This window comes from Serratia sp. ASV30, from assembly GCF_016428815.1.
GTDB lineage: Bacteria > Pseudomonadota > Gammaproteobacteria > Enterobacterales > Enterobacteriaceae > Chania > Chania fonticola_C.
This window is the reverse complement of sequence record NZ_JAELTL010000049.1, coordinates 1-42,602: the sequence shown is the minus strand read 5'-3', so window position 1 is coordinate 42,602 and position 42,602 is coordinate 1. Positions and strand designations below refer to the sequence as shown.

Below are 42,602 nucleotides of genomic sequence, written 5' to 3'. Positions count from 1 at the left end.
GGCAAAAGCCTGGTGATCGCCGAGTTGGCAAAACGCGCCCGTGGCCGGGTGTTAGTGCTAGCCCACGTTAAAGAGCTGGTGGCGCAAAACCATAGCAAATACTGCGCTTACGGCCTGGAGGCCGACATCTTCGCCGCCGGGCTACAGCAAAAAGAGAGCAGCGGTAAGGTGGTGTTTGGCAGCGTGCAATCGGTAGCACGTAATTTGTCGCTGTTCGACGGCGCATTTTCCTTGCTGATCGTCGACGAATGCCACCGCATCAGCGACGATGACGACAGCCAATACCAACAGATTATTCAACACCTGCAAAAAACCAACCCGCAGCTGCGCCTGCTTGGCCTGACGGCCACCCCTTACCGGCTGGGAAAAGGCTGGATCTATCAATATCACTACCACGGCATCACCCGTGGCGACGGCAACAGCCTGTTTCGCGACTGCATTTATGAACTGCCGTTGCGTTATATGATTAAACACGGCTTTCTGGTGCCGCCAGAACGGCTGGATATGCCGATCGTGCAGTACGATTTCAGCCGCCTGGAGGCCAGAAGCAACGGCCTGTTCAGCGAAGTGGATCTTAACCGCGAGTTGAAACAGCAAAACCGCATCACGCCGCACATCATCAGCCAGATCGTCGAATACGCCGAAACCCGTAAAGGCGTGATGATTTTTGCCTCCACGGTGGAACATGCTCGTGAAGTGCATGGCTTGTTGCCAAGTGGGGAAGCGGCTCTGGTCAGTGCAGAAACGCCGCCAGGCGAGCGTGACGCGCTAATCGAAGCCTTTAAGCAACAGCAGTTGCGCTACCTGGTTAACGTGGCAGTGCTGACCACGGGTTTCGATGCACCGCATGTCGATCTGATCGCTATTTTGCGCCCCACCGAGTCCGTCAGCCTGTATCAGCAGATCGTCGGACGCGGTTTACGGCTGGCCCCAGGCAAGACCGATTGCCTGATCCTGGACTACGCAGGCAATCCCCACGATTTGTTCACGCCGGAAGTCGGCGTCAGCAAACCCCACTCAGACAGCCAACCGGTGCAGGTCTTTTGCCCTGGCTGCGGTTTTGCCAACCTGTTTTGGGGCAAATGCACCGAGAACGGCGACATCATCGAGCACTACGGCCGCCGCTGTCAGGGCTGGCTGGAAGATGATGAGGGGCATCGCGAGCAATGTGACTACCGCTTCCGCTTCAAATGCTGCCCGCACTGCGGAGCAGAGAACGATATTGCGGCACGCCGCTGCCATCAGTGCCAGGAGGTTCTGGTCGATCCGGACGATATGCTGAAAGCCGCGCTGAAACTGAAGGATGCGCTAGTCCTGCGCTGTGGCGGAATGGAACTGCAAAGCGGCAAGGACGACAAAGGGGAATGGCTGAAAGCCACCTATTATGACGAAGATGGCACCAGTACTAGCGAACGGTTCCGCCTGCAAACGCCCGCACAACGCAAAGCCTTCGAGATGCTGTTCCTGCGTCCGCACCAACGGGCACCTGGCGTCCCCTTCGGTTGGCAAAACGCGGCGGACATTCTGGCTCAGCAGGCGCTGCTGCGCCATCCAGACTTCGTCGTCGCGCGCAAACGCGGCCAGTTCTGGCAGATACGTGAAAAAGTTTTTGATTATCAGGGCCGCTTTCGCCGTGCCAATGAGCTGTATTAGCCCCGTGCGGCAGGTTTTCATTGCCCAGCGAGCGGCTTTCCGTTAAAATGCCGCCCGCTTTACCTGGGTTCGCCCAGTGTGAAAGCAGGTTATCGAGCCTGTTACTGGGTCGCCTGTAGCAGGGTAAATTTTCTTTTAAGAGAAAAAACAATGTTCACTATCAACGTACAAGTACGTAAAGACCAGGGTAAGGGTGCGAGCCGCCGCCTGCGTGCAGCAAACAAATTCCCAGCTATCATCTATGGTGGCGAAGAAGCTGCGATTGCTATCGAACTAGACCATGATTCTGTAAAGAACATGGAAGTTAAACCAGAATTCTACAGCGAAGCAGTAGTTTTGGTTGTCGACGGTAAAGAAACCAAAGTTAAGGTTCAGGCTGTACAGCGTCACCCGTTCAAGCCAAAACTGGCTCACATCGACTTCGTTCGCGTTTAATCGCCACGTTATCGATTTTCGGGACGCCGAAGTGAAAAACGCCGCAATTGCGGCGTTTTTTATTGGCGGTCATTCAGCGATGCTTACTTGCCGCCCGTGCGACGTTGTAACTGATCGCGCAGATTCGGTGGCGTACCTCTGATCGTCAGGGTATCGGTGGCCGCATCCCAGAAAATGCGCTCCCCCAGCAGCATCGCATCAAAGTTCAGGCTGATACCGCCGCCGCTGCCGGCAAATTTGGTCAATTGGCGTAACGTGCCGCGATCCGCCGGGAAGCTATCTTCCAGCTCGTAGCCCTGTTCGCTGGAAAACTGCAGGAAATCCTTCTCACCCACCGGGGCTATCTCTTTTGACAGTTCCTGCAGCTCGATCTCTTCACCGGCCTGCAACTGCTCATTACAGTAGCTGTAAACCTGCTGACGTACCGTCTGGCGTTCATGTTTGCCTAGTTGAGCATCGGCACAGTAATCATCCACCGCCTGTAACAAGCCACGGTTTTGCGCTTTGGTATCCAGCCCTTCCGACGCCGCCAGGAAATCCATAAAGAAATCGGAGACCTTGCGCCCTACCCGTCCTTTGAGGAATGTCAGATAGCGCGTCGATTGCGGGTTGGTTTCCCATTCGGTCAGATCGATACGCGCCACAATGTCCGCGTGGTTGATATCCAGATAGTGGGTAGTGCGGATATCCAACTCTTCATTGACACGCGTACTGTTGCAACTGTTCAGCACCGTAATCAACAAGTATTCTACCGCCAGATAGCGGTAATGGGCGAACAGCACCACGCCACCGTCGGCAAACGGATATTTGGCCAATTCGTCGCGCAGACGGCCGGTAGCAGCACGGCTAAATGCGAGGAAATCTTCATCACCCTTACGACAACTGCGCAACGCGTCCGCCAATTCGCTTTGCTCGTTGAACAAGCCGTAAGCCTTACTCTTGGCGCTGTAAACGCGATGCAGCTCTGCCATCATCTCTTCCACCGCCGCATTGGTGGTAAGAAGGGAATCGCGCAACACCACTTCCAGCGTCTGCTCATCGCGTTTTACCAACTGGTGCAGTGCAATCTGCTCGATATCCAGACTCATGATCAATCCTCCTGTTCTTTGAGCGCGTATTCAAGCACTGACGAAGCCGAAAGACAACGGGCATGGCAATACCTTAACGATCTTCACGCTATAAAAGAGCGGAAAATCACGGCTCTATACGGTAAGATATGGGACTTTGTCGAGCTTTGAGCACAATCTTTATGCCACAATCATCTCGTTACAGTGACGAACACGTTGAACAACTGCTCTCTGAGCTGGTCAACGTTCTGGAAAAACACCATACTCCCACCGACCTCTCTTTGATGGTGCTGGGCAACATGGTAACCAATTTGATCAACACCAGTATTGCTCCCGCACAGCGGAAGACACTGGCCAGATCGTTTGCTGAAGCCCTGCAGGCTTCTATCCGTGAAGATAAAGCGCATTAATAATTACTTATGGTGACAAACCGTCAGCGTTATCGTGAAAAAGTCTCCCAGATGATTAGCTGGGGGCACTGGTTCGCCTTATTTAACATTCTGCTCAGTATCGGGTTGGGCAGCCGCTACCTGTTTGTTACCGACTGGCCGTCCTCACTGCTGGGGCGAGTCTATGCGTTGGTCAGCCTGATTGGGCAGTTCAGCTTTATTGTCTTTGCCGCCTACCTGCTGATCATCTTCCCGCTCACCTTTGTGGTGATGTCGCAGCGCCTGCTGCGATTTATTTCCGCGACGTTGGCCACCACTGGGCTGACGTTGCTGCTGGTCGACAGCGAAGTCTTTACCCACTTCCACCTGCACCTTAATCCGGTGGTGTGGGAGTTGGTCATCAACCCGGACCAAAGTGAGCTGGCGCGCGACTGGCAGTTGGTGTTTATCGCCGTACCGGTGATATTCCTGGTCGAAATGTTGTTTGCGACCTGGAGCTGGCAGAAACTGCGCAGCCTGAACCGGCGCAACTTCGGTAAACCGCTGGCGGTGCTGTTCATCTGTTCGTTCTTTGCTTCGCACCTGATTTATATCTGGGCGGATGCCAATTTCTATCGGCCGATCACCATGCAGCGCGCCAACCTGCCACTCTCTTACCCAATGACTGCGCGTAAGTTCCTGGAAAAACACGGCCTGCTCGATCAGCAAGAATATGAGCGCCGCCTGATGCAACAGGGCAATCCAGAAGCGGCGGCCGTTGAATACCCGCTCAATAGCCTGAACTACAGCGATAAAGGCAGCGGCTACAACCTGCTGATGATCGTGGTGAACGGCGTGCGTACCCAGGATTTGGCGCAAGACATGCCGGGCCTAAGCCGCTTTGCCCAGGAAAACATCCGCTTCAGTGACCATTACAGCTCCGGTAACCATGCGGACACCGGCCTGTTTGGCCTGTTCTACGGTATTTCACCTACCTATCTGGATGGCATTCTGGCCGGGCGCAAACCGGCCGCGTTGATTAGCGCACTGAGCGATCAAGGCTATCAGTTCGGCCTGTTCTCTTCAGATGGTTTCAACGCCACGCTTTACCGCCAGGCGCTCTTGACCGATTTCTCGCTCCCGCCGGAACCGTTCGTGCAGAGCGATGCTGCCACCACGCATCAATGGCAGAGCTGGTTAGCCACTCAGAGCGGAAATAGCCCTTGGTTCTCCTATATCAATTTCAGCGGTGCAAAGTTCCCCGAAGGTGACAATAAGCTCTCGCCGGAAGCCTTTACCCAACTCTATCGTACAGGCGCGAAAGACGTCGATGCACAGATTGAGCAGGTGCTGGCAACGCTGAAAGAAAAAGGCCTGCTGGATAAAACCGTGGTGGTGATCACCGCCGAGCACGGTATAGAATTCAACGATACCGGCAAAGGCAACTGGGGAGCGGGCAGCAGCTTTAACCGCAGTCAGTTGCAGGTTCCGTTGGTTATTCACTGGCCCGGCACGCCAGCACAAACCATCAATAAGTTGACCAATCATAACGATGTGATGCGTACGTTGATGCAACGTCTGCTGCATGTGAAAACACCGGCTAACGACTACTCGCAGGGCGAAGACCTGTTTGCCGCACAGCGAAAAAACAATTGGCTCGCCACCGGTGACGGCAGCCAGTTGGTGATCACCACGCCAACACAGACGCTGACATTGGATGGCAATGGCAACTACCGTGCCTACGATCAGGACGATAACGAGATCAAAGACGAGAAACCCCAGCTAGCGCTGCTGTTACAGGTGCTGACCGATGTAAAACGCTTTATCGCCAACTAACTGCTTAAATCTAGAGCAATCGGTGAGGTAGCTGCTTGAATTTACATCTGAAAACGGTAGTATAGGGTTCTGCGTCGGCATGTAGCGCAGCCTGGTAGCGCACCGTCATGGGGTGTCGGGGGTCGGAGGTTCGAATCCTCTCATGCCGACCAACTATTTATAAAAAAACCAACCGCTTAGGGTTGGTTTTTTTATGCCTTGAATTTGGCTATGGTAAAATTGCCAGCGAAATGAGTGATTCAGTTCAATACGTCTATACAGTACTGAGCCTCTTTTACCAAGTCTGCTTATCCTATGTTTTAACTCCATCTTTCCGTTTTAGCCTCATTTATGCCCCATAACAACATAAAGGCGGCTGACACCGACAGATAGAAAAGCGATCGAGGAAATACTGCAGGAAACGTGGGAAAGTGCTGATGACTGATTTCAGACGTGAAAATTGCAAATTCGCGGATAGTGACTATATTTCATAACTTGATGCCACCACGGAAGGATTTTTTCTTGAAGTCAGACATCGACACCGATATTTTAATCACAGTAGTTCTTTTGATATCGGCAGCTGCTTTCAACATAATTACTTGGTGGGTGTGGCATTAATTTTTCTAAATAGGGCCGCACTGAACATGACTGTTAGCTTAACTAACGGGTAACCATCGAGTGCGGAGCGCTACCCCTATATCGGCAATAATATCTCAGCACGCATTACAAAACTGAAATAGGGGCAGCACCATTAAACTTTACTTCTTGGCGCTTTCTGCATCAGCCGCCATGGTTTTTTCATGAGCTGCTTTAGAGCTTTCAGTAGCCATTGCTGACTCTTTCTTAGCCTCTTCGTGTTTTCCTTCTTTATGATGCTTTGCTGCCTTCTTGTGGTGCTTCGCGGCAGTTTCATGCTTAACCGCTGCGTCTTCATGTGCCATAGCTGTAGCATCAGCAGCAACGGAAGCGAAGGAAATCATACCCAGAGCAAAGACAGACATTACTAACGCTTTCTTAATCATAACAATTCCTTTGATTTAAATGATAATTAGACTGCCTTAGTAAACGTAGTCTATTACTCAGAAATTGCAAACCGGGGGCTCTCCCCCCGGTAGGGATGTTGATCGGCTGGCCTTCCTTGGATAGCGGTGCCATTGTGACGGTTCACAAGCACATCAGTAATCAGCGACCACCACAGATTAATAAGCCAACGAATTTCAACTCTGCGGGCAGGCGACCATATAGAGATCGTGGACGGGCATACTCGCATCAAAACCACGCACTCTCTCTGGATCATCAATAGCCGGGTCAGCAAGCTGCTTGGCTACGTCGTCTACACTGACATCTTCAACATAAAAAGTCGCATCAGTCATTTTATTGCAGTTAAAGTAAGTCCCCATTAATACCATTTTCCCAGGGGTCGTATAGCTCTCCTGTTTATTGACCAGTGCAACAACACCATCCGCTCGTTTAGCGACGACAGCATAGCTTTCCTCAGAACGGTCAAAAACATAGGCATCATTTTCTGGATAAGTCGACCATATAGCAGACTTTTCAGCAAACAACTCTGCCAAATTAATCGCTGGCTTTAGTGCCCTTTTGTTCTCAGCATCTTGGGCAACTGCCGAAGTCACCACGCCGATGGTGCCAACCGACAGCATACCTAAAAAGAGTAGCGTTTTTTTCATGGTATTAATTCCGTTTTGAAAAAGTTTTAAATATAACAGCTTAAATAATAACCTTATGACATGTAAAAGAAGTATTGCACAGCCGATCATCTTTGCACTCAATTATGATGAGTGCATTCAAACGGACGCGCAAAGATCAATATGCATGATAAAAACCAACGGTTCATACCTTGACAATTAGTGTGCTATTGCAATAGCAAGTTGCCACAGCCAACTCGGTTGCGCTGACGTACAACGCGCCGTGCCGTGATTGGCACACAAGCAGCTAAAAATCAAACACCTATGCGCTCGATTTTGATGGGCGGTGCACTTCACGCCCCTCTTCGGAGATAACCCACCGTCGCAAACAGGCAAAGCGCATAGCCAAATAGCTCACAGCCCTCTTCCACCATATTCTTCACCACGCGGTTATACCCATCGAGCATTAGCTCATGCCATAGCAGTTGCATACCAAACAGACGTGAAAATACTAATATGCATAACAACCCGGAAAACATCATGCCGTAACTTGGGTGACTGAAGAAATGTGCTAGTCCACGTAGCGTAGCGGGCAGCTCTTTGAGTGCATAAAGCACACAAATCAGCGTTACGGCTAAGGCAAACCACACCCAGGCACCATGCCGCAGCATATCGAACACAAAGTCCATCTCGCGGATCAGCATACATAGGAAGAAGCCACCGATTAATACCCTGGCATACCGATACTCTCCCTGACGATAAGCGGAGATAAAGAAGCTGAGGGCTATCGCCACCAGTATGATCTCTTGGGTTACCTCGGTGAGCGACGTCTCGGAGACAAAGTTATGCAGCCAATGCACGTCAATGAAGATAAGGCCCATCAAGAAGGTCAAGAAGATACCTGAGAGAAAGAGGACACACAACTTTCTAATAATTATGGATAAATTTTGCCGCATATTAAGAATGATTATCAATTTCAAGATGACTCTATACTATTAACCTCAGCCACGGATACCGTGGCAAATAGTGCGTAATAGCTAGATCGGCAGCTTTAGAGCACGCTTCCCTCAACGTTGGCCACGATAAAATTTTCGCCTCCCCCTCTTGCACTCACCCAGTCCCTTCGGTCAAAATAACTGTATACATAAACAGTAACGTTAGGGTTGGGCTATGTTCGTTGAATTGGTGTTTGATAAGCGTAATGTCGCAGGGATCCCCGGTGCCGATGAAATCATCAAGGCTGAGCTGACAAAACGGGTGCATCGTATCTTCCCGGATGCAGAGGTGAAGGTAAAACCCATGCAGGCCAACGGCCTTAACTCGGACGCCAGCAAAAGTGATCGCGAGAAGTTAAACCGTATGCTGGAAGAGATGTTCGAAGAGTCTGACCAATGGCTGGCCACTGATATTTAAAGGCCCCAAGGGCGCGGTCACTGGCTGCGCCGCATCATGGATGCCTAAAGACAAAAAACCCCAGCATTTCTGCTGAGGTCTTTTATATGGTGCCGGCTACCGGAATCGAACTGGTGACCTACTGATTACAAGTCAGTTGCTCTACCTACTGAGCTAAGCCGGCGAAATCTGTCGGAAGGGGTACTGTTTCCGTGGAGCGCAATATAATACAGCCAGACTGGAACAATCAAGCGTAATCAACAGATTATTTATCTTGTCGATTAAAAAACGGCTTATATGCCGAATTTCTCACCAATGGCCCGTTCTTCGCGACTTAGTGTCTGATTAATATAGTCCACAAACAGCTCCAAAGCCGTGCTCCGCTGCCGCCCCAGTGGTAATTGTAGTTGCAAGGTCCGCGGGCTTTGCTGCTCGACTGCAAAAGGTTTCAGGATCAATCCTTGCGGCTGCAACAACGGCATCGCGGTAAACTGGCTACAGATGGTCACCGCCATCGGGGAACCCTGTAAAAAATAGTACAGCGTGGAGAAGTTATCGCAGGTTAGCACTGGTTCAATGAAGGTGCCATTCATCTGACAAGAGATATCAAACAGCTGACGTACCGTGGAGCCTGGCTCTGGCAGACACACCGGATACTGGCAGAGATCCGCCAGAACCACCTGCCTGTCGGCTAATGGATGATCCTTTCTCATCAACAACAAGACCGGGGCAGGCCACGAAGCCGCTACCTCAACGCCCCGCTCTGGGTGCAAACTAAACTGCAGCACCATGTCACTCTCGCCATTGCGTACCAGCCGCGCCAACGTTTTAGTGTCTGCCACCGTCAGCACGAAGCTGACAGCCGGGTATTCTGCACGAAAACGCGCCATCAGTTGTGGCATCAGCATAAAGGCCACTCCATTACTACAGGCCACGCGTAGCGCAGTACGCCGTTCGGCTTTCAACCCTTTGATTTCTGCCACCGCCTGCTCAATATTCAACAGGCTTTTACGAATATGGTTTTCAAAAATCTGCCCGGCCTCGGTCAGCACCATCCCCCGCGCGTGGCGTTCGAACAATGGCGTGCCAACCTGTACCTCCAGGCGCTGGATCTGCCTGCTGATCGCCGATACCGCCACAAACAGCTGTTCACTGGCCGCACTGAGTGAACCACAGTTGGCAACTACCAGAAAAAAGCGAACCTCGCTACTCAACATGCCGTCCCTCTCCATGGTGCAAAGCTTGCCAACGAGCAAACGACCGTTGCCTTTAAAGCAAAGCTAGTTTGTTAAATGGATAATTGTGGCAAACCCCGATTTTAGCTTAGATAACAAACACAACAAGTAAAACAACACAACGCAAACACAACGGGGAAATAATCATGACGGGTGAACAGGCCGTCGCTTTGGCGACAGCGTATTTTGACAGTGGCGAATTCCGCCGCATATTGGCGCGGCGCATCGCGCTGGCCACCGAAAGCCAGCGGCATGACGACGATGCCGGCATTTTGCTCTATCTCGAACAGGAAATCATGCCGCCGTTACGGGCACTGGGTTTTGAGTTGCAACTGTTCGATAACCCGGAAGCGGTCAACCGCCCGTTTCTGATCGCCGTACGCATTGAAGATCCTGCATTACCCACCCTGCTGAGCTATGGCCACGGCGATGTGGTTTTCGGCGACGACGAAAACTGGCGCGCAGGCCTTTCGCCTTGGGAGTTGAGTGAAGAAGGCGACCGTTGGTACGGCCGTGGCAGCGCGGATAACAAAGGGCAGCACAGTATTAACCTGGCGGCGCTGGAGCAGGTTTTCCATGCACGCGGGGGTAAACTAGGGTTCAACTGCAAGCTGATTGTTGAAATGGGCGAAGAGATCAGTTCCCCTGGGCTAGCGGCCATTTGCCAGCAACAACGCGAATTGCTGCAAGCCGATCTGTTTATCGCCTCCGATGGCCCACGGCTGAACGCCACACAGCCCACGTTGTTCCTTGGCTCACGCGGCTGCATCAATTTCCGCCTCAGCATCCACGCCAGGGATAACGCCTATCACTCTGGCAACTGGGGTGGATTACTCAGCAATCCCGGAACACAACTGGCTAATGCCATCGCCTCTCTGGTTAATCAACACGGTCAGTTACAGGTTGCAGCGCTGAAACCCGCCCCTCTGGATGACAACCTACGCGCCATTTTGCGCGATCTCAGCGTTGGCGGCCAAGCTGGCGATCCGGCGATCGATGAAAGCTGGGGTGAAGCTGGCCTAACCCCAAGCGAGCGCCTGTATGGTTGGAACACGCTTGAAGTGCTGGCCTATCAAACGGGCAACCCGGCTCGGCCAATGAACGCCATTCCCGGCAGCGCTACGGCAGTATGCCAACTGCGCTTTGTGGTCGGTACCGACTGGAAAAATCTGGTCAACCATATCCAGCAGCATCTGCAATTACACGGCTTTGGCTATGTGGAGGTGGAATGGCTGCACGGCTCACCGGCCACCAGGCTCAATCCACAAGATCCACTCGTTCCCTGGGCACTTGAGATCCTGCAACAAACCAGCGGCAAAAAACCCGCATTACTCCCCAACCTGGGCGGATCGCTGCCTAATGATGTGTTTGCCGATACGTTGGGATTGCCCACGCTGTGGATCCCCCACTCCTATCCAGCCTGTGGTCAACACGGGGTTAATGAGCATATGTTGAAATCCATCGCTCGTGAAGGATTGCAGATCATGACTCGCCTGTTCTGGGAGTTGGGCGAAAATGGCAGCACGATCCTGGCACAACGCCGGGCAGGAGAGTCCTCATGAGCGCGATAGCCCAACAGGATAGCGTAGCGGCCAAGCCCAATTTGTATAAAACGCTGTTTGCCACCTGCATCGGCAATGCGTTGGAATGGTTCGATATCGCGGTTTATGGCTTTTTCGCCAGCTATATCGCCCACGCCTTTTTCCCTACGGAGGATCCGGCCGTTTCATTGTTGCTGACTTTCGGCAGCTTTGGTGTCTCATTCCTGATCCGCCCACTGGGTGCTGTGGTGCTCGGAGCCTACGCCGATCGGGTTGGCCGCAAGAAGGCACTTTTGATGTCCATCAGCCTGATGTTGCTTGGCGGTGCGATCATCACCTTTATGCCTTCTTATGCCACCATTGGGCTGGCGGCTCCGCTGATGATCCTGATTGCCCGATTGATTCAGGGTTTTTCCGCCGGTGGGGAGTTTGGCAGTTCAACCGCCTTTCTGGTCGAACACTTCCCGGAGCGCAAGGCGTTTATCGCCAGTTGGCAGTTTGCCACGCAAGGCGCCAGCACGCTGATGGCTTCCGCCTTCGGGTTAGGTATGACCCACTGGCTGACAGAAAGCCAAATCCAGGACTGGGGCTGGCGTATTCCCTTTGCTTTTGGGCTGCTGATCGGCCCGGTGGGGCTCTATATCCGCCGCCATGTACATGAGCCAGCCAGTTTCGTACAGCAGCAGAAACCCGAAGCACCGTTAAAGATGCTGGTCGGTAATCAAAAAAATCTGCTGTTGTTGGCCATTGGACTGATGGTGATTTCCACCGCCATCAACTACATGCTGAATTATGTGCCCACCTATGCCACCAAAAACCTGAACCTGTCCGGTTCCGCCGCCTTTAGTGCAACCCTGTTGGCCGGTGTGATTTTAACGGTCGTTACTCCGATAATGGGATTATGGGCGGAAAAAGTCGGCCGCCTGCCGTTAATGTGGGGTTCGCTGATCCTGCTGTTGCTGACTATTTACCCGGCATTCCTGCTGGTGGTGAACCATACTTCGCCAATGATGCTGATGTTGATGGTTGGCTGGCTGGCCTTGCTGAAGTCCATCTACTTCTCGACGGTGCCTTCGGTGATGGCCGATTTGTTCCCGATGGCAACACGGGCCAGCGGTATGGCGATCAGCTACAACGTGGCGGTGACGATATTTGGTGGCTTTGCGCCTCTGATCTGCACCCTGCTGATCACCGCAACCGGGACCAGCCTGGCACCAAGCTATTATCTGATGATGATGGCACTGCTGAGCGGCTGGGCACTGTTAGGTAGCAGAAAGCATTTGCGTTCGGCTCCACTTTAAACTCTCTATGAGGCCATCAAATGATGGCCTCTCATTTAGCGCCAGCAATGAGGGAGTGTTCTGGCCGCCCACCAGCACTGCGGGTGTACCATTATCGGATAAAGGGATGTGCGCCTCAAAAAATAAGCATATTCCTATGGCACCATGGTTTTTTCCTAACAAAAAACACGCTAAACGAACCACTACCTATAGGCATTAATGCTGAAAATTTTGGTTTAATCCTCTAGGAAAACCAGGCTTAAAGTTAGACTTTTCCTAAGTAATTTCCCCCGATCCATCTTGTGCAATTTAATTGATATCAGTATTATGCGTTGATAAATTTCACGGCTAAAAACAGTGGGCGTTAATTAAAAAATTAAACCGCTCAGTTTCCCCGAGGTTGTAACCCGCTAACAAAAGGAAATTGTTTTATGAAAAACATCGTTAAATGGTGTGCTGCTCTTGCCGTCATCGCCACTCTGACCGGTTGTGTGCGTACTGCCCCAATACAACAAATCAACAGCACGGTCAGCACTGGTCATACCGAAGCGCAAGTCAGAACTGCAATCCTGAAAGCAGGTGTACAACGTGAATGGGTTATGACGCAGGCTGGCCCTGGTGTCATTAATGGCCGCCTCCAGGCTCGCGATCATGTTGCTGAAATCCGCATCACCTATTCCGCAACGAATTATTCCATCGACTACGCCAGTAGCCTCAACCTGCTAGCCTCGGGTGGGAAAATTCATAAAAGCTACAACCGCTGGATACACAACCTAGATAAAGATATCCAGTTAAATTTATCGGCCGGTGCCACACTGTAATTTCCAATATTGATTAGATTTGCGCCGGATACAAGCTGGCGTCACTATTTTGTATCCGGTTAAAGAGGCTGTACAACAAATGTATCAACAGGACACTCTCAGTGCACTTGATGCTATCACTGAGGCGCAACGGATTGCCTTTGCTCCAATGCTGTTTCAAACCGCCCTTTGTCTGCGCAATACGGGTGTATTAGCCTATCTGGATGAACAAGGAAAACACGGCGCCCTCCTTGAGGACATCGCTGCCAATAGCAGCGTTAATGAATATGCCGTTAGTGTGCTTTTGGATATGGGGCTAAGTGGCCGTATTGTGACTCATCAAAACGGCTATTACTTCATTGCCAAAGTGGGGCACTTCCTACTCCACGATGCCATGACCCGTGTGAATATGGATTTCACTCAAGATGTTTGTTATCAGGGGCTGTTTTCTTTAGAACATGCGCTTAAGGAAGAGAAACCCGCTGGTTTAAAAGTGTTTGGTGAATGGCCGACCATCTACCCTGCCTTATCGCAATTGCCCAAGGCTGCACGTGAAAGCTGGTTTGCTTTTGATCACTACTATTCAGATGCCGCATTTAATGCCGCACTACCCCATATATTTAACAATAAACCAACAACGCTTTATGATGTGGGCGGCAATACTGGAAAATGGGCGCTACGTTGTTGCCAGTACGATGATAACGTCAGCATCACCTTACTGGATCTGCCGCAGCAAATTAGTCTGGCGCGTGAGAATGTCGAAAAAGCCGGGTTATCTCATCGCATAGATTTCCATGCGGTAGATATGCTAAGTGATGCACCATTACCCAGTGGTGCAGATATCTGGTGGATGAGTCAGTTTCTTGACTGTTTTTCCCCGGAACAAATTATTAGTATTCTGAAAAAAATCAAGCGGGTGATGAAGCCTGACGCTCAGCTATGCATTATGGAGCTGTTCTGGGATGCGCAAAAATTTGAAGCGGCTTCGTTCAGCCTCAACGCCTCCTCACTCTATTTTACCTGCATGGCTAACGGCAACAGTCGCTTTTACAGCGCCGGTAAATTTTACAGTTTCCTCGAAACGGCAGGTTTCCGAGTAGAAAAACGTCTCGATAACCTTGGTATTGGACATACCTTGTTAGTATGCCGAAAGCAATAATGATAGGGCAGCGCTCATGCTACCTTGGAGATGACACAGTCCAAACCGAGTAACCGCGGAAGCACGTTGATGAATTTTGCATTGAACATCGTTGATTGGCAGGCTATGGCCCCCGGACTAAGCGACGCATCGCAGTGGCGTCAATGGTCGCAGGAGCCCTATGGGATCATACCCTCAGCGCCGCAATCGAAGCTGACCGAACTTCCCATGATGACAGCACGCCGCCTGAGTTCAGGCAGCAGGCTGGCCGTGGAATGTGGTTTAGCCATGCTACGTCGTCAACCGGTGGATGCGGTCCTTTATACCAGTCGTCACGGTGAGTTGGAGCGTAATTACCGAATTTTGCAGGCCATAGCCACCCAACAAGCGGTTTCCCCAACTGATTTCACCATGTCGGTACATAACTCAGCCGTGGGTCACTTGACCATCACGGCACAAAATCCTCTGGTATCATCTTCACTTTCTGCTGGCCTAGATACCTTTCAGCAAGCGTTTTGTGAGGTCGTGTGTTTACTCCAAGCGGGTTACCAGAGAGTATTAATGGTCGATTTTGATGGCTTGCTGCCCGAGTTTTACCACACCTACCTGCCAGAGCAGATGCCGACCTGGGCCTATGCGGTGGCGCTGGTGTTTGAACGCGGGAATACGTTACGGTGTGAGAGCAAGCCAGAAGGTACAGGGGAAGAGCCCCTGCTACCGCAAAGTTTACAGTTTTTACAACACTACCTGGCCGAAGAGCCAACGTTCACCATCGCGGGTGAGAGACTGAAGTGGTACTGGAGCCGTACATGAGCGGCCTATTCGCACGTTTAAACTGGGCTTGGCGTCTGATGATGACCGGCTTTTGCTTTGTGCTGTTTGGCGTCGGCGGCCTGCTGCTGTCGCTTGTCTGGTTTAATCTGCTGCTGGTACTCCAGCGCGATATTGCCAAGCGCCGCCGGGTAGCCCGGCGCAGCATTGCCGCCAGTTTCCGGCTGTTCCTATCGATAGCAAAAACGTTGGGTGTGTTGGATTATCGCATCAAGGGGATTGATATATTACGCCAGGAGCGCGGTTGTTTGGTGGTCGCTAACCATCCGACACTGATTGATTACGTGCTTTTGGCATCCGTGATGCCCGAGACAGACTGCCTGGTAAAAAGCGCTCTGCTACATAACCCCTTTGTGAGCGGAGTGATCCGGGCTGCGGATTATCTGGTCAATAGCCAGGCTGACACGCTGCTTCCAGCCTGTCAGCAACGCCTGGCGCAGGGCAACACCATACTTATTTTTCCAGAGGGAACACGCACACGCCCTGGTGAAAATATGACACTGCAGCGCGGTGCCGCCAATATTGCCGTACGATGCCGCCGTGACGTGCGCATAGCAGTGATCCACTGTAGCGAGCATCTGCTTGATAAACAGAGCAGATGGTATGACGTTCCGCCCAGGAAACCCCTGTTCCAGGTAGACGTGCGTGAACGGGTACAGATAGAACATTTTTTTGATGCAGAATCGCAACAGCCAGCATTAGCCGCAAGGCAGCTAAACCGGCATCTTTTGCATCAGTTATCACCAGGCCTTATACCTTTGTCAGGAATTAATGATGCAAGCGCTCCACCTTGAAATTAAAAATCTCATAATAAATACACTGAATTTGGATGAACTGTCTGCGGACGATATCGACACCAATGCGGCGCTGTTTGGTGAAGGACTGGGGCTGGACTCCATCGATGCTTTAGAGTTAGGGCTGATGGTTAAAAACCAGTATGGTGTCGCGCTTTCCGCCGAAAATGAAGAGATGCGTCAACATTTCTATTCAGTGGCAACACTGGCATCCTTTATCCAAGCTCAACGTGCCTGAGAAGAGCCCGCTATGACAGAACAACAAACCATTTATCAGGAAGTGTCCGCGCTGCTGACCAAACTGTTCGATATCGATCCACAGAACATCAAACCTGAGGCCCGCTTGTATGAAGAGCTTGAGTTAGACAGTATCGATGCCGTCGACATGATCGTGCACCTGCAGAAGAAGACCGGGAAGAAAATCAAGCCGGAAACCTTTAAGCAGGTGCGTACCGTGCAAGATGTTGTCGATGCGGTAGAACAGCTATTGCAAGAAGCATAACCGTTTATGCGCGGCGCTCGGTCCCTGAAAGGGATACAACTGGTGGCTCTACTGGCGCTACTGGCTTGGCCATTTCTTGTCTGGTTTGGTCTGACACGCAACAGCCTTCACTGGCTGCTGCCGATCATCGCTTTGTTGCTGGCCTTTCGCCTTTATCAGGTCAAAAGTCAGCGCGGCCCGATGCGCTATGTACTGCAAGCCGTGGCACTCGCGGGTCTCACATTATGCCTAATGAGCTATGTGCTAAAAACGCATCAACTGCTGCTATTTTACCCAGTGGTAGTCAATCTGGTCATGCTCGGCGTATTTGGTAGTTCACTGTGGAGCTCGATGCCAATGGTGGAGCGCCTTGCCCGTTTGCAGGAGCCGGAACTCCCCCCGTCAGGCGTGCGTTATACCCGCAAGGTCACCCAGATATGGTGTGTGTTTTTCATTCTGAACGGCTCAATGGCACTTTTTACCGTTCTGCTAGGTGACATTCGGTTATGGACGCTGTGGAACGGCATGATTGCCTATCTGTTGATGGGGGCGCTGATGGCTGGCGAATGGCTGGTGCGTCGCAGGCGGATATTGCGAGACAAGGCATGAATCAGATACTCCCTATGGCCAAGTGGCTAAGTGCTTCGCGTGCCAATGAAACCCCGATTGCCTGGCTTGATGGACATATCTGGACGCTGGGGCAGTTGCGCCATGACGTAGCGGCACAGGTGAACATCCTGCAACAACATGAGGGCGATCGCTGGGCGCTGTGTTTTGAAAACAGCTATCTGTTTATCGTCGGACTATTGGCAACATTGCATGCGGGCAAAACCCCCGTGGTTCCCGGACATAGTCGTGTTTCGCTGCTGGAAGAACAACGGGCGCTGTTTAACGGCGTACTGACCGACCAGGCACTGACCTGGAGCGGTTCGCTGATCCAGGTCCAATCTGCCTATAAAAGTAGCGAGAACCCGCCGCCGCTAGCCACTCTCGCTCCGGCCAGCCATATCGAATTATTTACCTCCGGCTCGACAGGGCAACCACGCCGTGTAATTAAACCCATTGCCTGCCTCGATCGTGAAGCCTCCTTACTGGCTGAACGTTTTGCCGACAGGCTCACCGGCTGCCATATTGTGGCCTCAGTGCCTCCGTTGCACCTTTACGGCCTCACCTTCCGTATCTTTTTACCCATGGCGCTAGGATTACCGCTGCATGCTGCAATGCTTCATTACACCGAGCAGTTGGCAACTCTGGCTAATCAACACCAATACGCCTTGATCAGCAGCCCGGCTTTTCTAAAACGCCTGGACCACCAGCTCAAGCCACCGCCAGTGAATATGGTCATCTCCGCAGGGGGAGTATTGCCTTGGGAAAGCGTGGCTCAGACCGCCAGTTGGTTAGGAGTCTGGCCGGACGAAATCTACGGTAGTACCGAGACCGGGATCCTCGCCTGGCGTCACCATCAACAGCCTGATGTAACCTGGCAGCCCTTCACTGGCGTGCGTATCATGGTTGACGCCGACGAGATCCGCGCTATCTCTCCGCTTATCAGCGATAGGCACGGCCTGCTCCTCGACGATATATTGCAATTTGACGATAGTGGACGCTTCCAGATAACAGGCCGCCGCGATCGGGTGGTGAAAATTGAAGAGAAACGCATTTCACTTTGCGAGATCGAGCAACGGCTACTGGAACTCGAAGGCGTACGCGAAGCCGCAGCGCTACCGGTAACACGCGGAGGGCGCCAAGGCATTGGCGCATTGTTGGTGCTTGAAGACCACGCTCGGCAACAGTGGCAAAAAATGGGCGGCAAAGCACTGGAAATATCATGGCGTCGTGCGCTGCGCCCGTGGCTGGAACCTGTCACTATCCCTCGTTACTGGCGTATCGTTGACGAGATACCCGTCAACAGCATGAACAAGCGCGTCTATGCGCAATTACAGGAATTGTTTCATGAGACCCCATGAGATGGCTCGCCATCAGACTCAACAGCAGGCCGAGATCGTGTTACGGCTGGATGCGGCTTCATTCTGGTTTAAAGGCCACTTCACAGTGCAGCCTCTGCTACCCGGCGTGACGCAACTAGACTGGGTGATGCACTACGCCACCTCACTGCTGGTACCCGATTTTCGCTTTCACAGTATTCAAAGTGTCAAATTCCAACAGCCCTTATTGCCGGATAACATCGTCACGCTGACGCTTGACTGGCAGGAAGAGCGGCAAATCATGGTTTTCCGCTATCAACGCCATGATGGTGAGGCTCGTAGCACAGCCAGCAGCGGGAAGATCCGATTATGTCGCTGAATAGTGGCACGTTTAACCCTTGTGTGGTGATCCCCTGTTATAACCACGGAGCCATGATGGCAAGCGTGCTAGCGCGCCTGCAACCCTTCGGCTTGGCCTGTCTGGTTGTGGACGATGGCAGCGACCAGGCCACCCAGCAGGAACTTGAGCGCCTGGCCACCATTCACGCGGATGTCACCTTAGTACGCCTTGCACACAATTCAGGAAAAGGCACGGCGGTTATTCGCGGATTGGAAGAGGCTCAACGCAGAGGATTTAGCCATGCGATACAGGTCGATGCGGACGGCCAGCACGCCATTGAAGATATTCCCAAGCTGATTGCCCTGGCACAGCTTCATCCCCAGGATTTAATTTCCGGACAACCGGTTTACGACGACTCCATACCAGCGTCGCGGCGCTATGGCCGCTGGGTAACTCACTTCTGGGTGTGGATTGAGACGCTCTCTCTCCAGCTCAAAGACAGCATGTGCGGCTTCCGGGTTTACCCAATTGCCCCTACATTGGAGTTGGCGCATAAAACGGCGCTAGGCAAACGCATGGACTTCGATACGGAAGTAATGGTTCGCCTCTACTGGCAGGGGAACACCAGTTACTTTGTGCCGACGCGCGTCACCTACCCCCAGGATGGGTTGTCACACTTTGATGCCTTGAAGGATAACGTGCGCATTTCACTGATGCATACCCGCCTTTTCTTCGGCATGTTGCCGCGTATCCCTACCCTGTTTTTTCGTCGATCCAACCCACACTGGGCACGTCAGAAAGAAATCAAGGGGTTGTGGGGAATGCGCATCATGCTTGCTATCTGGCGCTTACTGGGTAGAAAGGCCATTGCTCCACTGCTCTATCCGGTGGTGGCGGTTTACTGGCTTGGCGCACATCAGGCCCGTCAGGCTTCACAAGCCTGGCTGAAGCGGGTACGCAACGAGTTGACTTCGCGTTCGCTCCCCATTCCTGCGCATCTAAACAGCTATCACCATTTTTTACGTTTTGCAGATGCCATGCTGGATAAAATCGCCAGTTGGCGTGGGGAAATGCGGCTAGGGCAGGATGTTGTCTTCGCCCCCAATGCCGAAGCCACGCTGGATATTGGCTCCCCGCAAGGCAAATTGCTGCTGGCCTCCCATTTGGGAGATATCGAAGCTTGCCGGGCGTTGGCACAACTGCAAGTGAGCAAAACCATCAATGCGCTGGTGTTCAACGACAACGCCCAGCGTTTCAAACAGATTATGGCAGAGATAGCGCCCCAGGCAGGGCTCAACCTGTTGCCAGTGACCGATATCGGCCCAGATACCGCCATATTGCTCAAAGACAAACTGGATCGTGGCGAATGGGTGGCGATCGTTGGCGATCGCATCGCGGTCAAACCGCAGCGAGGAGATAGTTGCCGGGTTATCTGGAGCCGCTTTATGGGCCATCCAGCCCCATTCCCTCAAGGGCCGTTTATTCTGGCTTCGATATTGCGTTGTCCTGTGTTGCTGATCTATGCCCTGCGCCAGCAGGGAAAACTACATTTGCACTGCGAGCCGTTTGCCGACCCTCTGCTGTTACCGCGGGCCGATCGTCAAGTCGCCTTGCAACAGGCGGTTGATCAGTATGCTGAGCGTCTTGAACACTACGCGTTGCAGGCACCACTCGATTGGTTCAACTTTTTCAATTTTTGGCAACTGCCTGACCAACAGGCCAATACCACAGACAGGAGCAAAGGGTGCTAAACGATCCCTGTTTCACCAGCGAGATAGAACTGACCGTTCCCTTTCATGATATTGATATGATGGGAGTCGTGTGGCACGGCAATTATTTCCGTTACTTTGAAATTGCCCGTGAAGCCCTGCTGAACCAATTCAACTACGGCTATCGGCAGATGAAAGAGTCAGGATATGTTTGGCCAGTGGTGGATACCCGCGTGAAATACCGCGATACGCTGACCTTTGAACAACGTATTCGCGTCCGTGCCACGCTGGAAGAATACGAAAATCGCCTGCGCATTGCCTACCAGATTTTTGACGCCGACAGCGGTAAACGCACCACAACCGGTTACACCATCCAGGTAGCAGTAGAGGAAAAAAGCCGTGAGATGTGCTTTGTCTGTCCGGACATACTGTTCGAACGTCTGGGGGTGCAGCCATGAAAGCCTGGCCTCTGCTATTCCTGCTGATCAGTCCATGGGTCAATGCCATCACGTTGGATGAATTACAGCAGCGTTTTACCGAACAACCAGTAGTGCGAGCCCATTTTGCTCAGGCTCGAACCATCAAAGATCTGCCACAGCCACTGCGTTCTCAAGGCGAAATGGTGATCGCCCGCGATCAGGGTTTGCTGTGGCAACAGCAAACCCCTTTTGCCATGACATTGATGCTCAACGACTCACGGATGGTGCAAATCATCAATAACCAGCAACCGCAGGTTATTACCGCACAAAACAACCCGCAGATGTTTCAGTTCAATCATCTGCTGCGCGCGCTATTCCAGGCCGATCGTCAGGTGCTGGAGAAAAATTTCCGCATTGATTTCCAGGAGCAAGGTGAGGGTCGCTGGACGCTATCCTTAACCCCACTGACCACCCCTCTGGACCGAATTTTTGCCACTATAGTGCTGAGTGGACAAACCTATCTGGAAACCATCCATTTAAACGATAAACAGGGCGATGTGACTGAAATCACCTTCTCTCAACACCGGCTGCTACCCGCAGCTTTGACCGATGAAGAGCGACAACGTTTTGCCGCCTACTAATGCCAAGCGCCTCGCGCTGTTATGGGGAGCCGCATGCCTGATATTAGCTGGCGTGCTGCTTGCCCTATTGCCCCAGGCCCGGATCAATAGCAGCGTATTGGCGATGTTGCCCAAGCAGGCATTGGGTGCCATTCCTCCCGCGCTGAACGACGGTTTTATGCAGCGCCTGGACAAGCAGTTGGTCTGGCTGGTCAGCCCCGGAAAACAGGCAGACCCGCAGGTAGCGCAATACTGGCTCACCCAGTTGCAAAAATCCGGGTTAGCAGAAACGGTGAAAGGCCCGATGGGTGCTGCAGACCAACAAGCCTGGGGCGATTTTTTCTGGCAGCATCGTAATGGCCTGATCGACAACGCAACGCGTGAGCGCCTGCAAAACGGTGGCGATGCCCAGGCACAGTGGGTCCTTTCTCAGCTCTATTCGGCATTCTCTGGCGTCAGCGGCAAAGAGTTACGCAACGATCCGCTAATGCTGATGCGCGGCTCACAGCTGGCTCTGGCCCAGAACAGCCAGCGTTTGCGGTTGATGGACGGCTGGTTGGTTACTCAAGATGAACTGGGGAACTACTGGTATTTTCTGCATGGCGAATTGACGGGATCGTCATTTGATATGCAACAAACCCACCGAGTCGTCACTACGCTCGCCGCGCTGGAGGATCAACTCACATCGCGCTACCCCCAGGCCAAGCTCCTCTCACGTGGGACGCTGTTTTACAGTGATTATGCCAGTCAACAGGCAAAACAGGACATATCTACGCTGGGGGTCGCCACCATACTGGGCGTAATACTGTTGATCGTGGTAGTTTTCCGCTCGCTGCGCCCGCTGCTGCTGTGCCTGATTTCCGTTGGCATCGGTGCACTGGCAGGAACAGCAGCTACGTTGTTGCTCTTCGGTGAGCTTCACCTGATGACGCTAGTGATGAGCATGAGCATCATTGGGATCTCTGCCGACTATACGCTTTACTACCTCACCGAACGCATGGTGCACGGTAACGAGATATCGCCATGGCAGAGCCTGCTCAAAGTGCGTAATGCCCTGTTATTGGCATTGCTGACTACCGTCGCGGCCTATCTGATCATGATGCTCGCTCCCTTCCCTGGGATACGACAAATGGCGGTGTTTGCCGCTGTGGGCCTGAGCGCCTCATGCCTTACGGTGATCTTTTGGCATCCGTGGTTATGTCGCAATTTACCAGTTCGCCCTATTCCTGCCGCGATCTCCCTGCTGCGCTGGCTTGCAGCCTGGAGGCATAACCGCAAACTGTCGCTGGGGCTACCTGTCGTATTGGCTTTGGTTTCTCTTGCGGGGATAGCGACATTACGCGTCGATGATGATATTGCCCAGTTGCAAGCGCTGCCGAAGGATATCCTGGCGCAGGAAAAAGCCATTACGCAGCTCACCGGGCAAAGCGTCGATCAAAAATGGTTTGTGGTCTACGGCAACACTCCTCAGCAAACCCTAGAACGGCTTGAAGGCTTCACACCGGCACTGGAACAGGCCCGTCAGACGGGGGTTATCAGCGCTTTTCGCACGATCCCGTTAAATTCTCTCGCACGCCAGAAACAGGATCTCGCCCTGTTGCAGAGCGCCGCTCCTACAGTCATCCGTGCATTGCAAAATACAGGGTTAACGGACGTCACGCCCGATCTGCAAACCGCACCTGCAACGTTGGAGGATTGGCTCAACAGTCCAGCCAGCGAAGGTTGGCGCTTGATGTGGTTGACATTGCCCAATGGCAAAAGCGGTGTGCTGGTACCGGTAGAAGGCGTTAACGACAGCACGGCTCTGAGCTCACTGGCGGAAAAACAACCGGGCGTAGTGTGGGTAGATCGCAAGAATACGTTCAACGAATTATTCGCCCTCTATCGCACCATACTTACCGGCCTGCTGCTGGTAGCACTGGCGGTGATCGCTTGCAGTGCGGTGTTCCGCCTCGGTTGGCGTAAGGGATTAATCAGCCTGGTGCCTTCGCTGCTGTCGCTGAGCATCGGACTGGCCACCCTATCCTTTAGCGGACATGCCGTGAACCTGTTTTCGCTACTGGCGCTGGTACTGGTGCTGGGGATCGGCATTAACTATACGCTGTTCTTCAGCAATCCACGCGGCACACCACTGACATCGTTGTTGGCGATCGCGCTGGCAATGATGACAACGTTGTTAACCCTGGGCATGCTGGTCTTTAGCAGCACTCAAGCTATCAGCAGTTTTGGAATTGTCCTGGTCAGCGGGATCTTTACCGCTTTCTTGCTATCCCCACTCGCCATGCCTGACCGTAAGCAGAGAAAAAAATGACAAATTGCGACTTCTGGCGCGCGGTTCCCCTGTTGGCCGTGCTATTGATTACCGGCTGTAGCCACTCATCGCATAATGAGAATGGCTCCCGCCCGCAAGCCTGGCTTGAACCCGGCGTACGCGTCACGCTACCGGCTCCTGGTATCACTGAGCATATCCAGTCCCAGCAATTATTGACTGGCAGCTTTAACGGCAAAACCCAGTCGTTGTTGGTCATTCTAAATGCAGATAGCAATGCACTCACCTTGGCCGGGCTGTCTTCGTTAGGTATCCGCTTATTTCTCGTTACCTATGACGATAACGGCATTCATACCGAGCAGTCGATCGTGGTGCCACAACTGCCGCCAGCCAGTCAGGTCTTGGCCGATGTGATGCTCGGCCACTGGCCGATTACCGCCTGGCAAGATCGGTTGCCACAGGGCTGGACTTTAATCGATAAGGGCGATAAACGAGAATTACGCAACGCGCGCGGCAAACTGATAACGGAGATCACGTACCTGCAACGTAAAGATCGTCGTGAACCTATCAGCATTGAGCAACACGCGTTTAAATACCACATCACCATTCAATATCTGGATGACTGATATGATTTACATTTCTGCTATCGGCATGATTAACGCTTTGGGCCACTCGACAGAAGAGATTGCAGCCAACCTGACCCAAGGAACAGCGCCCGGCATGCGCAAGCGTGAGCATTGGTTACAGAACCAACAGGACGCGGTATTAGGCGGCGTCGACGGAGAATTACCCGCTATTCCAGACAGTTTTGCCGCACATCGCAGCCGCAATAACCAATTATTATTGGCCGTTCTGGCGCAAATTCAGCCCGTGGTAGATGACGCGCTGCTTCGCTTTGGCGCCGACCGCATCGCCGTAGTGTTAGGTACCAGCACCTCTGGGCTGGATGAAGGCGATCGACATGTTAGCCATGTTGCTAACCATGAAGAGAGCCCGAGCTGGCAATATCCACAACAAGAGCTGGGCGATCCGTCACGCTTCCTCGCCGCTTGGTTGGGCCTGAATGGCCCTGCGTTTACTCTTTCCACCGCGTGTTCTTCCAGTGCCCGCGCGATCATCAGCGGGCGCCGTCTTATTGAAGCTGGCCTGGCAGATATCGCGATTGTTGGCGGCGCAGATACCTTAAGCCGCATGCCTATCAACGGTTTTAATAGCCTGGAGTCTCTTTCCACTACGCTTTGCCAGCCGTTTGGCCGCGATCGCTGTGGGATCACAATTGGTGAAGGAGCGGCCCTGATGGTACTTACCCGCGAGCCGAACCCCATCGCGCTGCTGGGGGTAGGTGAGTCAAGCGATGCATACCATATTTCGGCACCCCATCCGCAGGGTGCCGGTGCCTTGCGAGCCATCGAACAGGCATTGCAAGACGCGAGGCTTAACCCCGAAGAGGTGGGTTACATCAACCTGCATGGAACTGCCACCTTGCTCAACGATCAGATCGAATCCAAAGTGGTTCACGATCTGTTCGGTGAAAGCGTGCCCTGCAGCTCCACCAAACATTTAACCGGGCATACCCTGGGGGCTGCGGGCATCACCGAGGCGGCTCTTAGCGCGCTTATTCTGCTCTATGACTTGCCACTGCCAGCGCAAGACTTCAGCCGTTCTCCGGCGGATCCGACATTACCGCCCTGTGGTTTACTGAATGCGGCTGAACCGCTGATGCGCCCGGTCATTCTGTCTAACTCTTTCGCCTTTGGCGGTAATAACGCCAGCATCCTGCTGGGGAGGATGGCATGAGCCATTACTTATCACCGGCGGAATATCTGCCCCACGACGCCCCAATGCTGCTGTTGGCAGAGGTTATCAGCGTGACGGAAGACAGCGCACATTGCCGGGTTGAGGTCAGGAGCGACAGCGTGCTGGCGCCGTTCCTCAATGCGCAAGGCGAGCTGCCTGGTTGGTACGCACTGGAATTGATGGCACAAACCATCGGCGTTTGGTCCGGGTGGCATCGTCATCAGCGAGGAGAACAGCGGATCGCCCTCGGTATGGTGCTTGGAGCCAGGGAATTGGTCTGTGCCGCGGGTTACCTACCAGCAGATGCAATGCTAGACATCCAAATCAAGCTGCTGATACATGATGACCGTTTCGGGAGTTTTGACTGTGTTATTGGCGCGCAAGGTGACACGCTGGCCACCGGTCGCGTCAATACCTTCCAACCCACACCAGAAGAATCAACAATGCTTTTTAATCAGGGATCTACTGCATGAGTCGTTCAATTCTCATCACCGGAGCCAGCAAAGGTATCGGACGCGCTATTGCCAGCCAGTTAGCCGCTGACGGTTTCATCGTTGGGATACACTATCACCAGGATGAATCTGGCGCACAACAAACGCTGGCCGCAATTACCGCTGCCGGAGGACAAGGCCGCCTACTCTGTTTCGACATTAGCAATCGTCAGCAGTGCCGGGAGGTCCTCGAGCAAGATCTGGCAGAGAATGGGGCATGGTACGGCATCGTCAGCAATGCAGGGATCGCTCGCGACGCCGCCTTCCCTGCATTGAGCGATGATGATTGGGATGAGGTGATCCACACCAATCTGGACAGTTTCTACAACGTGATCCAGCCCTGCATCATGCCAATGATTGCCCAACGTCAAGGTGGCCGCATCCTTACACTATCTTCTGTTTCTGGCATCATGGGGAATCGGGGCCAGGTGAACTACAGTGCGGCCAAAGCAGGCATTATTGGCGCCACCAAAGCGTTGGCGATAGAACTGGCAAAACGCAAGATCACCGTCAACTGCATTGCCCCAGGGCTGATCGATACCGGCATGATAAAAATGGAAGAGGCAGCGTTAAAGGAAGCCATGTCGATGATCCCGATGAAACGGATGGGCCTGGCGGAGGAAGTCGCCGGGCTTGCCAGCTATTTGATGTCAGATATAGCCGGTTACGTGACTCGTCAGGTCATTTCTATCAACGGAGGGATGCAATGATTCGTCGGGTAGTTATTACAGGTATGGGCGGTATTACCGCCTTCGGTGAAAACTGGCAGGCGGTATCCGCTAAATTGTTGGCCTATAAAAACGCCGTACGCCACATGCCTGAATGGCAAGTCTATGACGGCCTGCACACTCTGCTGGGCGCCCCAATCGATGATTTCGTGCTGCCAGAACACTATACCCGTAAACGTATACGCTCAATGGGGCGGGTGTCGCTTATGTCGACCCGCGCAACGGAATTGGCTCTGGAGCAGGCCGGGCTTCTTGGTAACCCGGTGCTAACCAACGGCCAGACCGGTATCGCTTATGGCTCATCCACCGGCAGTACTGGCCCGGTGAGCGAATTCGCCACCATGCTGACCGAGAAGCACACCAATAACATCACGGGCACCACTTATGTGCAGATGATGCCTCATACTACCGCGGTCAATACCGGGTTATTCTTCGGCCTGCGCGGACGTGTGATCCCGACGTCCAGCGCCTGTACCTCAGGCAGCCAGGCCATTGGCTATGCCTGGGAGGCTATTCGCCACGGTTATCAGACCCTGATGGTTGCCGGTGGGGCAGAAGAACTGTGTCCTTCCGAGGCCGCCGTATTCGACACGTTATTTGCCACCAGCCAACGTAATGATGAACCACATGCCACCCCTTCCCCATTTGATCAGAACCGCGATGGTTTGGTGATTGGTGAAGGTGCTTGTACGCTGATCCTCGAAGAGCTGGAGCATGCGCAAGCACGCGGCGCAACCATCTACGGCGAAATCGTCAGCTTTGCCACCAATTGTGATGCGGCACACATCACACAGCCTCAACGTGAAACCATGCAGATCTGCATGGAGCAGTCGTTGAAGATGGCCGGTCTGCAAGCAAGTGATATCGGCTATATTTCTGCCCACGGTACCGCCACCGATCGGGGTGATATTGCCGAAAGTCAGGCAACCGCCGCGATCTACGGTGACAGCGTGCCGATCTCGTCGTTGAAAAGTTACTTCGGCCACACCTTGGGGGCTTGTGGAGCACTGGAAGCCTGGCTGAGCCTGCAGATGATGCGTGAAGGCTGGTTCGCACCAACGCTAAATCTGCGTACCCCTGATGAACAATGCGGCGCACTTGATTACATCATGGGAGAAGCGCGTCATATCGACTGCGAGTTTCTGCAAACCAATAACTTTGCCTTTGGTGGTATCAACACCTCGATTGTTATCAAACGCTGGGCATAACCAACTCTAATCACCAGGAAACCGCCAATCGGCAGGCGTTGCCAGCCGATTGGCACTCGCCTGGGCAAGCAAGCTCATGCCATGTGTGACCAACTCACCAACGGGATAGATCCACTGGGCTTCAAGCAGATTGTTGCAGCAGGCCACCCCGTGATCCCGACATTTACAGATGCCTAATGTCAATTAGCAACCATTGGCACACTGAGGCTCAGGATTGTTGAACAGGATACGAACCAGCAAAGCCCTCGGTTCGCGCAATGGATCATTGCCGATAGCTAACACTCGACCATCATGGGTCGCGGTATATTCCCGAATGATATCGCCAAAAGCATTACGCTGAACGGCTACTTTCTGCCCTTTGACCACCGAATCGCCGACGTTAACCAGAATCTCGGTAAATCCACCAACCTCAGCTCGGATCGAGCTCATTTCATTACCGATAAAGGTTTTTTGCTCTTTAGCCGTTGCCCCTAATGTTCCGGCTGTCATGCCTTGTTGAACCATCAGGTTACGCACCCCTGTCAAGCTACGCGCGATAAGTTCAGGTTGATAAAGCTTGGGCTTGCCAATTTCGAGTGTAATGGCAGGGATCTTGTTTTCAACGAAAGTGGTTTCGACAGAGCCTTTCTCACCAGGATCGGCTTTAATCTGGTCCGCCGGGAACAATTCAGCCATTTGCTTCACCTGCGGGTTACGGTAATCCGCATAGATGAACAAGGGATATTCGGTACCCCGGCTCTGTGTGTGCATATCAACGAACAGGGTGGCATTGCCCGCCCACAAATTATTCCATAACAGCCAAGCCTGTTGTTCGGCAGCGTTACCTTTTTCTTTGCCCGGCCAAACCCGGTTGAAATCGACCATATCCCCCCCGTCATTGGCCAACTGCCAGTTTCGGTTATTGGCCAACATGCCAGAAGGATTCGCGCCCACGGCACCGATCACACTGCCTTTCAACTCTGCGGGATCCAGCTTTTCAAATACCTGCTGTATCACCCGGGTGCCATTTAGTTCATCACCATGGACCGCCGCTTGTAGACCCAGCTTAGGACCAGGTTGTGCGCCTTTGGCCACCATAACGGGAACATACCAGTGTTGACCGATCCCATTGCTGGTCCCCTGGAACATGAAGCGATAAACCTTTCCTGCCTCCAGATCGTCTACATCCAACTTGCTGATAACCGGATTACCCTCAATTTTATCTCCGGTATAAACCGTTGCCGCCTGAGCATTAAGCATCCCCGTAAGCAACACCGCCAACATCGTAACCTTATGCATAATTATTCCCTTTAGTATCAGTAAGTAACACATAAAAAATTTTTAATCATTGGTCAACCGACTAGCAAAAGCCGTACTTCAGGAACAAGACTGGGTGCGCTTACCAGTGCCTCTAATCAAGGCATAGGCGCTTAAAAGCTCCAGGGTAAAAACATATTGGCCGCGCCCGACACGGCGAGCCATGGACCAAAGGCTAACGGTTGATTAAGGTCTTGTTTTGCCAACCCTCGCTGTATCAACGTAACCAGCAGACCACTGGCCGCTGCAACCAAAATCACCTGTGGCAACGCTTGCCAACCTAACCAGGCCCCTAACGCCGCAAGTAATTTAAAATCACCATAGCCGAGAGCCTCTTTACCGGTTGCCAGCTTGAATAGCCAGAACACGCTCCATAGGCAGACATAACCTGCCACTACGCCAATCGTCGCCTGTTCCAACGAGGCAAAATGCCCCTGAATATTGAATAAAAGTCCGATCCACAGCAGTGGCAACGTCAGCACATCTGGCAAGAGTTGTGTCTGATGGTCAATAACTGCCAGCGTCAGCAAAAAAGAGAGCAATATCCAAGCCCCCAGCAAGGGGAAACCTAGCGGGAATATAAGCGCCGTCAGCACAAACATCATAGCCGTTGCCACTTCAACCAGCGGGTAGCGCCTTGGGATCCGCTCACCACAGCAACGAGCCTTCCCCTTTAACAACAGAAAACTCAGCAGGGGTATATTGTCCCTGGCCGCAATAGGATGCTGACAATGCGGGCAACAGGAATGCGGTAATAGCAGATCAAAGCGCGGTATGGATTCAGGTAAGGGCAGCGCCAGTTGCACGAGCGCCTCGCGCTGCCATTGCTTCTCCAGCATCACCGGTAATCGATAAATCACCACGTTCAGAAAGCTACCCACTATGGCCCCAAACATCCCCACGACACCCAGCCAGAGAAGGGGAAATGCAACAGTAAAATCCAGTAATAAACTCAAAAAACCTCCCCACAGTCAGGCAAATACCTACCCAACCTTTTAAGACAGCCAGTCCGTTTTAAAGCAACCGCCCCTGAACCTGCCAGGCTATCTGCCCCTGATCGTTAGCCCTGCCTAACTGATTTATCAGTGGCCTCATCGCCTCCGGTAATACCGGCCCTCGGCGCACCTGACCGTTGAACTGATAGCGCCCGTCAAATCCGACGGTGCCACGCCCCGTCAGGCTCAGATGAGAGGAGTCTTGTTTCAACACCAACACCAGAGCCCCTTTTCCATCACAGCTCAATTGGCCTTGCACGTTGGCCAACTCCAACGCCCCCAACGGAGTCGCCAACTGTGCGTGCTGCCAGTTGACGACACCACCGCCAAGACTCCGGCAACCAGCGGAACTGAACTCTCCTTGTTGCAACCGCAGTTGCAGCTCTCCCTGGGCGGTGATCGGCAAAGGCAACGACAGCTGTTGGCGCACAACATCTGCAGGAACAGAGAGTTGCCACTCATGCAGTTGAAGATCCAGCCAACCACGCAGAATACCGGCTCCCTGCAAGCCTTGCGGGTCCCTTAGCTCAATCTCTAAGGCCGGCATCCAAGAGGAGAAAGTGAACTGCCAGTTCAGTTTCGCCAGCATAATGTTACGCCAGCTTAACTGGTGCAAATTGCCCTGCCACAGGGAGCCAGAAAAGCCACCGACCTTCATATCTGCGGGTATAAAAACTTGTAATACCCGTGCCGGCGCGTGTCCTCCCAGCAATAGGAGATAACAAGCCAACAAAAGTACGGCCTTTTTGGCTTTAGCGCCCATCGCTGCGCTCCAGCATCAGTTTGTTTACCGTCACCCATCCTGGTTTATCGGGACGCATCGCCACCTCAAGCGCCACAATGCGAACGCTATAGCGCTTTTCCAACTGTGTGAGCCAAAGCATCAGGGCATTAAAATCGCCAGGTTCCAGCGTGACCGCCAGCCGCTCTCCCTGAGGCTGCATGCGGGTAATGTTCATGTTTTGAGCTGCTGCGCTCTGTGCCACCCTGGCCGACAAGCTTAGGGAGGTCTCCTGTATGGGTTGTGCCCCCTGTTGGCGCAAGCGCGGAGCCTGTTGCAACATCCATTCCACCGTGTTTTTTTCACGGGCGATAGTACGCTGCCATTGGCTAGCCTGTTGTTGCCAGGGCAGCCATAGTGCGTAGTAGCACAAGCTCACGATAACCAATACACCACAGCCCAGAACCAAACCTCGTTCCCGAAGGCTGAGCTGTAGCCAGCGGTGCTTGAGTTCATTCATCCTTTATCCCCAGAGTCAGTCGGCCCTCTACCCCAGTTGGATTCTGCTTGATTTCGCCAGGTTGCACCTGGTAATGCTGCCCGGCAGCAACCTGAAACTGTTCCAACGCCTGAAAAGAGGCCGCCTGTACATCGACCTTCAGCTCTTTACGGCCAGCGTCATAAGACAGCGCCTGGAACCGGATTGCCGAGTTTTCCGCCATCAGCTGTTGCAATTGGCGCATCTGTGCGACCACACCGGCTTGCTCGATAGGCTGTAATTGCTGCAAGTGCTGCTGCATCTGCACGCGCGGATTAACCACCTTTTTATCAGCCGGAAACAGCTGTTGGTAGACCCGCACACTTTCCTGCCGCCAATGTTCAGCCTGTTGCCAAAGCCGGTAATGAGATAGCCCGGCGCTCACACACAACAGCAGTAAATACACTGTTAATGCCATCATCACGGTTCGCCAGGGGCGTAATCGAGCACGCCAAGGACTCGAGCGGGTGAATTCGCCCTGGCGCAGATCGGCTCCGCTATCGTGCACGCCTTCTGCAGCCAACTGCAGTAAATGCCGCGGTGGTTGAACACGCCATTCCGGAGGGCTAGTAGTGGATGCTGGTGGTGCAGAGTAGCTTTCAATGACCGGCGGTGCCCACACGGCCAAAAACTCCGATAGCCAGGAGGATTCAACAATCATCCCGGCATGCTTTTCCCGGCGAAACAGCCATTGATTATTGAGATTGACCGCACTCCAACCGTCGGCGGCCAAGGGTAACACCAGCACATCTGGCAACATTGCCTGCACCTGTCCCCCCAGACGTTCACAACGGGCTATCCACTGATGCATAAGGCTTTTATCAACTACCGCAACGTCACACTCATCACCACGTTGCTGCAAAATGGCAAAATGCAGCCGTTCAACCTCCGTTGCCAGTTGCTCCTCCAGCATAAACGGCAGCACTTGCAAACGCTGACGCCTGGCACGACGAGGCAGCGTCACACGATGGAAAACCAACTCGCTCGCAGGCACCAATACCCAGGCAGGGTATCTGGCAAGCAGGCTCACCAATTGCTCATCGTTCTCCCCCATAGCCAAACTACCTTGCTGATGACCGTCTGCTGAAGCGAAATACCACAGCACTGGCTGTGTTTCATCGCTGGGTAAGCGCAGTATCAACCTGGCTTGCTCACGGGGCTTTCTGTTAGGCATCAAGGCTCCACCATCATGCTTAATCCATATTGCCGCTGTACCACCTGAAAACTGTTACCGGCCTTGCGCAACAGGCTGCGCTGGCTATAGTGAGTCTCCCCCATCAGCACGGTGAAACGGGCTAAAAACAGCTCACTCTTTATCGTCAGCAGCGATCTGACCGTTGAGGTGTCGATGTCCTTAAGGGCAACCTGTGCCAAAAATGCCGTCGTACTGCTCCACCCTTCACGTGGACGCTGTTGTAACAATCGAGTCGCCATGGCTGAATCAAGCTCCTTGAGAAATAGCGCCGCCAGTAATGGTCCTTGAGACTCACTCAGGGTATTAACGTTTACCAGCAGCGTCTGTGTTGGCAACGCGCAAACGTAAGGTAAAAGACGCCGATAAAGGCTGGCATCAACCCCAGAGACGGTCCGCAACTCGCTGACATCCTGCATGGGTTGATTGGCAGGCAAGTAAGCCACCGCCTGGGCCATATAGACCTCATCTTCAGCGCCATCAATGCTTGGCTCGCTGTCACTGTCTATCCAGTCACGCAGTGCCGCGGCTATCTGCGTCGCACGCAGGGGGTCTTCCCCCAGGTTGATTAGCAGCTGTCTAAAAACCTGGGTAGGGTAAGGCAATATCGGCTGCATACCTTCAGTAGCAGCCCCTTGGTTAATGGCATTGAGATTAAAGCAGGCCTGGCCATCAACAATCTGCCCAAACACCTCCCCGCCTTCAACGGGAAAACGGCGCTGCTCTTGCGCCCAGTTTTGCGCCAAATGTGTTTTATTAGGTGAGTCCAGCGCATCTCGTTGCAAAATTTTCACCGCCAGTGCTTCTGCCGAGCGGGCATACCATTTTGCCTGCTGGCGATCCAAATGAGCAGCGGTACGCAGATAAGTGCGCCCGTTTCGCTCGGCAATGGTCGCAGCAATCGTCACCATCAGCGCCAGGATCAGCAACACCACCAGCAGGGCAACGCCCTTTTGCCGCGCCCTCATTCTTGCCCCACCGCCGTGATCAAAAACAGCCGGGTCAATTCACCCACGCCAGCAACCACTAATGTCACCTCAATCCCCTGCGGCAAAACCGACGCGTTGTTCCAACTCTCCCGCCACGTACCCTCAGCAAAAAAGCGCAGGCGAAAGACACTGACCTCATCGAGCAAAACCTTGACCACCGGCTCTTCCCCAACGAGCGGATCCGTATGGGCATAGCTCAACCGCTCTAACTGTTGATGGCGCAGACGATATCCCACCGGTTGTAACTCGGCACGGGGCAACATCCCCATCGGGTTTTGCCAACCGTTGCGCATGAAAGAGACGCCCCAGTCCTCACTTTGTAATTGATAGCGCGCCGCTGAAAACACGCGTTCATTCCCTCTGTGATGGCGAGGGATGATCTGACCGAAATCCCCTTCCAACTGTATAAAGGCACGTTGAAGCTCGGCCAACCGCTGAGCCTTACGCTGCGAAATCTCATCATTGCGCATCACCCCCTGCAACACCTGGAAGGCACTGATGCTCAACGCAGCAAAAATCGCCAATGCCAACAGCATCTCAAGCAACGTGAAGCCCCGCTGGCTACGGCAATTCATTCCCGCACCACGTAGCTGCGTAAAGAAACCACTGGCGCAGCGTCTTCTTTATGACGCCTCACCTCAACATCCAGTGCCCGTAATTGACCCAGTTCGGTATCAACCCCCTGCCAGCGTACAGACCACTCCTCGCCCGCATAGGTCACCGTGGTGCCGATCCAGCGCTTTTCCGGCCAGGTTTTCTCAAGATGTAACCTGACCTGTTGATTATCCGCCAACCAGCTTGCCAGTATTTTTTCCTCCATACGGCCAATGCTGCCAGCCTGTTGTGCCGTGGTTTGCAGCACGGCTAACCCCGCCAAAGCGAAAACGATCAGTGCCACCAGCACTTCGAGCAATGTCATCCCTCTTTGGGTATTCATTGTGCGGCTCCGTTTGCTGACGAATCGATCGCGCCTGCTGCGTCCACCCGCAGCCAAACCAATGGTTGACTACCGGCCTCACTGAAAACCAGCTCAAACGGTGTAACCTCCCCGCCGGGTAACAGCAGAATATCGGGTTCCGGTGCCAACTCCGCAGCACGCGGCCACTCCTGCCGATCGGGGAAATGCAGATTGAGCCGAATATCATCAGGCATTTGGCTCCCTAACGCCGCCTGACGGGGTTGCCAATTCTGCCAAACGTAACCTTGCCAACTATCCGAGCCAGATACTGCCCCGCGTTTTTCAGCGGCCTGACGCTGTAGCATTTGGAATTGCCAGCCATCTGGTCGAACCTGGATCCCCAGCAACTGGTCATTTTGCACCGAGGCATCCATGGCAAACGCCAACTGAGCCTGAAAGCGTTTCAGCTGTAGCTGCGGGTTATTTTGTTGCATGGCCGGAAATGACATGATCACCAAACTGGCTGCACTCCCGATCAGCAGCACAACCAGCATCATTTCCAACAACGTAAAGCCGCGTTGGCGCACTACTTCTTACCAATAGTCCAGTTACCGATATCATCCTCGGTGTCCGGTATGCCATCAGGGCCATAAGAGAAAACGTCTAACTGACCGTGTTGGCCCGGGCTAAGCAACTGATAGTCTGCCCCCCAGGGATCCTGCGGCAAACGGCGAATATAGCCACCTTGGGGATAACTGCGCGGTTCCGGTTGTGCCGAGGGCTTGGTCACCAGTGCCTGCAACCCTTGTTCGGTGGTGGGATATCGGCTGTTATCCAGCTTGTACATATCCAACGCGCTCTCCAGCGCGACAATATCGCTGACGACCTTCTGATGGTCCGCCTTCTCTTTATTTCCCATCAGGTTAGGCACGACCAGACTCGCCAAGATGCCCAGGATCACAATCACCACCATAATTTCCAGCAGGGTAAAACCTCGCTGACGCTGTTGCCGCATTTTTCTCTCCGTTATTTGCAGATTGAATTTACATACTCATCAAGGTATTTAATTGCAGGATTGGCTGCAGGATCGCCAAAACGATAAACAGCACCACGCCCGCCATACTCACCACCAACAAGGGCTCAAAAAGCCCCAATGCCAACTGCATTTGGGCAGTAAACTCCCGATCCTGATTGTCTGCCGCACGTTCCAACATACTGTCCAGTTCCCCACTGCGTTCACCGCTGGCGATCATGTGCCGCATCATCGGGGGAAACAGCGCAGTGATTTCCAGAGCCCGATGCAGGCTCACCCCCTCGCGCACCGATTCCGTTGCCAATGACAACTGGCGGCGCGCATATTCATTGGTTAATACCTCTCCGCTGATGCGCATCGCTTGCAGCAATGGCACCGCGCTGGCATTGAGAATGCTCAGCGTTCTGGCGTAACGGGCAGTATTGAGCCCTCGAGCGATACGTCCGATCACCGGAATGCGCAGCAACTGCCGATGAAAAGCAATGCGCCGCGCTTCTTGGCGCAGCAACAGACGCATCAGCATCGGCGCCAATAACAGCAACAGCAGCACCCAAGGGCCAAAGGCTCGAACTCCGTCACTCAGCCCCATCAGCACACGCGTTGATAGCGGAAGTGCCTGCTTCATGTGAATAAACTGTTCCACCACCTTGGGCACGACGGCGGAAAGTAAAATGGCGATCACGCTGATGGCTACCACCGTCAGCACGCAGGGGTAAATCATCGCCTGCAGGATACGAGCTCGCATTTGCTGGCGCTGCTCGGTGTAATCCGCCAACCGGTTCAGAACCAGATCCAGGTGACCAGAAGCCTCACCCGCCGCCACCATCGCACAGTACAGCCGCTCAAAACTGGTGGGATAACCGCTCATGGCCTCCGCCAGGGAATGTCCCTCCAGTACTTTGGTGCGCACTGCGGCCATCAGGCTGCGCTGCCGGGGTTTTTCACTCTGTTTTGCCACGGCATCAAGCGCCTCCTCCAAGGGTAAGGAAGCGGCGACCAAGGTCGCCAGTTGACGAGTCAACAGCGCCAGATCGGCACTGCTAATCCCCCGTCCCCATGAAAGACGCCGCCCGCGTTGGGCCTGCTGGCGTTCATCCTGCCCTTCGTCCAGGCTTACAGGGACCAACCCCTGCTCGCGTAAAAGTTGACGGGCGTGGCGGGCTGAATCCGCTTCCTGCACTCCCCGCCGTTTTTTGCCGCGCTCGTCTAACGCCTGATAATGAAATAGAGCCATGTCATCCCTCTTCCTGAGACTGGCTTTCGGTCACGCGGATCACCTCTTCCCAACTGGTCTCGCCCGCCAATACTTTTTCCAATCCCCCCTGGCGCAATGTTTTGTATTCATTACGTAATTGACGAGCAATCGTGAACTCACTCTTTCCCTGGTGGATAGCCGTACGCACTCGGTCATCAATCAACAGCAGTTCATGAATACCAGTACGCCCACGGTAACCGGTAAAATTACACTGCGAGCATCCCTTCGGTTGCCATAATGGGGTTCCGGGTAAAATCCCCATCTGATCGGCCAGGACCGGATCGGCTGCATAAGTTTGACGACAATCGGGGCAGAGTGTACGAACCAGCCGCTGTGCCAATACGGCCAGTAATGAGGTGGAAAGCAAAAAAGGCTCGATGCCCATATCCTGCAGCCGCGATAAGGCCCCCAGCGCGCTGTTGGTGTGCAGCGTGGAGAGTACCAGGTGCCCAGTCAGTGAAGCCTGAACCGCAATCTGAGCGGTTTCGCTGTCGCGGATCTCCCCAACCAGCACCACATCAGGATCCTGACGCAGAATGGCTCGCAAACCGCGAGCAAATGTCATATCTACCTTGGGGTTTACCTGCGTCTGGCCGATACCCTCGAGTTCATACTCGATCGGGTCTTCGACCGTCATGATATTGCGTTCGCTGGCATTGAGGCGGCTCAATGCGGCATAGAGGGTGGTGCTCTTACCCGACCCTGTCGGACCGGTGACAAGGATAATGCCATGTGGCCGCTGGATCAGTTCATCGATCTGCCGCCGATTAGGTGAAGACATGCCAAGCGCGGCGAGATCCAGACTGACGCTGTTTTTATCCAGTAAACGCAGAACAATTCGCTCACCATAATTAGACGGTAAGGTCGAAACCCGCACATCAATGGATCGGCCACCGATTCGTAGTGCCATGCGCCCATCCTGAGGGATCCGCTTTTCGGCAATATCCAGCCGTGCCATGACCTTGATGCGAGAGATCAATAAAGAGGCCAACCGCCGCTGAGGGCGCAGAATTTCACGCAATACGCCATCGACCCGGAAACGGATCTGCAAGTGGCGTTCATAGGTTTCGATGTGGATATCCGATGCTTTATCCTTGATGGCTTCAGTCAGCATCGCATTGATCAGGCGGATAATAGGGGCATCATCATCCGCATCCAGCAAGTCGTCGCTGTCGGGTAACTCTTCTGCCAAGGTATAAAAATCCATTTCATTGCCGATATCGGTCATCATGCGTCGCGCCTCTTTCGAATCGCGCTGGTAGCTGATCACCAGTTGTTTCTCAAACTCGTCACCCGATACCGTGCTGATAGTCAGCCCACACCCGGCAACCCTACGTGCCTCAAGCAATGCTGTGGCGGTGGTTTCCGCCAGACGGAGCACACGGCACCCAGCATGATCCCGCAACAGCAAAATGCGTTGCGCACGCGCATAGGCAAATGGCAGCTGCGGGCGCAATTCACTCAGGTCTTCGGGGAGGGTATTCATCGCCCCCCCGTTGAATAGAATGCGCTGATCGCGGCATTAACCTGGCGGAAAGTGGCACCGTTTTGATCGGGTGGCAACTTCAATACCTCATTGTTCAGCGTGGCTACGCTCCCTTGTTTGCCGCGCTGTTGGTCTTGTTCCTGATTAAAGGCCTGATACTTTTCTGAGGAGGCATGGCGATACTGGTCACGATCCCGGATAATCGATGGGCGGATGAACAGCATCAGGTTGCGCTTGGAAACCTGTTTGCTGTTGGAGCGGAACAGATAGCCCAGCACCGGGATATCCCCCAGCACCGGAACCTTGTCGCTGCTGTCGCGAACGGTTTTATCCAGCAAGCCACCCACTACCACGGTTTCGCCGCTGCCTACCAGCACCGCGTTATTGACCGTGCGGGTATTAAAGGTCGCCCCCAGATTAGCGCTGCTGCTGGAAGCCGCATCAGCCACACTGGAAACCTCCTGCTCGATCTCCAGCAGCACGGAATCCCCTTCGTTGATCTGCGGTTTGACCTTCAGCTTAATGCCGACGGTTTTACGCTCCACCGTGTTGAAGATATTATCGCCCGACGTCGTTTGCGAGCCGGAGAGGACAGGAACTTCCTGGCCGACATTGAACGTCGCCTCCATGTTGTCAAGCGTGACAATGCTCGGTGTCGCCAGAATGTCATTCTTGCTACTGCTGGAAAGCGCGGTCAGCAGCATGGCCCAATTGCCCTGATAAAAACCGGCAGCAATACCGTTAAAACTGCTGAGAGCGCTGGCCAGGGTACTATTAACCGTCCCGTCCTGATTGTATTGATTGGCTCCGGCAATCGCCGTGGTGATAGGCAAACCGGTATTGGTGAACTGCGTCACTCCGGCATTCTTGTTAGCCCACTGTATTCCCAGGTTCAAACCATCGGCGTCTTGTACCTCTGCGATAATCGCCTCTACCAGTACCTGTGCACGGCGAATATCCAACTGAGCTATCACCTTCTCCAGATCTCGCATGACATCCGGAGCCGCCGTCAGTATCAGTGAATTGGTTTGCTCATGGGCTTTGATGGTGATGTCTTTACGCAGTGCTTCCGCCGGCTTGGCATTCTGTTGCTCACTTTGAATACTGGTACTGACGCCAGTCAACACCTCAACCAGATCGGTGGCTTTGGCATACTTCAGGTAAATCACTTTGGTATTGCCTTGCACGGCCTGCTCACGATCCAGCTGCTTGATCATGGCGATAATCCGCTGACGGGAGTTGGGTTCTCCGCTGACCAAGACCGAGTTGGTTCGCTCGTCCGCAACAAGATTGGCTACCATCAGGCTTGGCATCGCTGATTTGCTGGCATCCTTGGTCAATTCGGTGACCAGTTTGACGACTTCAGCAGCAGACGCATAGGCCAGCGGTACCGTGACCACACTACGGTCACCGACCTTGTCAACGCGTTCAACAATCGCCATCAAGCGTTTGATGACCGCTGCACGCCCGGTCATCAACAACACGTTGGAAGGTTCATAATGCACAACACTGCCAGCCCCGGCGTTATCGTTCAATTGACGGAGTAACGGGGCAAGATCGCGTGCCGCCACGTTATTGACCGGCACGACACGTGTCACCACTTCATCACCCTCGCCCGGCTGGGCATCGCTGGCTACCGGCACCGCCGCGGTTTTCGCATCCTTGGAACGCACCACTTTCAACACGCCGTTACGCATATCCACCACGGCAAAGCCATAAACGTCCAGCACGCTGAGGAAGAACTGGTAATACTGCTCCTCATTGAGCATGTCATAACTGCGTACGGTGATAGTGCCGCGCACGGCAGGATCGATAATCACCGTTTTATTCAGGTTCTTGCTGACCGTGTTGATAAACTCCTGAATATCCGTGCCCTTGAAGCTGGCGGAAAACTCGGCACTCCAGCCCTGCCGAGTACCAAGCAGCATCACCGCCAGTAGCACAATGCGTAAGCTCCTGATTATTTTTGTATTCAACAATTAGTCATCTCCAAGAGCCAAATAGATATCCTGTAACTGACCGCCACGCTCAACGGTAAGATTCAGTTCACTGAGTTCTGAAAGCTGTTTCAATGCCTGTTGAGCCTGCTGTGCATCGCGCAGATCCAGGCCATTAAGTGCCACGGCAAGATCGTTTTCATGCAGCCCGACCTTGCGGAATAACTCTCCTTGTTTGCCCGGATTGAGTCGATAGCCGATGAGTTTGTCATCCACCATCACCGGTGAGATATTCAGGTAATTGAGAATGCTTTGCGGCTGCTTTTGCAACTGTGCCTTGAGCTGCGACGCTAAGGGGTTTTTTTCACTTTTAGCGGCCTCGGGTTGCTCGCTAAACAGCAACAACGATTCATAATTGCCCTGATAGGAGATCACGATACGATCGGCAAAAATTGACGCAATTCGGGCGTCATAACCAGGCACCAACTCCCCCACGCCAAGGCTGAACTGCTTGCTGTCTTTGGCGATAATGGCGATGGAACGCTCTGAACTGGGGCTGGCGACAATGCCGGTCAGGTTTAGTTTGAGAGAAGAAGGCGGTGCGTTACGCAGGGTTTGGTCAGAGACCGAATGCTCAGTGGCGGAAGATGAGGGTAGCGAAGTACCAAAGAGGGTGAAGCGGTAACGTTCAGACTCACCCCCACCGCCCGTTGTTACTGGTGCGAAGTCTGCTTTGGATAAGCGTACGGGGGATATTTCAGGGGGCAGGAGCCCATGCCAGGTAAGCAAGGCGAGTTGATTGCAAATCAACAGTGACAGCACGCATAAAGCCCATCGCGGCGTTAACAGCCTGAAACTAGCCTCTCTGCACACCGATAACATTACAGAAAATCGCATCTTGCCTTCCTTTGCCTGCTTCTCTGTTTACGCCAGCTAGAAGTTCACCGATATCAGTCAATCGGTGGGCATATCGTTGGGGGCATTGTCGTTTGAGAATATGTAAGATTATGACTAAAACCTTACAACTCATTACCGCTGTCAGCCCTTACGTTTCTGAATACATCCTCTCAGAACTGTTTACTTTATACATACTCCCCTAAATAATAAATCATTATTTTTGCTTATCGAAATAATTTATCTTTCTGTTTTTATAGCTATTTATTTCTTAATCTCGCTAGCATAAAAGCGGTTTAACCGGTTTTATCTCCCTCCTCTAAACTTCGGTTCCTCCTTCCACCTACGCCCCTCCTCCTCCTAAAACAGGAGGATGCTCCTCCTTATCATGCAATATCTAATACCACTGCTTTACACATTGATACCATTTTTTACTTTCTATAATGTAAGCCTGATAGGGAATTTAGAATGCTGAAAAATACCTGTAATGCCCTACTTTTCGGCTCGCTTGTCATATTGAGCGGCTGTGATAATAATAATTCTTCAGACGTTAGCCCCGACACCAACAACCAAGAGCCGATTGCACGTCTGCCTGACATAGCAATGCCTGGCGAAGCCGTCATGGCAGGTGAAAACCAGGCGGTAATTCATCTGGTCGATATTGCTGGTATCACCAGTGGCTCCGCCGCAGATTACAGTACCAAGAACCTGTTTTTGTGGAATAACGACACCTGTGACGCCCTGGATAACCCCTCTGGGGACTGGAATGACACCAGTACAACACCGACAGGCAGCGACAGTTATGGCCCGTACTGGGTGTTACCCCTGACCAAAAACACTGGGTGTATCAACTTCATTCTGCGTGATGGCACCAACAAGCTGATTGATGCGGATATGCGTTTATCGTTCAGTGATTTTCCGGACAGGACCGTTTCTACCCTTGCAGGTAGCAGCACGCTTTATGATACCCGTGCAGAAGCTTTCCGCGCGGCCTTTGGGGTAGCTCTGGCTGAAGCCCATTGGGTAGATAAACACACCCTGCTATGGCCAGCCGGGGAAGGGAAACCTATCGTACGTCTGTACTATAACCACAGTGGCAAAGTGGCCGCCAACAGCGAAGGGAAATTTACCGATCGCTATCTTTCTCTGACACCGACCAGCATCAGCCAGGAACTGGGATCGCGTTTCCCTCACCTTTCAGGTTATGCCGCCTTCAAGTTGCCGGATAATGCAAAAGTCGACGAACTGCTTAGCGGCGAGACCGTCGCCCTGGCTGCCAATCAGGACGGTATTCTTATTTCAGCGACTCAGGTACAGACCGCTGGCGTGCTCGATGATCGCTTCTCAGCCGCCGCGGAAGGCCTGGAATATGGTGCTCTGCTGACC

47 protein-coding genes and 2 tRNA genes are annotated in these 42,602 nt (G+C 53.1%); 28 read left to right on the top strand and 21 right to left on the bottom strand.

Going from position 1 to position 42,602, the window contains the following annotated elements:
- Both JHD74_RS19380 and rplY read left to right on the top strand, forming a co-directional pair.
- The coding region (locus JHD74_RS19380; protein WP_199063325.1) for a DEAD/DEAH box helicase at positions 1 to 1,653 on the top strand (1,653 nt) is incomplete at its 5' end.
- 150 nt (positions 1,654 to 1,803) lie between these two features.
- Positions 1,804 to 2,088 carry a 50S ribosomal protein L25 gene (gene rplY / locus JHD74_RS19375; RefSeq protein WP_024486231.1) on the top strand — a complete coding sequence of 95 codons (285 nt, stop codon included), beginning with the start codon at positions 1,804 to 1,806 and terminating at the stop codon, positions 2,086 to 2,088.
- Between the two features lie 83 nt (positions 2,089 to 2,171).
- Here rplY and yejK read toward each other — a convergent pair whose 3' ends face one another.
- Positions 2,172 to 3,176, bottom strand: a complete 1,005-nt coding sequence (gene yejK / locus JHD74_RS19370; protein ID WP_024530605.1) for a nucleoid-associated protein YejK — start codon at positions 3,174 to 3,176, stop codon at positions 2,172 to 2,174.
- 161 nt (positions 3,177 to 3,337) lie between these two features.
- Here yejK and JHD74_RS19365 point away from each other — a divergent pair, with 161 nt between their 5' ends.
- The 4 genes from JHD74_RS19365 (at position 3,338) to JHD74_RS27090 (ending at position 5,783) form a co-directional block, all read left to right on the top strand.
- Positions 3,338 to 3,565 (top strand): YejL family protein, encoded by a 228-nt coding sequence (locus JHD74_RS19365; RefSeq protein ID WP_021805879.1) that lies wholly within the window; start codon positions 3,338 to 3,340, stop codon positions 3,563 to 3,565.
- Positions 3,566 to 3,574: 9 nt separating this feature from the next.
- On the top strand, positions 3,575 to 5,359 hold the full coding sequence (yejM, locus tag JHD74_RS19360) for an LPS biosynthesis-modulating metalloenzyme YejM (protein WP_024530604.1): 1,785 nt from the start codon (positions 3,575 to 3,577) through the stop codon (positions 5,357 to 5,359).
- Positions 5,360 to 5,434: 75 nt separating this feature from the next.
- Positions 5,435 to 5,511: transfer RNA gene (locus tag JHD74_RS19355), tRNA-Pro, on the top strand.
- Positions 5,512 to 5,714: 203 nt separating this feature from the next.
- Positions 5,715 to 5,783, top strand: a complete 69-nt coding sequence (locus JHD74_RS27090) for a DinI-like family protein (RefSeq protein ID WP_071784449.1) — start codon at positions 5,715 to 5,717, stop codon at positions 5,781 to 5,783.
- A 313-nt stretch (positions 5,784 to 6,096) separates the two neighbouring features.
- Here JHD74_RS27090 and JHD74_RS19345 read toward each other — a convergent pair whose 3' ends face one another.
- From JHD74_RS19345 to JHD74_RS19335, 3 genes are all read right to left on the bottom strand, one after another.
- Positions 6,097 to 6,360 (bottom strand): hypothetical protein, encoded by a 264-nt coding sequence (locus JHD74_RS19345; RefSeq protein WP_024530087.1) that lies wholly within the window; start codon positions 6,358 to 6,360, stop codon positions 6,097 to 6,099.
- A gap of 195 nt (positions 6,361 to 6,555) precedes the next feature.
- Positions 6,556 to 7,026 (bottom strand): hypothetical protein, encoded by a 471-nt coding sequence (locus tag JHD74_RS19340; RefSeq protein ID WP_152529962.1) that lies wholly within the window; start codon positions 7,024 to 7,026, stop codon positions 6,556 to 6,558.
- 311 nt (positions 7,027 to 7,337) lie between these two features.
- Positions 7,338 to 7,940, bottom strand: coding sequence for a hypothetical protein (locus JHD74_RS19335; protein ID WP_199063327.1), 603 nt, complete (start codon positions 7,938 to 7,940; stop codon positions 7,338 to 7,340).
- 214 nt (positions 7,941 to 8,154) lie between these two features.
- On the opposite strand from JHD74_RS19335, the gene JHD74_RS19330 reads away from it, so the two are divergent.
- Positions 8,155 to 8,397, top strand: coding sequence for a DinI family protein (locus JHD74_RS19330; RefSeq protein WP_021178442.1), 243 nt, complete (start codon positions 8,155 to 8,157; stop codon positions 8,395 to 8,397).
- Between the two features lie 87 nt (positions 8,398 to 8,484).
- Here JHD74_RS19330 and JHD74_RS19325 read toward each other — a convergent pair.
- Positions 8,485 to 8,560: transfer RNA gene (locus tag JHD74_RS19325), tRNA-Thr, on the bottom strand.
- A 109-nt stretch (positions 8,561 to 8,669) separates the two neighbouring features.
- Positions 8,670 to 9,593 carry a LysR family transcriptional regulator gene (locus JHD74_RS19320; protein ID WP_199063324.1) on the bottom strand — a complete coding sequence of 308 codons (924 nt, stop codon included), beginning with the start codon at positions 9,591 to 9,593 and terminating at the stop codon, positions 8,670 to 8,672.
- Positions 9,594 to 9,757: 164 nt separating this feature from the next.
- Here JHD74_RS19320 and JHD74_RS19315 point away from each other — a divergent pair, with 164 nt between their 5' ends.
- The 20 genes from JHD74_RS19315 to JHD74_RS19220 all read left to right on the top strand — a co-directional run bounded on the left by JHD74_RS19315 (position 9,758) and on the right by JHD74_RS19220 (position 27,982).
- A complete protein-coding gene (locus JHD74_RS19315; protein ID WP_074028146.1) occupies positions 9,758 to 11,173 on the top strand; it encodes a M20 family metallopeptidase in 1,416 nt (471 codons plus the stop codon).
- Complete coding sequence (locus tag JHD74_RS19310) at positions 11,170 to 12,453, top strand: MFS transporter (protein WP_199063323.1); 1,284 nt, start codon at positions 11,170 to 11,172, stop codon at positions 12,451 to 12,453. The genes JHD74_RS19315 and JHD74_RS19310 overlap by 4 nt, the downstream gene beginning before the upstream one ends.
- A 410-nt stretch (positions 12,454 to 12,863) precedes the next feature.
- Complete coding sequence (locus JHD74_RS19305) at positions 12,864 to 13,253, top strand: hypothetical protein (protein ID WP_074028144.1); 390 nt, start codon at positions 12,864 to 12,866, stop codon at positions 13,251 to 13,253.
- Positions 13,254 to 13,332: 79 nt separating this feature from the next.
- Entirely contained in the window at positions 13,333 to 14,391 is a 1,059-nt protein-coding gene (locus JHD74_RS19300; RefSeq protein ID WP_074028143.1) for a methyltransferase, read from the top strand.
- Positions 14,392 to 14,460: 69 nt separating this feature from the next.
- Positions 14,461 to 15,183 (top strand): beta-ketoacyl synthase chain length factor, encoded by a 723-nt coding sequence (locus JHD74_RS19295; RefSeq protein WP_199063322.1) that lies wholly within the window; start codon positions 14,461 to 14,463, stop codon positions 15,181 to 15,183.
- On the top strand, positions 15,180 to 15,995 hold the full coding sequence (locus tag JHD74_RS19290) for a 1-acyl-sn-glycerol-3-phosphate acyltransferase (protein ID WP_199063321.1): 816 nt from the start codon (positions 15,180 to 15,182) through the stop codon (positions 15,993 to 15,995). The genes JHD74_RS19295 and JHD74_RS19290 overlap by 4 nt, the downstream gene beginning before the upstream one ends.
- On the top strand, positions 15,976 to 16,233 hold the full coding sequence (locus tag JHD74_RS19285) for a phosphopantetheine-binding protein (protein WP_059201237.1): 258 nt from the start codon (positions 15,976 to 15,978) through the stop codon (positions 16,231 to 16,233). Before JHD74_RS19290 ends, JHD74_RS19285 begins: the two co-directional genes overlap by 20 nt.
- 12 nt (positions 16,234 to 16,245) lie before the next feature.
- Entirely contained in the window at positions 16,246 to 16,497 is a 252-nt protein-coding gene (locus tag JHD74_RS19280; RefSeq protein ID WP_199063320.1) for an acyl carrier protein, read from the top strand.
- A gap of 6 nt (positions 16,498 to 16,503) precedes the next feature.
- Positions 16,504 to 17,085: a hypothetical protein gene (locus tag JHD74_RS19275; RefSeq protein WP_074028138.1), complete on the top strand. Its 582-nt coding sequence runs from the start codon at positions 16,504 to 16,506 to the stop codon at positions 17,083 to 17,085.
- The gene (locus JHD74_RS19270) at positions 17,082 to 18,443 is read left to right on the top strand and encodes an AMP-binding protein (protein WP_199063319.1); all 1,362 of its coding nucleotides are present in this window, start codon (positions 17,082 to 17,084) and stop codon (positions 18,441 to 18,443) included. The genes JHD74_RS19275 and JHD74_RS19270 overlap by 4 nt, the downstream gene beginning before the upstream one ends.
- Positions 18,430 to 18,780 (top strand): hydroxymyristoyl-ACP dehydratase, encoded by a 351-nt coding sequence (locus JHD74_RS19265; RefSeq protein WP_199063318.1) that lies wholly within the window; start codon positions 18,430 to 18,432, stop codon positions 18,778 to 18,780. The genes JHD74_RS19270 and JHD74_RS19265 overlap by 14 nt, the downstream gene beginning before the upstream one ends.
- Complete coding sequence (locus JHD74_RS19260) at positions 18,771 to 20,492, top strand: glycosyltransferase (RefSeq protein WP_199063317.1); 1,722 nt, start codon at positions 18,771 to 18,773, stop codon at positions 20,490 to 20,492. Before JHD74_RS19265 ends, JHD74_RS19260 begins: the two co-directional genes overlap by 10 nt.
- Positions 20,486 to 20,908: a thioesterase family protein gene (locus JHD74_RS19255; protein WP_059201243.1), complete on the top strand. Its 423-nt coding sequence runs from the start codon at positions 20,486 to 20,488 to the stop codon at positions 20,906 to 20,908. Before JHD74_RS19260 ends, JHD74_RS19255 begins: the two co-directional genes overlap by 7 nt.
- On the top strand, positions 20,905 to 21,510 hold the full coding sequence (locus tag JHD74_RS19250; RefSeq protein ID WP_065683147.1) for an outer membrane lipoprotein carrier protein LolA: 606 nt from the start codon (positions 20,905 to 20,907) through the stop codon (positions 21,508 to 21,510). Before JHD74_RS19255 ends, JHD74_RS19250 begins: the two co-directional genes overlap by 4 nt.
- A complete protein-coding gene (locus JHD74_RS19245) occupies positions 21,479 to 23,800 on the top strand; it encodes an MMPL family transporter (RefSeq protein WP_074028133.1) in 2,322 nt (773 codons plus the stop codon). Before JHD74_RS19250 ends, JHD74_RS19245 begins: the two co-directional genes overlap by 32 nt.
- Positions 23,797 to 24,384 carry a DUF3261 domain-containing protein gene (locus tag JHD74_RS19240; RefSeq protein ID WP_065683145.1) on the top strand — a complete coding sequence of 196 codons (588 nt, stop codon included), beginning with the start codon at positions 23,797 to 23,799 and terminating at the stop codon, positions 24,382 to 24,384. Before JHD74_RS19245 ends, JHD74_RS19240 begins: the two co-directional genes overlap by 4 nt.
- Before the next feature lies 1 nt (position 24,385).
- Positions 24,386 to 25,555 (top strand): beta-ketoacyl-[acyl-carrier-protein] synthase family protein, encoded by a 1,170-nt coding sequence (locus JHD74_RS19235; RefSeq protein ID WP_199063316.1) that lies wholly within the window; start codon positions 24,386 to 24,388, stop codon positions 25,553 to 25,555.
- On the top strand, positions 25,552 to 26,028 hold the full coding sequence (locus tag JHD74_RS19230; RefSeq protein ID WP_059201248.1) for a hypothetical protein: 477 nt from the start codon (positions 25,552 to 25,554) through the stop codon (positions 26,026 to 26,028). Before JHD74_RS19235 ends, JHD74_RS19230 begins: the two co-directional genes overlap by 4 nt.
- A complete protein-coding gene (locus tag JHD74_RS19225; RefSeq protein WP_065683142.1) occupies positions 26,025 to 26,756 on the top strand; it encodes a 3-ketoacyl-ACP reductase FabG2 in 732 nt (243 codons plus the stop codon). The genes JHD74_RS19230 and JHD74_RS19225 overlap by 4 nt, the downstream gene beginning before the upstream one ends.
- A complete protein-coding gene (locus JHD74_RS19220) occupies positions 26,753 to 27,982 on the top strand; it encodes a beta-ketoacyl-ACP synthase (protein ID WP_199063315.1) in 1,230 nt (409 codons plus the stop codon). The genes JHD74_RS19225 and JHD74_RS19220 overlap by 4 nt, the downstream gene beginning before the upstream one ends.
- A 6-nt stretch (positions 27,983 to 27,988) precedes the next feature.
- Here JHD74_RS19220 and JHD74_RS19215 read toward each other — a convergent pair whose 3' ends face one another.
- The 15 genes from JHD74_RS19215 to gspC form a co-directional block, all read right to left on the bottom strand.
- Positions 27,989 to 28,129, bottom strand: coding sequence for a hypothetical protein (locus tag JHD74_RS19215; protein ID WP_199063314.1), 141 nt, complete (start codon positions 28,127 to 28,129; stop codon positions 27,989 to 27,991).
- 36 nt (positions 28,130 to 28,165) lie between these two features.
- A complete protein-coding gene (locus JHD74_RS19210) occupies positions 28,166 to 29,260 on the bottom strand; it encodes a succinylglutamate desuccinylase/aspartoacylase family protein (protein WP_081375733.1) in 1,095 nt (364 codons plus the stop codon).
- Positions 29,261 to 29,391: 131 nt separating this feature from the next.
- On the bottom strand, positions 29,392 to 30,234 hold the full coding sequence (locus JHD74_RS19205) for an A24 family peptidase (RefSeq protein ID WP_199063313.1): 843 nt from the start codon (positions 30,232 to 30,234) through the stop codon (positions 29,392 to 29,394).
- Between the two features lie 58 nt (positions 30,235 to 30,292).
- Positions 30,293 to 30,931 carry a type II secretion system protein N gene (locus tag JHD74_RS19200; protein WP_233169599.1) on the bottom strand — a complete coding sequence of 213 codons (639 nt, stop codon included), beginning with the start codon at positions 30,929 to 30,931 and terminating at the stop codon, positions 30,293 to 30,295.
- Positions 30,932 to 31,025: 94 nt separating this feature from the next.
- Positions 31,026 to 31,514, bottom strand: a complete 489-nt coding sequence (gene gspM / locus JHD74_RS19195; protein ID WP_024530067.1) for a type II secretion system protein GspM — start codon at positions 31,512 to 31,514, stop codon at positions 31,026 to 31,028.
- A complete protein-coding gene (gene gspL, locus JHD74_RS19190; protein ID WP_199063312.1) occupies positions 31,507 to 32,706 on the bottom strand; it encodes a type II secretion system protein GspL in 1,200 nt (399 codons plus the stop codon). The genes gspM and gspL overlap by 8 nt, the downstream gene beginning before the upstream one ends.
- The gene (gene gspK / locus JHD74_RS19185) at positions 32,706 to 33,692 is read right to left on the bottom strand and encodes a type II secretion system minor pseudopilin GspK (RefSeq protein ID WP_074028127.1); all 987 of its coding nucleotides are present in this window, start codon (positions 33,690 to 33,692) and stop codon (positions 32,706 to 32,708) included. Before gspK ends, gspL begins: the two co-directional genes overlap by 1 nt.
- Positions 33,689 to 34,288 (bottom strand): type II secretion system minor pseudopilin GspJ, encoded by a 600-nt coding sequence (gspJ, locus tag JHD74_RS19180; RefSeq protein WP_199063311.1) that lies wholly within the window; start codon positions 34,286 to 34,288, stop codon positions 33,689 to 33,691. The genes gspK and gspJ overlap by 4 nt, the downstream gene beginning before the upstream one ends.
- Positions 34,285 to 34,650: a type II secretion system minor pseudopilin GspI gene (gene gspI / locus JHD74_RS19175; RefSeq protein ID WP_074028120.1), complete on the bottom strand. Its 366-nt coding sequence runs from the start codon at positions 34,648 to 34,650 to the stop codon at positions 34,285 to 34,287. Before gspI ends, gspJ begins: the two co-directional genes overlap by 4 nt.
- The gene (gene gspH / locus JHD74_RS19170) at positions 34,647 to 35,198 is read right to left on the bottom strand and encodes a type II secretion system minor pseudopilin GspH (protein WP_199063310.1); all 552 of its coding nucleotides are present in this window, start codon (positions 35,196 to 35,198) and stop codon (positions 34,647 to 34,649) included. The genes gspI and gspH overlap by 4 nt, the downstream gene beginning before the upstream one ends.
- Positions 35,198 to 35,626 carry a type II secretion system major pseudopilin GspG gene (gene gspG, locus JHD74_RS19165; RefSeq protein ID WP_024530061.1) on the bottom strand — a complete coding sequence of 143 codons (429 nt, stop codon included), beginning with the start codon at positions 35,624 to 35,626 and terminating at the stop codon, positions 35,198 to 35,200. The genes gspH and gspG overlap by 1 nt, the downstream gene beginning before the upstream one ends.
- A gap of 28 nt (positions 35,627 to 35,654) precedes the next feature.
- Positions 35,655 to 36,878, bottom strand: a complete 1,224-nt coding sequence (gene gspF / locus JHD74_RS19160; RefSeq protein WP_199063309.1) for a type II secretion system inner membrane protein GspF — start codon at positions 36,876 to 36,878, stop codon at positions 35,655 to 35,657.
- Between the two features lies 1 nt (position 36,879).
- Positions 36,880 to 38,385 carry a type II secretion system ATPase GspE gene (gspE, locus tag JHD74_RS19155; protein WP_199063308.1) on the bottom strand — a complete coding sequence of 502 codons (1,506 nt, stop codon included), beginning with the start codon at positions 38,383 to 38,385 and terminating at the stop codon, positions 36,880 to 36,882.
- On the bottom strand, positions 38,382 to 40,346 hold the full coding sequence (gene gspD, locus JHD74_RS19150) for a type II secretion system secretin GspD (RefSeq protein ID WP_024530058.1): 1,965 nt from the start codon (positions 40,344 to 40,346) through the stop codon (positions 38,382 to 38,384). The genes gspE and gspD overlap by 4 nt, the downstream gene beginning before the upstream one ends.
- An 18-nt stretch (positions 40,347 to 40,364) precedes the next feature.
- Positions 40,365 to 41,219 (bottom strand): type II secretion system protein GspC, encoded by an 855-nt coding sequence (gene gspC / locus JHD74_RS19145; RefSeq protein WP_233169597.1) that lies wholly within the window; start codon positions 41,217 to 41,219, stop codon positions 40,365 to 40,367.
- 465 nt (positions 41,220 to 41,684) lie between these two features.
- Between gspC and JHD74_RS19140 the strand changes: the two genes are divergently transcribed.
- Positions 41,685 to 42,602 (top strand): pullulanase-associated domain-containing protein (locus tag JHD74_RS19140; protein ID WP_304621712.1); only part of this gene is annotated, 918 nt, incomplete at its 3' end.

Coding starts and splice junctions, on each gene's coding strand:
- JHD74_RS19295 (WP_199063322.1), top strand. CDS start 14,461: ATGAATTTTGCATTGAACATCGTTGATTGGCAGGCTATGGCCCCCGGA.
- JHD74_RS19285 (WP_059201237.1), top strand. CDS start 15,976: ATGCAAGCGCTCCACCTTGAAATTAAAAATCTCATAATAAATACACTG.
- rplY (WP_024486231.1), top strand. CDS start 1,804: ATGTTCACTATCAACGTACAAGTACGTAAAGACCAGGGTAAGGGTGCG.
- JHD74_RS19200 (WP_233169599.1), bottom strand. CDS start 30,931: ATGAAGGTCGGTGGCTTTTCTGGCTCCCTGTGGCAGGGCAATTTGCAC.
- JHD74_RS19365 (WP_021805879.1), top strand. CDS start 3,338: ATGCCACAATCATCTCGTTACAGTGACGAACACGTTGAACAACTGCTC.
- JHD74_RS19225 (WP_065683142.1), top strand. CDS start 26,025: ATGAGTCGTTCAATTCTCATCACCGGAGCCAGCAAAGGTATCGGACGC.
- JHD74_RS19335 (WP_199063327.1), bottom strand. CDS start 7,940: ATGCGGCAAAATTTATCCATAATTATTAGAAAGTTGTGTGTCCTCTTT.
- gspM (WP_024530067.1), bottom strand. CDS start 31,514: ATGAATGAACTCAAGCACCGCTGGCTACAGCTCAGCCTTCGGGAACGA.
- JHD74_RS19320 (WP_199063324.1), bottom strand. CDS start 9,593: ATGTTGAGTAGCGAGGTTCGCTTTTTTCTGGTAGTTGCCAACTGTGGT.
- gspC (WP_233169597.1), bottom strand. CDS start 41,219: ATGCGATTTTCTGTAATGTTATCGGTGTGCAGAGAGGCTAGTTTCAGG.
- JHD74_RS19275 (WP_074028138.1), top strand. CDS start 16,504: ATGCGCGGCGCTCGGTCCCTGAAAGGGATACAACTGGTGGCTCTACTG.
- gspL (WP_199063312.1), bottom strand. CDS start 32,706: ATGCCTAACAGAAAGCCCCGTGAGCAAGCCAGGTTGATACTGCGCTTA.
- JHD74_RS19260 (WP_199063317.1), top strand. CDS start 18,771: ATGTCGCTGAATAGTGGCACGTTTAACCCTTGTGTGGTGATCCCCTGT.
- JHD74_RS19220 (WP_199063315.1), top strand. CDS start 26,753: ATGATTCGTCGGGTAGTTATTACAGGTATGGGCGGTATTACCGCCTTC.
- yejK (WP_024530605.1), bottom strand. CDS start 3,176: ATGAGTCTGGATATCGAGCAGATTGCACTGCACCAGTTGGTAAAACGC.
- gspI (WP_074028120.1), bottom strand. CDS start 34,650: ATGAATACCCAAAGAGGGATGACATTGCTCGAAGTGCTGGTGGCACTG.
- JHD74_RS19270 (WP_199063319.1), top strand. CDS start 17,082: ATGAATCAGATACTCCCTATGGCCAAGTGGCTAAGTGCTTCGCGTGCC.
- JHD74_RS19340 (WP_152529962.1), bottom strand. CDS start 7,026: ATGAAAAAAACGCTACTCTTTTTAGGTATGCTGTCGGTTGGCACCATC.
- JHD74_RS19305 (WP_074028144.1), top strand. CDS start 12,864: ATGAAAAACATCGTTAAATGGTGTGCTGCTCTTGCCGTCATCGCCACT.
- JHD74_RS19300 (WP_074028143.1), top strand. CDS start 13,333: ATGTATCAACAGGACACTCTCAGTGCACTTGATGCTATCACTGAGGCG.
- yejM (WP_024530604.1), top strand. CDS start 3,575: ATGGTGACAAACCGTCAGCGTTATCGTGAAAAAGTCTCCCAGATGATT.
- gspJ (WP_199063311.1), bottom strand. CDS start 34,288: ATGAATTGCCGTAGCCAGCGGGGCTTCACGTTGCTTGAGATGCTGTTG.
- JHD74_RS19265 (WP_199063318.1), top strand. CDS start 18,430: ATGAGACCCCATGAGATGGCTCGCCATCAGACTCAACAGCAGGCCGAG.
- JHD74_RS19250 (WP_065683147.1), top strand. CDS start 20,905: ATGAAAGCCTGGCCTCTGCTATTCCTGCTGATCAGTCCATGGGTCAAT.
- JHD74_RS19240 (WP_065683145.1), top strand. CDS start 23,797: ATGACAAATTGCGACTTCTGGCGCGCGGTTCCCCTGTTGGCCGTGCTA.
- JHD74_RS19230 (WP_059201248.1), top strand. CDS start 25,552: ATGAGCCATTACTTATCACCGGCGGAATATCTGCCCCACGACGCCCCA.
- JHD74_RS19245 (WP_074028133.1), top strand. CDS start 21,479: ATGAAGAGCGACAACGTTTTGCCGCCTACTAATGCCAAGCGCCTCGCG.
- JHD74_RS19345 (WP_024530087.1), bottom strand. CDS start 6,360: ATGATTAAGAAAGCGTTAGTAATGTCTGTCTTTGCTCTGGGTATGATT.
- gspF (WP_199063309.1), bottom strand. CDS start 36,878: ATGGCTCTATTTCATTATCAGGCGTTAGACGAGCGCGGCAAAAAACGG.
- JHD74_RS19330 (WP_021178442.1), top strand. CDS start 8,155: ATGTTCGTTGAATTGGTGTTTGATAAGCGTAATGTCGCAGGGATCCCC.
- JHD74_RS19315 (WP_074028146.1), top strand. CDS start 9,758: ATGACGGGTGAACAGGCCGTCGCTTTGGCGACAGCGTATTTTGACAGT.
- JHD74_RS19210 (WP_081375733.1), bottom strand. CDS start 29,260: ATGCATAAGGTTACGATGTTGGCGGTGTTGCTTACGGGGATGCTTAAT.
- gspK (WP_074028127.1), bottom strand. CDS start 33,692: ATGAGGGCGCGGCAAAAGGGCGTTGCCCTGCTGGTGGTGTTGCTGATC.
- JHD74_RS19310 (WP_199063323.1), top strand. CDS start 11,170: ATGAGCGCGATAGCCCAACAGGATAGCGTAGCGGCCAAGCCCAATTTG.
- JHD74_RS19290 (WP_199063321.1), top strand. CDS start 15,180: ATGAGCGGCCTATTCGCACGTTTAAACTGGGCTTGGCGTCTGATGATG.
- JHD74_RS19235 (WP_199063316.1), top strand. CDS start 24,386: ATGATTTACATTTCTGCTATCGGCATGATTAACGCTTTGGGCCACTCG.
- JHD74_RS19280 (WP_199063320.1), top strand. CDS start 16,246: ATGACAGAACAACAAACCATTTATCAGGAAGTGTCCGCGCTGCTGACC.
- gspG (WP_024530061.1), bottom strand. CDS start 35,626: ATGCGGCAACAGCGTCAGCGAGGTTTTACCCTGCTGGAAATTATGGTG.
- gspE (WP_199063308.1), bottom strand. CDS start 38,385: ATGAATACCCTCCCCGAAGACCTGAGTGAATTGCGCCCGCAGCTGCCA.